Source organism: Staphylococcus sp. Y174-1 (genome assembly GCF_049897865.1).
Classification (GTDB): Bacteria; Bacillota; Bacilli; order Staphylococcales; family Staphylococcaceae; genus Staphylococcus; species Staphylococcus saprophyticus.
This window is the reverse complement of the sequence record NZ_JAFCXB010000001.1, coordinates 115,343-173,013: the sequence shown is the minus strand read 5'-3', so window position 1 is coordinate 173,013 and position 57,671 is coordinate 115,343. Positions and strand designations below refer to the sequence as shown.

The following is a 57,671-nucleotide window of genomic DNA, read 5'->3' as shown; positions in this document are numbered from 1 at the left end:
CCTTTCTGTTAAACTCTCTGTTTCATTATATTACACAAATTATTAAATGAATATGTATTCTCACTATAAAGTGGTTATTTTGAATAAAAATAGGAGTGGGTTAGCAATCTCAATTAACTTTGATTGCTTAGTCCCACTCCCAGTTTACTTCTTAAAATATATTAAGCAGATGTTTGTTCTTTATTCACAAGATTTCCATCTTTATCGTAAAGTTCAGGTTCTTTTTCATCATTAATCGTTTCTGCAGTAATTACTACTTTAACAACGCCATCAGAAGATGGTACATCGTACATAATATCAATTAATGCTTCTTCGATAATTGAGCGTAATCCACGCGCACCTGTTTTACGTTCTATTGCTTTATTACTAATTGCTGACAATGCTTCATCTGTAAATTCTAATGTGACATCATCAAGTTCAAGCATTTTAGTATATTGTTTAACTAACGCATTTTTCGGTTGCGTTAAGATGTTTTTTAATGCGTCTACATCTAATGTCTCAAGGTTCGCTACAATTGGCACACGTCCAATAAATTCTGGAATTAAACCATATGATTGTAAATCTTCTGGTCTAATTTGTTCAAGAATCGCATCTTCATCATACTTAGATGCTTCGCTACTAGAGAAACCAATTACTTTTTCACCTAATCTACGTTTGATTACTTCATCAATACCATCAAAGGCACCACCAAGTACAAATAAGATGTTAGTCGTATCAATTTGAATTAACTCTTGGTTTGGATGCTTACGTCCGCCTTGTGGTGGAACACTTGCTGTTGTGCCCTCTAAAATTTTAAGCAATGCTTGTTGGACACCTTCACCAGATACATCACGTGTAATTGACGTGTTTTCTGATTTTCTTGCAATTTTATCAATTTCATCGACATAAATAATACCTTTTTCAGCTTTATCTATATCAAAATCAGCAGCTTGGATTAAACGTAGTAATATATTTTCAACATCATCACCGACATAACCAGCTTCTGTTAAACTTGTAGCATCAGCAATTGCAAATGGTACATTTAATGTTTTAGCTAATGTTTGTGCTAGAAGTGTTTTACCACTACCAGTTGGACCGATTAAAGCAACATTACTTTTTTGTAATTCCACTTCGTCTTCGTTAGGTCCTAATTGTTGAACACGTTTATAATGATTATAAACAGCAACAGCTAATGATTTTTTAGCTTTTTCTTGTCCAATAACATAATCATTTAATTTGTCCATAATTTCTTTAGGTGTTGGTAATTCAGTTAGCCCTTCAGGCTCTGATTGAGCTAATTCTTCTTCAACTATTTCTGAACATAGCTCTATACACTCATTACAAATATACACGCCACTTCCTGCTACTAGTTTTTTAACTTGGTCTTGATCTTTACCACAGAAAGAGCATTTTAAATTTTCTTCACCTTCATTGAATTTGAACATTCTATTTACACCCCTATTCCCTAAAGACTATACTAGATAGTATTTTAATATGCAACTTGCACCTTTCACAAGTTATTTGCATAAAATAGTGTAGCAGACACATTATTTGAATGCATCTGCTACTAGTTTACTATATTAAACGACTAACATATAATTCACAAAACAATTTGCTCTATTTATATTTAGTTACGCTTCTGAGTCATCTTTAGATGGTTCTACTAATTTAGCTTCATCAACTAATAAGTCGATAACTTTTTGAATACGTACATCATTTTTAACGATATCCGTATTACCTAGTGTTTGTTTAATATCTTCTACTGAAATATTAAATTGTTCACTCATTTTTTCTAATTCTTTATCGATATCATCATCTGAAACTTCAATATCTTCTGCATCAGCGATAGCAGTTAATGTTAAGTTTGTTTTAACACGTTCTTCTGCATCGTCTTTCATTTGTTCTCTTAATTGTGATTCATCTTGACCAGAAATTTGGAAATAAGTTTCTAAATTAAGACCTTGTTGTTGCATACGTTGTCCAAATTCTTGAACCATACGATCTAACTCAGTATTAATCATTGCATCTGGAACATCAATTGAAGCATTGTTTGCTGCTTTGTTAATTGCTTCTTCTTTTTGATTGTTTTCAGCATCTGTTTCTTTTTGTTCAGTTAGACGTTTACGTAAGTTTTCTTTATATTCATCAACAGTGTTTGCTTCTGAATCTAATTCGTTAGCAATTTCATCTGTTAATTCTGGAACATCTTTATATTTAATTTCATTAACTTTTGTTTTGAATGTAGCTTCTTTACCAGCTAATTCTTCAGCATGGTATTCTTCTGGGAATGTAACGTTAACATCTTTTTCTTCACCAGTTTTAACACCTACTAATTGTTCTTCGAATCCTGGAATAAATGAACCTGAACCAATTTCTAGATCGTAGCCTTCAGCTTGTCCACCTTCAAATTGTTCTCCATCAACATAGCCATCAAAGTCAATGTTAACTGTGTCGCCATTTTCAATAGCGCCATCTTCTTTAACAACCATTTCTGCTAAATGACCTAATTGATGATCAATTGATTCTTGTAATTCTTCATCAGTTAATTCAACATCTTGTTTTTCAACTTCTAAACCTTTGTAGTCACCTAATTGAACTTCTGGTTCTACAACAACATTAGCTTCAAATGTCATTTCTTTACCTTTTTCAATTGATGTTACATTGATTTCTGGTTGATCAACTGGTTTAATTCCAGTTTCGTCAATAGCTTCACCATAAGCTTCTGGTAATAAGATATCAACTGCATCTTGATATAAAGCTTCTACACCAAAGCGTTGTTCAAAAATTGGACGTGGAACTTTCCCTTTACGAAAGCCAGGTACATTGATTTGTTTAACTACTTTTTTGAAAGCTTGATCAATTGCTTTGTCTACTTTTTCTGCTGGAACTGTAACGCTTAATACACCTTCGTTACCTTCCTTTTTTTCCCAAGTTGCTGTCATGTATAAAAACCTCCATGATTATCCTATTTTATTTTTTCAACTACACTATTATAGCATAGGACTATTCACTACACAAACCCTGTGCTTATAACATTTTATTTTCCTGTGAAATTGAAATTATTTGCTTTATTATAACACTATTTTTTACAATTACCCGAAATACAAATGATTAATTATTCAATTTATCTATTTCAGTAATAAATTGAATGGCCGCATTAGACTCATCTAAAGATTCTAAACCTATCATCGCTTTAAAGTAATTCGTATATGCCTCAACCCAAACATCTATATGAGCGATTCGCTCAATATCCAATGGATAAAATAAAATGGCATGATTATTCATTAAATGAAGCGCTTCTTCTATCAATTGCGCAGCATCTTCTTCAATGTGCTGAATCACATTTGGAATGATGTTAAGTTTAAATTCCGTATGCTCTAATCCTGGTAATTTGCTAGGTATAACAGACATGTCAAAATTGTATTTTATTATATCTATCTCTTGATCATATTCTGCAAAACGTAAATATTCAAGCATGATACTTAACACATTAGGTGCGAGAGTAACATGCTCAATAATATTCACAACCGTATTTTTATAGCTGAACTGACTATAATCAATTAATGTAAGTATCGTATTAATTTGATCACGAAGTGAAATTGAGTCGAAATTTTGTAGCATTTTGGTAGCATGTTCATTATGACTATCTATTTGACTCATTGCATATTCTTTAATCGGGAACAATTCCATTCTAGTTCTATGGTCATTAACTTCATCTATAATTTGATTGATGACTTCTACTACTTCAAAATACTGTCCCAAGCCGTTTAAACTTTTCACATAATAAACCATTAAATCATCATACTTTGTCGTTCCTTGTTTAAGTAAAATAATGGCCTCTTCACGTAATTCTAGAAAATGCTGCATATTATATAACATCGAACATTTTAATAAAGCCATTTGTTCATCTAATTCGAAGTGTTCTTCAAAGTCTTCAAACAATTGATACATTTGCTCTAAATCATTGCTATTAAACGATTGCTTAATTTCTCTAATCAGTTTTTCTTTTGATCGAGGAAAAGGAATGACATCGGACATCTTTATACACCCCTACTGTTTAGCTTGTAATATTAAAGCGCTCCATGATTCAAATTCATCATAGTTATCAATTTTACTTTGATCTACCCATTTTATTCTCAATGTGTCGGTTTCTTTTGATTCTACATCATTGCTATTTACATTGATTTTAAAGACAACACCTAGATGTACTTCGCCTACCTCATTCGTGTCATCATTGATGAAACCGATGTAAGCTAAATTCTGAGACTTACTATCCGATAAACCAACTTCTTCTTTTAATTCTCTTTGAGCGTTAACTCTCAACACTTCATTTATAGATTCAGCACCCTTAACATCATTCATATGACCACCAACACCGATTGACGACTGACCATGTAAACGTGCCTCTCCACCACCAGACAAACGTTCATAAACTAAAATTTCATCATGTTCATTTTCTAATATACAATATGAAATTAATTGTTTGTATGATGGGTCTTCTTCCATATCACCGCGTAGTTTTATCTCATATTTTGAAAGTGTGTCAAAAATATCTTGACCTTTTGTAGTATTTTTATCTAAGAAACCATTAAATTTATTTTTTTCATTATCAAATAAAATTGTTCTTGGAACTACTGTTATCATTTCATCAAATTTAGACATTAGTTTCTCCTTCATATATGACTTCTTCATTATTTTATCAAACCGTAGTTATTTATCAAAATGATTATTCAAAATCATATTGTAGATTGTTAATATAACTTTAGAAATTACAAAAATTAATTTGCTATGTATTTTAATCTCATTCATTAAATTTAAGACAACAAGAGAAAAGTTGAATTTTCATTGTTTAACTTTTCTAGAATTAAATTGAAACGAATCGATAAACATAAATGATCTCCAATATAGAGATTGCATTTCAACCATCTTTTGTCCTATATGACAAAGAGTCTGAGACAATAATTCATGTCCCAGACTCTACTTGATTATTATTTTAAAGCATCTTTTGCTTTAGCTACTAATTCACCAAAAGCTTTTTCATCTGAAATTGCAATTTCAGAAAGCATTTTACGGTTGATATCAATTTCAGCTTTTTTCAAACCATTCATTAATCTTGAATAGCTCATGTCATGTTGACGAGCTGCTGCATTGATACGTGTAATCCATAATTTACGGAAATCACGTTTTCTTTGACGACGGTCACGGAATGCATATTGACCTGATTTCATAACTTGTTGTTTTGCTACTTTATATAATGTACGTTTTGAACCGAAGTAACCTTTAGCTAATTTAATCGTCTTTTTACGACGCGCTCTTGTTACTGTTCCACCTTTAACTCGTGGCATAATAAATTCCTCCTCTAAATATGTTCGATCTTATCTTTTTTATATCGTTAATTATTTTTTATAAGCTAATAATTGTTTTACACGTTTCATATCTGATTTGCTTACTAATGAAGCTTTACGTAATTTACGTTTTTGTTTAGTACTCTTGTTTGCAAATAAGTGAGATGTGAAAGCTCTAGAACGTTTTAATTTACCTGAACCAGTTCTTTTAACACGTTTAGCTGCTCCACGGTGTGTTTTCATTTTAGGCATGATTCATTTCCTCCTGTAATATCGATTATTATTTTTCGTTAATTGGACTTAACATGATGAACATTTGACGTCCATCCATTTTAGGTCTTTGTTCAACTGTAGCGATGTCTTTGCATTGTTCTGCAAATTTTTCTAATACACGTTGACCAATTTCTTTATGCGTAATTGCACGACCTCTGAAACGAATTGAAACTTTACATTTATCGCCTTTTTCTAAGAACTTACGTCCATTTTTCAATTTCGTTTGGAAATCGTGTTCCTCAATTGTTGGACTTAAACGAATTTCTTTAAGGTTGATTGTTTTTTGTTTCTTTTTCATTTCTTTTTCTTTTTTCTGTTGTTCAAATTTGTATTTACCGTAATCCATAATTCTAGCAACAGGTGGTTTAGCGTTTGGAGCCATAATGACTACATCTAAACCAACGCGTTCCGCCATTTCTAGAGCTTCATTTTTAGTTTTAACACCAATTTGTTCTCCGTCTTGACCGATTAAGCGTAGTTCTTTTGCACGAATCTTTTCGTTAACTTGAGTTTGATCTTTTGCTATGGTTGACACCTCCAAGATTTTTACGAAATTATCCCAAGCAAAAAGAGCGAGTATATAATATACCCGCTCTTCTCTACACATGAAATTAACATGTATATATAAGACCTGCCAACTGCCTATAGCGTCGCAACAGGTGAGAAGCGGGAGCTTCTACTTGGTTCGTTTCGTATTCAACGTTACCTATCTTATCAATAATACATATACAAGTCAATAGCTTTTTTATTATTTATTAATTTCTTCCATATCAACATCTTGTCGTAAGTTCACTTTTTCTAATGGGACCATTTTCGTTTTATATCTCACTTTATGATAAATGAAGAACGCCAAGAATACTGGAATTCCCATATAAGTGATAACAAACCTGTTAAGGTCAAAGTCACCTGTTTTAATAAAATCTACATCTTGTCCAATAATGACTAACACACACAAGATACCAGCAAATATAGGTCCAAATGGGAATAATTTCGCTTTGTATTTCAATTTAGATTTATCATAATCTTGTTTATCAAATGCTTTTCTAAATCTATAATGACTCACAGCTATACCTACCCATGCGATGAAACCAGTCATACCACTCGCAGCTACGATATATTCATATGCATCACCACTCAAGTGTTGCAATATAAATATGCCTATAACTATAATTGCTGTAACGATTAAAGATACATAAGGAACACCGCTTTTATTTGTTTTACCAAATATAGGGTATGCCAGTTTATCTTTACTCATTGAATAAAGCATTCTAGTTGAAGCATACATACCTGAGTTACCTGCAGAAAGCACTGAAGTTAAAATGACTGCATTCATGAATGATGCAGCAAATGCTAAGCCTGCATTTTGGAATACTAATGTAAATGGTGAAGTAGAAATATCATCTCCGCCGCCCATTAACGCTGAACTATCGTAAGGTATTAGCATACCGATTACAAATATAGCAAGTATATAAAAGATTAATATTCTCCAAAATACTTGTTTAATTGCTTTTGGAACTGCGCGTTCTGGATTTTCAGATTCACCAGCAGTAATACCAATTAATTCTGTACCTTGGAATGAGAAACCTGCCACTAAGAACACACCTAAAATAGTAAGTAAACTACCTCCAAGACCGTCACCTAAAATAGGTCCACCGCCTTTAGTAAATGTATCAAAGCCTACAAATTCTCCTCCCATAATACCTAGAATCGTTAATAGACCAATTGCAATGAAAATAATCACAGTAACTACTTTAATTAACGCGAACCAATATTCACTTTCGCCATAAACTCTTACAGATAATGCATTAAGTCCAAAAATAATAATTAAAAAGAGACAACTCCAACTCCAAGCTGGAATACCAGATAACGGCGTCCAATATTGTATAACTTGCGCAGCTATTGTAACATCGGCAGCAACAGTAATGACCCAGTTAAACCAGTAGTTCCATCCCAACGCAAATCCTAATGAAGGATCTACAAAGCGTGTAGCATATGTACTAAACGATCCAGATACAGGTAAGTATGTCGCCATCTCTCCTAATGAAGTCATAAGGAAGAAGACCATTGCTCCAATGATTGCATATGCTAAAAGTGCACCAAGTGCACCAGCATCGTGAATCGCACCACCGGAAGTCATGAATAGTCCTGTTCCAATACAACCCCCAATAGCAATCATGGAAATATGACGATCTTTCAACCCTCTTTTAATCCCAGTGTTTTGATTTTCTTGATTTGCCATAGAAGCTCCCTTTCTTTAAATTTAGAGGCTAACTTTCTATATGATTAATCCAATACGTTTATAGTAAAACATTGTCATCTGTGTTCAGTACATCCATTACACATGACTTTATATTTTCGCTCTATCCCGTTAATGTATTTTCAATAATCATTCAACCAAAACAAAATGGTTGCATACCCATTAGATATGCAACCATTTTAATAATAGCATTTATATAGGTAGCACATCACATATGTGACAGTCCAGTTTCTTTCGATAACTGTCCCAACCTGTATTGTGAATGGTCAATACAGGTTTCGGCATTTTCACCTTTCATGCATTCAACATACGCCCCATCTGGCTTCTGAATCATTACTCTTTAAAAACGCAACCTCTAACTCAAATTTAATTTTTTATTACTCACTAAACTGTAATATACATGATTTTAACAATAGTTTCAAGACTATCTTTGTTTTTTCAATCTGATTTCATCAACTAAGTTCCAAATGAATTCACCTTTTTCAAGCGTTTCTTGATCTTGGGAACCATATTTTCTAACATTTACTTCTTTGTTTTCAACTTCTTTGTCACCAACGACTAGTTGATATGGGATTTTTTGCATTTGTGCTTCTCTAATTTTATAACCCATCTTTTCATTACGATCATCAATCTCTACACGTACACCTTGAGATTTTAGTTCATCTTGAATAAGTCTTGCATAATCATAATGTAAGTCAACATTAACTGGAATAATTTCTACTTGTTTTGGTGCTAACCAAGTTGGAAAGGCACCTTTAGTTTCTTCCGTTAAGAACGCTACGAAACGTTCCATAGTTGATACAACACCACGGTGAATAACTACTGGTCTATGCTGTTCGCCGTCATTACCTATATAAGTCAATTCAAATTTTTGTGGTAATAAGAAATCAAGTTGCGCTGTAGATAAAGTTTCTTCTTTACCCATCGCTGTTTGAACTTGTACATCTAGTTTAGGACCATAGAATGCCGCTTCACCGATGGCTTCTTCATAGTCTAATCCTAGTTCATCAACCGCTTCTTTTAACATGCTTTCAGCTTTAATCCACATATCATCGTCATCAAAGTATTTCTCTTTATCTTCTGGATCTCTATAACTTAAACGGAAGCTATAATTCTCAAAATTAAAGTCATTATAAACATCTATAATTAAATTAACTACGCGTTTAAACTCTTCTTTGATTTGATCTGGACGAACAAAAATATGCGCATCATTTAAAGTCATACCACGAACACGTTGCAATCCTGAAACCGCACCACTCGCTTCATAACGGTGCATTGTACCAAGTTCAGCAATTCTAATTGGTAGTTCACGATATGAATGAGGTTTATTAGCATAAATCATCATATGGTGTGGACAGTTCATCGGTCTTAATACCATTTCTTCATATTCATCTAATTTCATTGTCGGGAACATATCTTCTTGATAATGATCCCAGTGTCCAGATGTTTTATATAAATCAACGTTTGCCATTACTGGTGTATAAACGTGATCGTAACCCATACTCACTTCTTTATCTACGATATAACGTTCAATTTCACGACGGATTGTTGCACCATTAGGCAACCATAGTGGTAAACCTGCGCCTACTAACGGATTATTAGAAAAGAGTTCTAACTCTTTACCAATTTTACGATGGTCACGTTCTTTTCTTTCTTCAAGCATTTGCAAATGGGCTTTTAAATCTTTTTTATCAAAGAAAGCTGTACCATAGATACGTTGCAACATTTTATTATTGCTATCGCCACGCCAATAAGCACCCGCAGTTGATAACAATTTGAATTCTTTAATTTTTGAAGTTGATGGTACATGGACCCCACGACATAAATCAGTAAATTCTCCTTGTGTATACAATGTCACATTTTCATCTTCTGGAATCGCATCAATTAATTCTTGTTTATACGGATCATCTGAGAAAAAAGCTTTTGCTTCATTACGTGACACAACTTTGCGCTCAATTGGATAATTTTCGTTCACAATTTGTTTCATTGTTTTTTCAATTTTTTCAAAATCATCCGATGAGATACTTTCTTCCATATCAAAGTCATAGTAGAAACCACCTTCAATAACAGGTCCAACACCAAAATGAACCTCACCATACAAACGTTTTAATGCTTGCGCCATTAAATGTGCTGTAGAATGACGTAAAACTTCCAACGCTTCATCTGAACCAGGTGTCACGATTTCAATATCTCCATCACTTTCAATAGGTCTAGTTAAATCAATTAATTGTCCATTCAACTTACCTGCCACAGCTTTTTTTCTTAATCCTGGGCTGATGGATTGTGCGATATCTTCAGTTGTTGTTCCTTTGTCAAATTCCTTTGTATTACCGTCTGGAAATTTAATTTTAATTTGATCCATGTCACATTCCTCCTATTTTTTTCAAGCTCTTAAACCTTTACGAATCACCCTATGTTACTACTCAAAAACACAAAAAGACCTCATCCCAAAAAAGGGACGAGGTCTTCGTGGTACCACCCTAAATTAAAGTTATTCAACAAAAATATTGCATAATAACTTCACTCTACATAAGATAACGGTCTTGAGCCGGATGTTTATTACAACATCATTGACGAAGTAGTAATCAATAAATATACCTACCAATTCTCAACAAACATTGGTTCTCTGTGAGGTATCCATTTATTCATCTTGTCTCCGTATTATTTCGTAAGATTTAGATTTAATTATATTATACAACATTTATTTCAAATTTCAATCATTCCGGTAATTTTTTCCTTCTAGATAATACGGTATAGAAAGTGTTTTAATTCGCTCCATAATTCTGGCAGCTTTTGTCTTTTCAGTGCCGTCTCTCGTAACTGAAAGATGATATTCTAATTCTTCGAAACTTAAATTTGAACTGAAGAAAGTTGGCAGTTCTTGAACCATTCTATAATGTAAGAGCGGGCCAATGACTTCGTCTCTTGCCCATGGTGTAATTTCTTCAGCACCAATATCATCCAACATGAGTATATTCGCTTCTCTGACTCTTTGAAGTTTAGACTCAAAACTACCGTCTTTAAATCCGCCTTTTAACGAACGAATAAACTCTGGTAAATAAACAATGGTCGATGGTATTTTTTCAGTTTTCAATTGATTCGCTATAGCACCTAATATAAAAGATTTCCCCGTTCCAAATGGCCCGTGTAGATATAAACCTTTCACTTGCGATTCGTGATTTGTAATTTTGTCGCAGATTTGGTTTGCAGCCATAGCAACATCTAATCTATCTCTTCTGTCCATATAAATATCTTCCAACTTAGCATCTAGTGTGTCGCGTTGCATGTGATGGGATGTAATCAAATGTGCATTAAACTTTTCTTCATCATGCTTGATTTTGCAAGGACAAGGTAAATAGCGAATCTTTATATGATTATTTTCAATGTACAATTCAGGTATGTGTCCTTTAACAAAATTGGGACAATCTTTATAAGCATGACCATCATAATGCTTTTCTTGGTCTTTATATTCTTGCAAAATATTTAAATCTTCATCAATCATTGCATTGGTCAATTCGGACTTATGTTTCTCTAAAAATTGTTTGACGTCTGGATCATTGACGACATCTTTTTTGATTTTTTCGATGCGTTTTGATAAATCATTTGATTCACCCATAATATGGTTGAAAGATTTCATTTATTGTCCTCCTTCCATCTATTTTTTAATTGATTAAGAAATTGTTCTCTATCTTTTTTTAATTTCTCATCATCTTCATCTTTGGATGGTTCATTCGATTGCTTATTGTCGCGTTCTTCTAACCATTTTGGTGTCATTTCTCTGGAAGCTAATTGTTTCTGTTTATAATTACGTTTATTAGATTGGTTTTCTTTCTTAGGCTGATTTACTTTCACGGCGTATTGATATGCTTGTTCTGCTGTTTTAATGCCTTTTTTCTTCCAATTAGATGCAATCTCAAATATATAGGATTTAGGCAGCTTCATATCTTCTTTTAACATTACAAACTGCAATAGAATATTAATAACGCCAAATGATAAATGTTCACGTTCAATCAGTTCTTCAATCATATATTTTTGTTGGGTAGTTGGTTCAGACTCTGACCATGATGCAAGCATATCAATAGGACTTGTTTCCTCCAATTGTTTAAGCCAACTATCATTTTCACTTTCAGTTTCCACTGGTTGATTCTCTAGTTTAGTTTCACTATCCGCTTCTGTTTTAACGTTTAGTGTAGGCAATTGTTGTTCATGCTCCATTAAATAATACGTTCTTGCATGTTTACGCAATTCTTCAAATGACAATTCTTGTGCACTTGTGATGGATTTTAATATGATGCGTTTCATTGCTTCAGGTGTCAATCCATATAATGTAGCAATTTGTGTGATTAATATTTTAGCATCTTTATCAATTATTTTTGTACTTATAAAATGGCTTTGTAATAAATCGTAAAGTGTCTCAAAATCAAACTGAACTTGACTTAAGTTTAAACCAGTATATGCTGTTTCTTTTATTTCTATACCATCATTTTCCACCGTTTTATTTGGCACTTTAAATACATCAGTGAACGTACGAGTCACATCTTGATATTGACAATAATCAATACGCTTATCACTCTCGAAATGCCGTTTGAGTTGTTGATAACGTTGTTTACTTACCTCACTATATAAATAAACAGATAACATAGGGTCGTTAAAAAATTGTTTCGCAGAAGGTGGTTGAATCAAATCATAAATAAACGATGAATGTTGCGCACTGTGATTAACATATGATTTAACAAGGCCTGTACCTTCTAACAAATCCATTTCTTTTCTGAATTCCAACAAATTTATTTTTAATTCACTCATTATAATATAGTGAGTTAAAACAGTATCAGAACCAACTTCCGCAAATTGATTCAAGTAATGATATAAACCAATCGCATTCATACCAATCATGGGCGTAAACAATCTATTTAATATTTCTAAATGGTTATTATTTAAATTAAAATCACGAACAACATTGAAATTATCATGTGGTCTCAAACCATAATCGTAGGATTGTAACCCCATTAAGAATCACTCCGTTTATTTTCAGCTAAAATACCTTGCATAGATTGTAGTAACTGGTCTACATCCTTAAATTCCTTGTATACAGATGCAAATCTTACATACGATACTTGATCTACATGCATCAATAAATTCATAACATGTTCACCAATTTCTCTTGATGAAATTTCAGCACGACCCTCATCACGTAATTTCCATTCGACATTATTTGTAATGTCTTCTAATTGTTCATATCGTACTGGTCTTTTCTCACATGAACGAACTAAACCATTTAATATTTTTTCTCGTAAAAATTGCTCACGTGTACCGTCTTTTTTAACTACGATGAGTGGTCTTTTTTCTATATGTTCAAAAGTAGTGAACCTTGTTTCACACTCTTCACATTCTCTTCTACGTCGAATCGCATTAACTTCATCTGCATGTCTAGAGTCCACAACACGAGAATGAGTCGAATTACATTTCGGGCATTTCATCGAATTATCACCCTCTCTTTTTGATTACCTTACATTATACTATAAATATGCAAGTCACAAAAGATTCGCTATTACACTATATCTATATCGTATAGCATAATTCAAAAGAAACGCCGTATAATTAAGATTTATTAACTTTAAAGCTAATATTAACGAAGAAATAATAATAAAATTAAAAACGCCTCGTAATATAGTTTATAAATTAACAACTATGTTACGAAACGTTTTAGATAATTATTTTTAAAATTTGTAATCGCTATTTTTGAAAATTAATTTGCTACAGCTGCAACATCGTTTTTAAGTAATTGTCCAATTTGTGTGGCAACATCAACTACTCTATTAGAATAGCCCCATTCATTGTCATACCATGCAATTACTTTAACTTTATTATCTCCTATTACCATTGTACTTTGTGTATCGATAATGGCCGAATGTGGATTCGTGTTAAAGTCCATTGAAACGAGTGGTGCATCTTCGGTAGAAATGACACCTTGTAAATCATTCGCTTCAAAAGCTTCGTTCACTTGTGCTGCTGTTACATTTTCATTTAAATCAACTACTAAATCAACGAGTGATACATTTTTTGTAGGTACTCGTAAAGCCATTCCATGTAATTTCCCTTCTAATTCTGGCAATACTTCTTTCAATGCTTTAGCAGCACCAGTTGAAGTTGGAATAATACTTTCATTACATGAACGTGCACGTCTTAAATCTTTATGTGGATTATCAATATTATTTTGGTCATTGGTAATGGCATGTACAGTTGTCATCAAGCCATTTTGGATACCAAATTGATCATTTAACACCTTTGCAACCGGACCGATACAGTTTGTAGTACATGAAGCGTTGCTAAAAATATCATATTTCTCAATATCTAATTGGTCATTATTAACGCCTTTGACAATCATTTGTACATCTCCACCCTTAGATGGACCTGTTAACAATACTTTTTTAGCACCAGCTTTAATATGTGCTATCGCTTTATCTCCATGGTTAAATTTACCTGTTGCTTCTATTGCAACATCTATATCTAATTGCTTCCATGGTAAATTTTCAGGATTTCTATCAGAAACTAATTGAATTTCGTGATCATCAACTTTAATTCCCGATTCTATTGGCTCTACTTTAAAATCATAAACGCCATGTGTTGTATCATAATTTATTAGATGTGCAATTGTTTCCGGTGGGTAACTCGCATTTATCGCAACTACATTTAAATCTTTATTTTTTAGTGCGATTCTCAACACCATTCTACCTATTCTACCCATTCCGTTAATTGCTATATTTGTCGTCATTCGAAGCACCCCTCGTCTTAGTGTTATACTTTATGGAAATAGTATAACATAAATATTTATTTAGGAAAGCGTTTTCTATAATAAATTTAAAAACTTTAGCATTAAGGCTTTTATGTTTTCTAATATTAATCAGTAAGATTTTCGTATATATCCTATTCTCACTTATGTATTTCCTTAAATATTAATAATAAAAACACTTAAGTTATTAGAACGTCTCTTATATAAAAACCACCCAATTATCAAAGATAATTGGGTGGTTGTAATCACTTTTATTAAAGTACATCTTCAGAATGACTCTCTATATAGCCTTCTTCTAATAATAAATTTTCTAAATTTTGTTTTAGTTCTAATTTTGTATCACGATTATCTATTTCACGGTCTGCCATTCTACGTTTTTTATCTATAGAAATTTGACTATAAACACGTGCTTTCGCTTCTTCCATTGAAATATTATTTCGTTCCATCAATCTATCGATTTGTATACTTTCTGAAGTATATACTAACCAGACTTCATCGACAGTATCTTGTAAATTATTCTCAAATAATAATGGAATATCCATAATGACATGATAACCTTCGCTTAAGTATTGTGCTTTTTCTTTTTCCATAATTTCTCGCACAATAGGATGTACGATTTCATTTAATTCTAATCTCTTTTCAGGTTGATTAAATACTACTTCGCCTACATAAGCTCTATTCATTTCACCATTTTCATCAATAGCTTGCTCACCAAAGGCTTCTTTCACACGTTCTAGGCCTTTTGTACCTTTTTCTACTGCTTGACGTGATGCAATATCTGCATCTACGATTTTAAAACCATGTGCACTTAATAGTTCTGATACCGTAGATTTACCTGATGCGATACCACCAGTTAGTCCTATAACTTTCGGCATATTCTCACTCTTCCTTTATTGTTGACAAGTTGGACAAAAATGACTATTTCTCGTTGCAATTACTTGTGTTGCAATGTCATCGCCACAAACTTTACAAACTTTTTGTTTATATACGTTTAGGTGTTGCTGCATTGTACCTGTACTACCATCAGCATGACGGTAATCTGAAATGCTTGTTCCACCATATTTTATACCCGCTTCCAGTACTTCTCGAACATAATAGAATAACATTTCTCGTTCCTGATGATTTAAATCTTTTGGTAATCTAGCTGGATGAATACCTGATCTAAATAATGCCTCGCAAGCATATATATTTCCACATCCTGATATGACACGGTGGTCTAGAATCATTTGTTTGATTGGTTTATTTTGATATAACTTTTTATCAAACCAAGCCAAATAATGTGCCATAGCTTCTTTTTCAAAAGGTTCTGGGGCAATTTCTAAAAATGATGGGTAAGCTTCAAATGAAGCAACGTTTCTAATTTCACCAAAGCGTCTAATATCTGAATACACAAGTAATTTGTCATTATCTAATTTAAATATGACATGCCAGTGTTTGCGATAATTTGGCACACTAATATCTTCAAGCTTATCTACGACAAAAAATCCACCAGCCATACCTAAATGACTTATTAGAATTCGCTTATCTCCATCTTTTTCTAAATAGAAGACAATATACTTACTTCTTCGCTCAATATCAACAATCGTATAAAGCCTAGTGAATCGTTTAAAAGTATCAAGCTCCATACCTTTAATAATGGTTTCTCTATGATTCGCTTTTCCTTCTTGTACTTTATCAGAAAAGAGAATAGATTCTATTTTTTGCCCTTTTACAAATGGCTTAATGCCTCTTGTTACATGTTCTACTTCAGGTAATTCAGGCACTTGTTCACCTACTTTCTATTTTGCGTCATACCATGTCTTACCATAACTTGTTTCAACTTTGAGTGGTACGTCTAATGCCAATGCATTATCCATTATTTCTTCTATAAATTCACTAAAAGCCTCTACTTCATCTTTAGGTAATTCAAAAATTAATTCATCGTGTACTTGTAATAATAATTGCGCATGAAAATCAGTATGTTTAACTTCATTTACAAAATTAACCATTGCCAATTTGATAATATCTGCGGCACTGCCTTGTATCGGTGTATTCATAGCCGTTCTTTCCGCAAAACCACGTAAATTAAAGTTTCTACTAGTGATGTCCGGAATATAACGACGGCGATGTAATAGTGTCTCAACATAACCTTGCGCTTTACAATCTTTAACAATATCTTCCATATATTGTTTCACACCAGGGAAACTATCGAGATAATCATCAATAAACTGCTTTGCTTGTTTACGTGTAATACCTAAACTTTGACTTAACCCATAGTCGCTTATGCCATATACGATACCGAAATTTACTGCTTTCGCTTGTCTACGCATTAGACTATCAACTTCATCTGGCTGTACATTAAATACTTTCATAGCAGTTGCTGTATGAATATCTTCATCATTGATGAATGCTTGTTTCATGCTCTCATCTTGAGTAATATGTGCAAGTACACGTAATTCAATTTGCGAATAGTCAGCTGAGAAGATGACATTGTTATCGTCACTAGATTTAAATGCCTTTCTAATTCTTCGACCTTCTTCTAAGCGAATTGGAATATTTTGCAAGTTAGGATCTACAGATGACAATCTACCCGTTTGTGCAAGTGTTTGATTAAAACGCGTATGAATGCGATTATCTTCACTAATCACTTTTTGCAGTCCTTCTACATAAGTAGATTGTAGTTTTGATAATGTTCTGTACTCTAAAATATAGTCGATAATAGGATGTTGTCCTTGTAGTTGCTCTAGTACATCTACGGCCGTAGAATAACCTGTTTTAGTTTTTTTAATAACAGGTAATTCTAATGTTTCAAATAGTACCACGCCTAATTGTTTTGGTGAGTTAATATTAAATGGTTCGCCAGCCGCGTTATAAATATTATCAATTAGTACATCAAGTTTCGCTTGAATTTCTTTTTCCATTTCTTGCAAATCGGTTGCTACTGTGTAAATGCCAGTTTCTTCCATTTCACTTAAAATACGTGCTAACGGTAATTCTAAATCATCTAATAAGTTAGTTTGATTATATTCTTCTAACTGCGCTTCCATTTTTGGTTTAGTTTTGTTAATTGCTTCGATAATCGTTCCAACGTGATGATCTAAAATATCATCCTCAGGTACATGTCTTTTTTTACCTTTACCAAAAACTTCTATACTTTCTTTCACATAATGTTGATCAAAATACGAAACCACAGAATTCACATCATCAATTGTGCGAGATGGATCGATAATATAACTCGCGAGCATAACATCAAAAACGATATGTTTAATAGCTATGTCTAAGCGATGTGCAACAATATATGATTTTTTAGCATCATAGACGATTTTTTCTGTCTTATCATTTTCTAACCAAGCTATCAATTCCGGATAGTCATGAACCTTATCCGCATCAATGACAACATGATTTGATCCATCATATAAAGCAAATTTCAAAATATCATCTTTCAAATAATTCGATCCATCTAATTCAAAATGAATAGTGGCTTCTGATAATTCATTAAAATCTACATTACTAAAATCCGATGTAATTTCAAGTTCTAATTCTTCAGCAGAAGTATGCGTGCCCTCTACATCGACTTGATCTAAAAGCTGCTTAAATTCAAGTTTTTTAAAGATATCAATTTTTGCTGTTGAATCAGGACTTTCAGGTAACTTCGTATCTGCTAAAGTGACTTCTATAGGGCTATCACAGTTGATTGTAGCAAGTTCTTTACTCATTAAAGCATCAGATTTACTATTTTCTAGTTTTTCTTTTAATTTTTTACCAGACACTTCTTCAATATGATTATAAACATTTTCAACAGTAGAAAATTGCTTCAATAACTTGATTGCTGTTTTTTCACCAACCCCAGCCACGCCAGGAATATTATCTGATGCATCGCCCATCAATCCTTTCATATCAATGATTTGATTTGGGACTAAGCCATCATATTTTTCAGCAATAAATTCAGGCGTATAATGATCAACATCTGTTACGCCTTTTTTTGTGTAATAGATTGTTACATCATCTGTAGCTAACTGCGTCAAATCTCGATCACCTGTAACAATTATTGTTTCAAATTTTTCTGCATTTGCCTGTTTACTTAATGTTCCTATAATATCGTCAGCTTCATAATTGTCTAATTCGTATCGTTTAATTTGATACGCATCTAACAATTGTCTGACATATGGAAATTGTTCACTTAGTTCCGGTGGTGTTTTTTGACGTCCACCTTTATATTCACTATATTGTTCATGTCTAAATGTTGTTTTTCCTGCATCAAATGCAACAAGAAAATGTGTAGGCTGTTCTTCTTTAATTATTTTCTCAAGTAACATCGCAAAGCCATAAACAGCATTGGTATGTATACCTGCCTTATTTTGTAAAAGTGGTAAAGCATAAAAAGCTCTAAAGCTCAGACTGTTACCATCAATTAAGATTAATTTATTCAATATTTTAACCTCCAACACATATTTATATTTATTTTAGCATAAAAAACTCCCGTAACTGTATTGATACGTCATATTTGCGATATTCAAATAAATATTAACGAAATAAAAAAGCCGGTCAAATACCATTTAGGTTATCTGACCGTTATATACATATAAGCTACTTTGATTTTAAAATTATAACATGTGTCACAACGTTATTCGAAAAATGTGACTCTAAAAGTAGAGCCTTCATTAGGGCGACTAAAGACATTAATACGTCCATTATGTGCTTCCATAATGTGTTTGGTTATTGAAAGTCCTAAACCAGTACCGCCTGAATCTCTACTTCTCGCTTTATCTACGCGATAAAACCTTTCAAAAATATGCTGCTGATCCTCAGCACTAATACCAATACCAAAATCTTGGACTTCCATGATACGTTTGTTTGCATCTTTATATACACGTACAATCACTTCACTTGATGCTTTAGAGTAACTCACGGCGTTAGACAACAAATTCAAGGCCACTTGTGATACTTTATCTTTATTTGCATCAATGACTATGTCAGGTTTAATTTCATTAACAATTGTGATTTGCTTTTCTTCTGCAATATTTTGCATATTCTTAATTGTGCTTTCTGCGATTTCCGAAAGACTCACATATTCTGTTACAATTTCTGTTTGTTGCTCAACATGTGAGAGATCTAATAAATCAAACACTAATGTTTCTATGCGATCTGATTCTTTAGAAATAATTTTTAAAAATTCATTTAACGTCTGTTCATCGTTTTTTGCACCATCTAATAATGTTTCTGCAAAACCTTTGATAGACGTAATTGGTGTTTTTAATTCATGTGACACATTAGCAACAAATTCTCTTCTCAAATTTTCTAGTTTTTTAAGATTCGTAATATCGTGTAACACAATCACCATACCATATAAATTTTTCTTTGTTTTAGAAAGAATCGGTACACAAGATGTGTCAAAATATTTTTGATGAACTTGATCAATTGTTAATTCAATTTGATCATATATTGGCTTTTCTACTTTAAATGCTTCGATAATAAGTTTTTGCAGTGTCAAATCTACAAAGTCAACATAACTTTTATGCTCTACAGCTTCTTCAGGTGTAAAAACATTATAAAATGATTTGTTAGCTACAACGATTTCACCATATTTATCAATCATCAATATGGAACTTGGTATATTTTCTACCGTAGTTTTTAATCGATTAGATTGAAGTTTTTGTTTGTGATTTAATCTTTGCAACCTGCGAGCAAGTTCATTCGTCGTTACAAATAACTCTTTGGTTTCTTTGACATTACTTTCAGGTACTCTCACATGGTAATATCCTTCTGCTAACAGGTTCGTTGCATAAGTCACTTCATTAATTGGTCTAATATAAGTCCGGTTAATACTTCTAACAACTAAAAATATGATGATAATCACAAATAAACCAATCAGTGCAATATATTTCCACATTTGAATCTGTAATTCTAATATCTCATTATTTATTCCACTAAGGTATACATCTTTATCATCAATAGTGGTTTTAAATGTATATCTGCGATCATCATTTTCTTTATCATAGATTAATCGAGATGGATTTGCTTCATTTTTTATATCCTCATTTATTTGTGTTCCTTGATTTGTGGAAAACAAGACATCGTTACTTTCCTCTATTTTAACTGTAAGCTTTTCACTTTTAGCAATATCAGTCATCTCATTTTCTTTGTCATTCTTATATAGTTTGACTAGATGATCAGCTTGATGTTCCAAATCACCTTCTTGAGCTGAAGAAGCTGTATTATATATTGCATGTGTAATAATTGCACCTAAAGCTAAAAAACTTATAATAACGATGGTACATAATAAAAATAAAAGTCGTTGATGAAACTTTAACATTAGACTTTAGGTCTCTCCAATTTATAGCCTAACCCACGAACTGTCTTAATTAGTTTGGGTTGTTTTGGATTTTCTTCTAATTTATCTCTTAAATGACTTATATGTACATCCACAATTCTAGAATCACCAGCGAATTCATAATTCCAAACAGAGTTCAACATATGCTCACGTGTGATAACTCTGCCTTGACGCTCAATTAAATACAATAATAATTCAAATTCTTTTGGTGTTAATTCAAGCAATTCATCTTCTCTATATACTTCAAAATATTCAGGTCGAATTCTTATCGAACCAATGAGTATGTCATCTTCATCATTTTCAACTGGTACCGCCTCATTTACGATTGCAGACCTTCTTAATATTGCCTTTACTCTGGCAACAACTTCTCTTGGTGAAAATGGTTTAGTCATATAATCATCTGCGCCTAACTCTAGACCTAGAACACGATCAAACTCATCATCTTTGGCAGTTAGCATAAGTATAGGTACAAGATTTTTATCAGAACGTATTGATTTACAAACTTCAATTCCATCTTTTTTAGGAAGCATTACATCCAAGACAATCAATTCTGGGTTTGTAGCATTTACTTTTTCTAATGCCTCTTCACCATCATAGGCTACTTCTACTATGTATCCAGCTTGTTCTAAATTATATTTTAATAAGGTTACAATTGATTGCTCATCATCTACTACTAGTACTTTTTGTGACATAGTATACCTCCATATTTTTGTTTACAAATTAATTATAACTTAATTTTTAATAAAAATAACATAGTTTAAAATTTTTTAACATAAACTTTACAAAGCAAGTAATAATAATCTATGTAAATATTTTTTGAAACTTTTGTAATTTTGCTTTAAACAATGTATTGCGCTATTTATAACTGAAGTCATTATTGAAAACAATATATTGCGTTAACAGAATCTTAACACTATATACATAATATGAACACCTAAATAAGCGTTTTCATTTACTCTGTGTATTTTATTCCAACCCTATCTCACATAGACTCCCTTAGTTATCAAAGAGTTTTAGTAGCCAATTGATATAAAAAGACGAAATTCCATAAGTGAGAATTTCGTCTTTTTTAATATATGCTAAATGTATGCTTTCAGATTTAATTTTAACTGAATTATAGATTTTTAATTAATTCATCAGCAAAGTCAGATGTAGAAACTTCCTTCGCACCATCCATTAAACGAGCAAAGTCATAAGTAACTACTTTAGACGCGATTGTTTTTTCGATAGATGCAGTAATTTTATCTGCAGCTTCTTGCCATCCTAAATGTTCTAACATTAATACGGCACTTAAAATTTCTGATGATGGATTCACTTTATTTAAGTCAGCATATTTAGGCGCAGTACCATGTGTTGCTTCAAAAATAGCATGTCCAGTTTCATAATTTATATTTGCTCCTGGAGCTATACCGATACCACCAACTTGTGCTGCTAATGCATCTGATACATAGTCACCATTTAAATTCATAGTAGCAACAACATCGTGATCTGACGGACGCGTTAAGATTTGTTGTAGGAAGATATCAGCAATTGAATCCTTCACTATAATTTTACCATCTTTTTCAGCTTGTTCTTGAGCCGCATTCGCTTTGTCTTTACCTTCTTTTTCAACGATTTCATCATATTGTTGCCATGTAAATACTTTGTCACCAAATTCGTTATGCGCTACATCATAACCCCATTGTTTAAATGCGCCCTCAGTAAATTTCATGATATTACCTTTGTGGACTAATGTTAATGATTTACGGTTATTGTCTAACGCGTATTGAATCGCTGCACGAACTAAACGCTCTGTACCTTCTTTTGATACTGGTTTAACACCAATACCTGATGTTTCAGGGAATCTAATATTTTTAGCGCCCATTTCATCTTGTAAAAAGTCGATTAGTTTTTTAACTTCTGGTGTGCCTTCTTTAAATTCAATACCAGCATAAATGTCTTCAGTGTTTTCACGGAAGATAACCATGTCTGTATCTTCTGGACGTTTAACTGGTGATGGAACACCTTGGAACCAACGTACTGGACGTAAGCATGTGAATAAATCTAATTCTTGTCGTAACGCAACGTTAAGTGAACGAATACCGCCACCAATTGGTGTAGTTAAAGGCCCTTTGATAGCAATTAAATATTCTTCAATTGTATCAAGCGTTGCTTGTGGTAACCATTCACCTGTTTCATCATAGGCTTTTTGGCCTGCCAATACTTCTTTCCATTCAATTTTCTTTTCACCATTATAAGCTTGCTCTACTGCAGCATCGATTACTCTGCTTGCTGCTTTCCAAATATCTGGTCCAATACCATCACCAATAATAAATGGGATGATTGGATTATTTGGTACTGTTAAACCTTCATTTGTTTTTGCTACTTTTTCGCCTGCCATGTATAAAAACCTCCGTGTATTTGAATTATATTTTAATTGGGCTAACTAAAATAATACTTATTTATATAAAGCAACTCACTTATTTATGAGTAGTGATGCCTCTATCTGACTTATCTTTCTTCAATCGGTTCGTATGTTCTGTTTGTTTCACCAATATATTGTGCTCTTGGACGCATAATTCTATTATCTCTATATTGCTCTAAGATATGTGCAATCCAACCTGAAGTTCTGCTTACTGCAAAAATTGGTGTAAATAAATCATGTTCAATGTTCATACTATGATAAACAGTCGCACTAAAGAAGTCGACATTTGCAATTAAACCTTTTTCGGCTTTCATTTTATCTGCAATTTTAACTGAGATATCAAACAATTGACTTTGCCCAGTTTCAGCAGTGATTTTTCTACTCATTTCTTTTAAGTATTTTGCTCTTGGATCGCCATCTTTATATACACGGTGTCCAAAGCCCATAATTTTTTCTTTATTTTTTATTTTGTTATCAATGTAATCATCAACTTCATCAATGGATTTCACTTCAGATAACATGCTCATTACACGTTCATTTGCCCCACCATGTAATGGACCTTTTAATGAGCCAACTGCTGCAACAATACCTGAATACATATCAGATAAAGATGAAACAGCACATCTTGCTGTAAACGTAGATGCGTTTAGTTCGTGATCCGCGTGTAATACAAGTGCTTTATTAAAAGCTTCAATTTCGATATCACTAGGTAATTCTCCTCTTAACATATATAAAAAGTTACCTGCATAGTTTAAATCTTTATTTGGTTTTACAGCTTCTTTGCCTTCTCTAACACGCGCATATGATGTAACAAGCGAAGCTATTTTAGCTTGAATACGAATAGCTCTTTCCATTGTTCTGCTTTCATCTTCGTCTTCAGCATGTTCATCAAAATGAGCGATATATGAAACAGACGTTCTTAATGCTGTCATTGGATGTACGTTACCTGTAGCGTATTCTTTAAAATGACTATACACTCTAGGATTTAATATCATATATTCAAAGAGCTTTTCTTTAAGTTCTTTCAATTCTTCTTCATTAGGTAATCGATAATGCCAAAGTAAATAGATAACTTCTTCAAATTCAGCATTTTGTGCTAAGTCATCAATATCATACCCAGCATAAGTTAATTGGCTGTCGATGATGGAACTCACTTTCGTTTCAGCTGCAATTACCCCTTCTAAACCTTTTTGTAACTCTGCCATATATAATTCCCCTTTTCTATTCGTTATGAAATGGCTTTCATAAACCATTATATCCAATTTTAGAACTTTTGTGAATATTTAGGTTTTAATTTCCTTACCAATTCAATAAGAAATATGTTTTTGTCTATATGCCCATAAACACGCATCTATCTATATACGTTGTTATAGATATATTTTAATATGTAAGCACGTACACTTCAATTTTTATACCTTTTCAATTGGTTATCATGATTAATAACAAATTATTAATGTACTGTTATACTGTGTTCTGTATGATATCGTTTCAGAAAATAGTTGTTTTATTTTATATTGCATAGCATAATAATAAATAACTAAATAAAGGAGTCTTATATATGGCAAAACAACAGTTACAAAGAGAACTAAGTAATCGTCACATTCAGCTCATTGCAATCGGGGGTGCAATCGGAACTGGATTATTCTTAGGTGCTGGTCAAACAATTGCATTAACTGGCCCGTCTATTTTACTTACGTATATCATAATTGGTTTTATGTTATTTATGTTTATGCGTGGCTTGGGAGAAATATTAATTACTAATACTAATTTTAAATCCTTTGCAGATGTTACCAACCATTACATAGGTCCATTTGCTGGCTTTGTTACTGGCTGGACATACTGGTTATGTTGGATCATTACTGGTATGGCCGAAGTAACCGCAGTTGCAAAGTATGTTAGCTTTTGGTTTCCAAACATACCAAACTGGATGAGTGCTCTATTTTGCGTACTTGTCTTAATGTCACTTAATCTATTAAGTGCTAAATTATTTGGAGAATTAGAATTTTGGTTTTCTATAATAAAAATTGTTACAATCATTGCTTTAATCGTAGTGGGCGCTATTATGATTATCATGGCTTACAATACTCAGTTTGGGCAAGCATCTTTAACTAACTTGTACAATAATGGTATTTTCCCTAAAGGTATCAGTGGTTTTGTTATGTCATTCCAAATGGCACTATTCTCATTTGTAGGAATTGAACTTATTGGTGTAACCGCGGGCGAAACTAAAGATCCCACTAAAACATTACCAAAAGCAGTTAACAGTGTACCGACACGTATATTAATATTTTATGTTGGTGCTTTAGCAGTCATCATGTCAATTATTCCATGGAATCAAATCAATCCAGACGAAAGTCCTTTTGTAAGGCTCTTCGCACTAATTGGCATACCATTCGCAGCCGGTATTATAAACTTTGTAGTATTAACAGCAGCCGCATCATCTTGTAATAGTGGTATTTTTTCAAACAGCCGAATGCTCTTTGGATTATCGTCACAAAAACAAGCGCCACCGTTTTTCAATAAAACAAATAAAAACGGAGTGCCACATATAGCGATATTCGTTTCATGTGGATTACTAATGATTGCTGCTTTATTGAACTATATTATACCGAACGCAACACTTGTATTCACATATATTACCACTGTTTCTACGGTACTATTCATTGTAGTTTGGGCGTTAATTACAGTGGCTTATATAAACTATCACCGTAAAAATCCAGAATTACACAAAAATGCGTCATTTAAATTACCAGGTGGTAAATACATGGGATATGCTATATTAGTATTCTTTATATTAGTGTTTAGCTTACTATTCGTAAATACGGATACAAGAATTGCAGTATTTCTTACACCGATTTGGTTTATTATTTTAGGTTTAATGTATATGCGCTATAAACAAGTATCAAAATCACAACAATAAAAACCGATTATGACTGAGCAAATTTAAACTTTATTAAAATATTTTAAGAGAGTTGGACAGAAATCCAATTTTCTAATATAGCATTCGTAACCTGTCTTAGGTTAGAATGACTAAATGAATAAGAGTCTGGGACAAAAATAAATGTCTCAGACTCTTTATTTTTATTGCACATATTGATCTGTCGTTGATATTTAAATGAGTAATAGATTCAAACTATATTCATAGTAGTTTGTTATCAAAAAGAAAGCCTCGACATGACGTCGAGGCTTTCTACATATTATATTATGAATTAAATTATATTTTTAAAGTACGTTTGCATAACCTTCAAAGATTTTTCCTTGGTTTGCATCTACTGTAATGAGTACATCACTTTGAATTTCAGATGTAGCGTTCTCAACGCCTACTACGGTAGGAATACCTTTTTCTAATCCTATAATTGCACTTGGAGATGTAATGCCATTTTCTTCAGTAATGAGTCCGATTGCATTTTCAATATATGGTACAAGCGTCTCATCTACAGAACTTGTTACAATTATAGATTCTGATAAGTCTTTGCCTTCTAGTTCACTAGCATCTTTAACTACTAGTGTTTTACCTACTACAGAACTTCTACCAATACCTTGTCCTTTAGCTAGTTCATCACCAACTAAATGTAATTTCATCATATTCGTTGTACCTTTTTCACCAGTTGGTACACCAGCAGTAATAATAATTAGGTCACCATTTTGAACTCTTTCAGTTTCAACGGCTGTTGCTACTGCATTATTTAATAATGAATCAGTTGTTTTACGTCCTTCTTTAACGACTGGGAAAATACCCCATACTAAAGCACACTGACGCGCAGTTTCTGCATTAGGTGTAACTGCAATAATGTCAGATTGTGGACGATATTTAGAAATTGTACGGGCAGTTGAACCACTTTCAGTAGCAGCTACGATTGCTTTGACATTTAAGTTTAAAGCAGTATGAGCAACTGAAACACCAATAGCATTGACTAATGAAGTTTCAACTAATTTTGTACGGTCAGATAATAATTTTTTATAATCTTGTGCTGCTTCTGCTGATACAGCTATATTACGCATTGTTTTAACTGCTTCTTCAGGGTATTGACCTGCAGCTGTTTCACCAGAAAGCATAACCGCATCTGTACCATCATAAATTGCGTTCGCTACGTCACTTGCTTCTGCACGTGTCGCACGTGGATTACGTTGCATAGAGTCTAACATTTGTGTAGCAGTTATAACTGGTTTACCTAATTTATTACATTGTCTAATTAAATCTTTTTGCACCATTGGTACTGATTCAGGTGGAATTTCAACACCCATATCACCACGAGCAACCATTAAACCATCAGAAACTTCTAATATTTCTTTAATATTATCAATACCCTCTTGGTTTTCAATCTTAGGTATAATGCTGATATTTTTATTTTGCTTCGCTTCTAATAATTTACGAATATCTAATACATCACTTGGACGACGTACAAAGCTCGCTGCAATGAAATCAACGCCTTCACTAATTCCAAAGTTAATGTCGTCAGCATCTTTATCTGTAATACCAGGTAAGCTTACTTTGACACCAGGTAAGTTTACGCCTTTTTTGTTTTTTAATTCTCCAGTATTAAGTACATCACATAATACTTCACCGTTTGCTTTATCGATTGATTTAACTTGTAATTCAATTAAACCATCATCTAATAAAATATATGAACCTTCTTCAACATCATTGATTAAGTTTTCATACGTTACTGAGAATTTTTCAGGAGTACCTTCAACTTCAGTCATGCTTACGGTAACTTCAGAACCTTTTTCAAGTTCAATAAGCCCATCTTTCATGTTGTGTGTACGTATTTCTGGTCCTTTTGTATCAAGTAAAATTGCAACTGTTTTGCCTAATCTTTTAGAAACTTTACGAATTGAGTCAATTCTAGTTTTATGTTCAGCATGGTCACCATGCGAGAAGTTTAAGCGCGCGACATTCATTCCAGCCTTAATTAATTTTTCAAGCATTTCTTCAGATTCGGACGCAGGTCCAATAGTACAAACAATTTTAGTTTTTCTCATTATTATTTCCTCCCAGTATTTTAAATAGATAATTCGTTCGTTAGCGCATAAGTTTCAAAATCAAACTCATGTTCATGTGATCTAAATATCTCTTCAAAAGGTGTATCAGTTAATTCATTATTACGAATTCCAACACCAATAGCAGATTTTCCATCTAACAGTAAATCAACTGCATGTCCGCCTAATCGTGATGCAAGCACTCTATCTGCACCACTTGGGCTACCACCACGTTGAATGTGGCCTAGCACTGACACACGTGCATCAACATTGATATATTTAGTCAATTCTTCTGCACATACTTCACCTGACATGCAACCTTCTGCGACCATCACGATCGAGTGTTTTTTGCCACGTTTGATTCCATTATCAATCTTTTCTGCTATATCTTTGATGTCTGTCTCAACCTCTGGAACAATAATAGTTTCAGCACCAACGGACAAACCAGCCCAAAGCGCTAAATCACCACAATCGCGTCCCATAACTTCAATGATGAAAGTTCTTGCATGACTAGATGCTGTATCACGAATTTTATCTACACATTCAATTATAGTATTTAATGCCGTATCAAATCCAATTGTAAAGTCCGAACCATTGATATCATTATCAATCGTACCTGGTATTCCAATCGTCTGTATTTCAGGACATTCTTCACTTATACGCTGTGCACCTCTGTAGCTACCATCTCCACCAATAACTACAAGCCCCTCAATGCCTCTCTTACGTAGATTTTCTATACCTTTTTTACGGACTTCTGCTTCTTTAAATTCTGGACATCTTGCAGAATATAAAAATGTTCCACCTCGTTGAATTGTGTCACCTACTGAACCGAGTTCAAGTTTCTCGATATCATCGTTTAATAATCCTTGATAGCCTTGATAAACACCATAGACTTCAATATTATTGTAAATCGCTTTTCTAACCACAGCTCTTACCGCTGCATTCATGCCTGGAGAATCTCCACCACTTGTCAACACTGCAATTTTTTTCATGACGACATACCTTTCTAACATGTATTTCTTACTCTAAAAATACCATAAAATCTAAGCTGTTGCCATTAAAATAGGGCTTCGTGACAAATGTAAACGTTTTAAATATAAGTATTCGATAATTGTACATATAGTAAGCGTTTCCTTATAAGTTCCTAAAATTACTTGAATACTTATGTACTATTTACCTTAATTCGAATTATCGTAAACAAATCATAAATCTATAGCAATTGCTTCATTTTGTAAAAATAACAAAAAAGCTTAGACAATAGAAATTATTATCTTAGCTTTCAACATATTTAACACGAATATCAAAAACATCAGACACTTTATTCTGTATACGAACCTATTGTTCTAAATTTTTGATATCTATCTTCAACTAATTCTTCTTGCGTTAATTGGTTCAATTCTGATAAATGCGATTCAAATGTGCGTTTGATACTTTGTGCTTGTGTTTCGACATCATGATGTGCGCCACCTAAAGGTTCTTTGATAACTTCATCCGCTATATTTAATTCATATAAATCTTCGGCAGTAATCTTCATTGTTTCTGCCGCGATTTTAGCTAGATTACTATCTTTCCAAAGTAAAGCGGATGCACCTTCTGGAGAAATAACAGAATATGTACTGTTTTCTAACATTAGGATGCGATTGGTAATGCCTAAACCTAGTGCACCACCACTTCCTCCTTCGCCGATAACAATAGAGATGACTGGTACAGTTAGCGAAGCCATTTCAACTAAGTTTCTGGCTATTGATTCACTTTGACCTCGTTCTTCTGCCGCTTTACCCGGATATGCACCTTTTGTATCAATAAATGAAAAAATCGGTCTATTGAATTTTTCAGCTTGTTTCATCAATCTAAGTGCTTTTCTATAACCTTCTGGATGCGCCATTCCAAAATTGCGATATATGTTATCTTTTGTATCTTTACCACGTTGTTGACCCACTATTGTAACTGCTTGTCCATTAAGATAGCCGATACCACCAATCATAGCTGGATCATCTCTATAATTTCTATCCCCATGTAATTCGATGAATGAATCAAATATGTGCGGGATATAGTCTAAAGATGTTGGTCTTTCTTGTAAACGCGCTAATTGCACACGATCCCATGGTTTCATATTGGTATATACTTTTTCGGTTTCTCTTGCTAATGAAGCTTCCAACATGTCAATTTCTTCTTGTAAATCTACATCATTTTTTTCTTGAGATTCTTTCAAAGATTCAATTTTATTTTTTATTTCAAAAAGCGGCTTTTCAAAATCAAGCATTTGTTTTCACCTCTTGGTGCATTTTTAGAATATTAGATAATGTCGCTTTCATTTCTTTTCTATGTACGACTTTATCTAATTGTCCGTGTTCTAATAAAAACTCTGCAGTTTGGAAATCATCTGGTAATTTTTCATTTATAGTTTGTTCAATGACACGTCTACCTGCAAAACCAATTAATGCTTTTGGTTCACTTATGTTGATATCACCAACCGAAGCAAAACTAGCAGAAACGCCTCCAGTTGTAGGATTTGTTATATACGAGATATATAATAATCCAGCATCTGCATGTCTTTTTAAAGACACACTTGTTTTACCCATTTGCATTAAAGAGATAATACCTTCCTGCATTCTTGCACCACCACTTGCTGAAAACAATATGAATGGCAATCTATTTTCAGTACAGTGTTCAATGATTCTACAAATTTTTTCACCTAATACAGAGCCCATGCTTCCCATTCTAAATCGCGCATCCATAACTGCCACACCAAATGTCATACCATCTAATTGTGCTGTGCCAGTCACTACAGCTTCATTCAAACCAGTTTTTTGTTGGTCTTTTTGAATTTTTTCTTCATAGCTTGGGAAGTCCAATGGATTAGCAGAGGTCATTCCTTTATCAAATTCCGTAAATGTCCCTTCATCTGATATAGCTTCTATACGATTGTGTGCAGTTAACGCAATATGATGATCACAATTAAAGCAAACATTCAAATTTTCTGCTAGTTCTTTTGTATACATAATTTTTTTACACTTAGGACATTTAGTCATAATACCTGCTGGTACATCACTTTGTTTTGAATCAGATACTGTTACATACTTTTTCTTTTTACTGCTTCTATTGAAAAAATCTTTAAACATTGGTAAACCTCCACTTAACCATCGCTTAGTTACTCACTACCAATTCGGTTTTTGTAATCAGCGTTAATGAATATTATTTATCTAAGTCTGTTAATTTCATTGTTTTATTATATATCTCTTCTGGATCTACATCTACTCTTGCTACACCAGATTCCATCGCTGCTTTAGCTACTTCTCGAGCAACAGATGGTGCAACACGTTTATCAAACGGACCTGGAATACAATAGTCCGGATTTAACTCTTCTGGTTTGATTAAATCAGCAATAGCCTCAACAGCTGCTTGCTTCATTTCTTCATTGATATGTGTTGCTTCAACGTCTAATGCCCCTCTAAATATGCCTGGGAATGCTAAGACATTATTAATTTGGTTTGGAAAATCTGAACGTCCTGTACCGATGACTTTAGCACCTGCAGCTTTCGCTACATCCGGTTTTATTTCAGGATTTGGATTAGCCATTGCAAAAATAATTGGATCGTCAGCCATTGATTCAACCATTTCTTTAGACAATAAATCTGCCACAGAAACCCCAATAAATACATCGGCATCTTCAATCACATCATTCAAACTGCCCTCTATTTTGTCTCTATTCGTCCATTTAGCTACATAAGCTTTCGTGTCATTCATACCAAACGAACGTCCCTCATAAATTGCGCCTTTTGAATCACACATAATCATATTTCTTACACCATAAGAATAAAGTAATTTAATAATCGCAATACCAGCGGCACCAGCGCCATTCAATACGACTTTAATGTCCGATAAGTCTTTATCTACGATTCTCAATGCATTGATCATACCTGCAACTGTTACAATGGCAGTACCATGTTGATCATCATGAAACACAGGGATTTTAGTTTCCTTTTTTAATCTTTCTTCAATTTCAAAGCAACGAGGTGCTGAAATATCTTCAAGATTAATACCACCATAATTGGGTTCAAGTAATTTTACAGTATTAATGATTTCTTCGGTATCCGTCGTATTCAGTGCAATTGGCACACCATCTATACCGGAAAAACTTTTAAACAACACTGCTTTACCTTCCATAACCGGTATACTTGCCTCAGCCCCTATGTTTCCAAGTCCTAATACCGCAGTACCATCAGTAACAACAGCGACGGTATTGCTTTTCATTGTATATTCAAATACTTTACGAGGGTCCTCATGTATTTCTTTACAAGGTTCAGCTACACCTGGCGAGTATGCCAAGCTCAATTCTTCTTTATTAGTCACCTTTACTTTAGGTGAAACCTCTAATTTCCCTTGATTTTTTCTATGCATTTCTAATGCTTCGTCTCTTAATGTCATGTAATCCACCCCTTACATCCAATTAGTTTAAAATAACATTCATATACATTTTTATTACAATCTAACCCAAATTACAAATGATATCGTTAACAAATTGTTATTTTCATTCGCACGTTAATGTTTGTAATAAAAACATATAGATATATAAACTATTATATATTTTTTCACTCTTAATTTTTATAAAAATTAAAACTGATGGCAAGTTTATGCTTTACCATCAGTTAACTATACCATAGTTTATAGTGCGGTTAAAGTTAAATAATTCTAATATCTCGGGGTGATAAACGTTGGATTAATTTACTTAATATTTCATTATCTCGTGTTATGAAACCAATTGTTTCTATATTGTTTTGGCTTTCATCAAAATAGTTAACCGGAATTTGATTTTGCCCTTTATCGTTTGTTAATAATTGATCCAATTTAGATTCACTATCCCATTTTCGAACAACAACTTGTTGCGCTTCGTCAAATTTAGTTTGCTCAAAATGATCCATGGTATCCACTTGATTTAATATCAGTTGTTGTTTATTATTTCTATTCTCAAACTTACCTCTTACGACTAACATTTTAGAAGTATTTAAATCGATTTCATATTTTTTAAAGGTATCCGGGAATACGACACCATCCAAATTATTGATACCATCATTTAAAGTTACAAATGCCATATTTTGCCCATTTTTCGTTCTAATACGCTTAAATTGATCTATTTGAACAAAAATGGGTTTATTATCTTGTGCGTTAGCAAGCTTATAAATACCCAAATATTGCTTTTGTTCAAATGCTTTTTCTACTGGATGTGTAGATACATAAAACCCTAAATATTCTTTCTCATATTCACTTAACATATGATCTGGTAGCTCTTCTTTTTCTTCATAAGAAGCTTTAGGTGTGAGTACATCAAAAATAAAACCATCTTGTTCAATATCAGAGATATCATCCAGCACTTGATCTATAGCATTTAACAGCGTCGCTCTATTCTTGCCAAAAGTATCAAATGCCCCCACTAAGATAAGAGATTCAAGTAATTTTCTAGTTTTAATTCGTTTAGGTATCCGTCGCGTGAAATCAAAAAAGTCTTTATAGAAACCATTTGCTTTTCTTTCTTCTACAATTAATTTAACACTTTGATAACCTACACCTTTAATTGCACCAATAGATAGGTAGATACCTTTTTTTGTGGCCTTGTAGAACCAATGACTGTAATTAATATTAGGTGGTAATATATTAATTTTTTGATGTTTAGCCTCATCAATCATTTGCGCTGTTTTCTTTTCGCTTCCAATAGCATTACTTAAAATATTGGCATAAAAATAATTAGCATAATGTACCTTTAAATAACTCATAATGTATGCAATTTTTGAATAACTCACGGCATGCGCACGAGCAAAACCATAATCCGCAAATTTTAAAATCAAATCAAAAATCTGTTTACTTAAATTCTCGTCATACCCATTTTTCAAAGCACCATTCACGAAATGTTGCCTTTCACTTTCTAATACCGCTCTGTTCTTTTTACTCATTGCACGTCTTAAGATATCCGCTTCACCATAACTAAAATTGGCAAATTTACTCGCAATTTGCATTATTTGTTCCTGATAAATAATAACGCCATAGGTCGTTTTTAATATAGGTTCTAAATCTGGATGTAAATATTGCACCTTCTCTGGATGATGTCGTCTTGATATATAGGTCGGAATTTCTTCCATTGGCCCTGGTCTATAAAGTGATGTGACAGCGACTATATCTTCAAAGTGTTCAGGTTGTAATTTTTTTAATACATTTCTAATACCATCAGATTCTAATTGGAAGATACCTGTTGTATCCCCTTGTGACAACAAGTGAAATACGTTTTCGTCATCGAATGGAATTTGTTCTATATCCACATCTATATTCAAATCATGTTTCACTTGTTTTACTATTTGATGAATGATTGAGAGATTACGCAAACCTAAAAAGTCTATTTTTAATAAACCTATTCTTTCTGACTCAGTCATTGTCCATTGAGTCAATAGACCTGTATCACCGAGCGTTAATGGTGCATATTCATATAATGGATGATCATTAATAATAATACCTGCTGCATGAGTCGAAGTATGTCTAGGTAACCCTTCTAATTTCTTACAAATATCAAACCATCGTTCATGCCTATGATTACGATGAACAAACTGTTTAAATGGCTCCTGTGAATATGCGTCGTCTAATGTTATGCCAAGTTTATGTGGAATTAATTTAGAAATTTCATTTAGTGTGATTTCTTCGAACCCCATAATTCTCCCCACATCCCTAGCCACTGCCCTTGCAAGCAAATGACCAAAAGTCACAATACCAGCGACATGGGTTTCACCGTATTTCTCTTGAACATATTGGATGACTTTATCTCTATGTGTATCTTCAAAATCAATATCTATATCTGGCATTGTTACACGTTCAGGGTTTAAAAAACGTTCAAATAACAGATTATATTCAATAGGATCGATTGTTGTTATATTTAATAAATAACTTACAAGTGAACCTGCAGCTGATCCACGTCCTGGACCGACTAATACATCATTGTTCTTAGCGTACTGAATTAAATCACTTACGATTAAAAAGTAGTCTTCAAAACCCATTTTAGTGATAATTTGATATTCATGCTCTAAACGTGTTTGATAAAGTTCCTTTTTGTTTAGTGGTAAATTTAATTGCTGAAGATTATCTGCTAGTAATTGCCATAAAAAAGCATCCGATTGCTGTTGATTTGGTGTTTTATATTTTGGTAACAAAGATTGATGATAAATCATTTCCGCCTGACAAAGTGTTTCGAGTTGATTTGTTTGTTCCCAAACCGCATCATCGATTGACAAACCTTGTAATTCAACATTTGAATATAGATGTTCATTGTAATCCGTTTGTTCACTCACTAAATCTAATTTACTATTCTCCTTTATTGCGGCCATGGCAGAAAGCGTATCTGAATCTTGGGAATTTAAATAACGCGTGCTTTGTGCCCAAACTATTGGTAAGTCAAAAGTGACTTTACTCGTATGATTTACAAAGACGTGCGCATGTTCCGAAAAGTTTGAAATAATTGCTTCATGAGATTCAGTTACATTTTTAAAAATAATAACGAAATGACTTTCATATTTTTTTAACCATTCTATCGGTGTTTCCACTTTCTCTTTCATTTTAATTGCCGATGATAGTTTAAATAAATCTTTTAATCCTAAGTTATTTTGCGCCAATACGATTGTTTCAAGCTCTGACAAACCATCTGTAAGATTAATTGTCATACCAAAGATTGGATGAATATTTGCAGCAATACATGCGTCATAGAATTGCGGAAGTCCATACAAAACATTCGTATCAGTAATTGCGAGCGCTGTATAGCCTTCTTGTGCAGCCTTCGCAACAACATCCTTAATTCTAATACTTGAATTTAATAAATCATATGTCGTATGAATGTTTAAATGCGCAACCATTTGCAAATACCTCCCATCTTATTACAGTTTATTATTTAATGCTTCAGCGAGCGTTTCAAATTGAGCCCAATCTCTTACCGATACACCTGAAGCATTTGGATGACCGCCGCCACCAAAATCACTTGCAATGTCGTTGATAACAATACCTTTAGAACGAATGCGACATCTAATTTCTGTGCCCTCATCAACAGCAAACACCCAAATCTTCAACCCTTGTATATCAGCAATTGCATTTACAAATAATGAAGCTTGGTTCGCAGCAATGTCAAATTGTTCTAAAATTTCTTTAGTAATGGTAACTTTACAGAAACCTTTTTCATTTAAATCAAAATGTTGAAGCACATAACCTTGGAATGGTAACAATTTTGGATCCTTTTCACCCATTTTATTAAGTTCTTCATTATGATTAAAAGGAAATGTCAATAATTGACCCGCAACACCCATTGTATGTGATGTAGTGTTATTAAATAGGAATCTTCCTGTATCTCCCACAATGCCAAGATAAAGTACCCTCGCCACAGATGCATCAATGATGGGAATATCATTAAAATGACTGATGAAATCAAAAATAATTTCACTTGTTGAAGAAGCTTGATCGTTTACATAATTAATATCGCCATATTGATCAACTGCTGGATGATGATCAATTTTAACCAATAATCGTCCTTGATTAAATCTTTCATCACTAATACGTGGTGAATTAGCTGTGTCACAAACGATAACTAACGCTTCATTGTAAGTATCATCCGAGATTTCATCAAAAGTACCAATAAAATCTAATGACGGTTCTGTTTCGCCAACTGCAAATATCTTTTTATCCGGGAATTTGAGTTTCAAATAGTTCTTTAACCCTAATTGTGAGCCATATGCATCAGGGTCTGGTCTTACATGTCGATGTATAATAATTGTTTCTGAGTCATTAATTTCTTTCATGATTTCATTAAATTCTGTTGTCATCTTTATCTTCCTTTTTCGTTATATATTTATTAGTCTATCATTTGACAAATAATCATTGCTTTTGCTACGCGATGGCCGTCACTTGTCATTGTTACTTCTAGTTTTGAAAAATTGCGTCCTACATCTAACATATCATATTGTACATGTATTTCGGATTCTATTTGCACTGTTTTAATATACATAATATTTAAGATTTCTATCATAACTTCTAATTTCTTTAATTTTCTCATTTCATAACGTACTGTTTCTTCAATAATTGCTACAAATACTGATTTACTTAATGTTCCATATTGATTAGTTAATAATGGCGTGATTTGTACATGTATCCCATCATTTGAAATTGTAATATGTTTTGCAATTTGATCATTTATGGTTTCACCAACTTGTGGTTGTCTACTTAACAATTGCATCGCTGTTAACACATCTTTTCTAGTGATTACCCCTATGAGCTTTTTACTCGGAGTAGTCACCGGTAACAATTCAATGCCTTCCCAAATCATCATATGCGCACAGTTTGCCACAGTCGTTGACAATTGAACATTGATAGGTGATTTCGTCATAAATTGTGCAAGTGTGTCTTGGTTTTCCATTTTAATAATCTCTTTACTTGTTACAATACCTACTAATCTCCAATTTTCATCTATGACAGGAAATCTTGAATGTCCTGTCTCACGGGCTTTCGTTTTATAATCACTAAGACTCATATTATCAAATACAACCATGTCTTCAGTCACGGTTTTAACGATATCTTCTACAACCAAAATTTCTTTACGAATCATTTGGTTATACATCGCCCTGTTTATAATATTGGCAACTAAATATGTATCATAATTGGAAGATAGAATTGGTAATTCATGCTCATCAGCATATTGAATGATTTCTTCTGATGTATTAAATCCTCCAGTAATTAATACCGCACTTCCTCTTTTAAGCGCTGCTAGTTGTACATCCTTACGATTTCCCACTATTAATAATGTATGTGGACTAACATATTTTACGACATCTTCAATTTCCATTGCACCAATCGCAAATTTTGTAAGTGTTTTTATCAGACCATTTCTACCACCTAAGACTTGACCATCTATAATTTTCACAATTTCTGCAAAAGTTAGTTGTTCAATCTGTTCACGTGATTTCTTTTCTATTCGTACTGTGCCTACTCTATCTATTGTAGCTACCAATCCAATTTGCCCGGCATCCTTAATAGCCCTGTATGCCGTTCCTTCAGATACACTTAAATCTTTTGCAATCTTTCTAACAGATATCTTTTGTCCAACTGCTAGAGATTCTATATATGATAAAATTTGTTCATGCTTTGTCATTTCAATAACCTCGTTTGTTTTGACAGTTTCTATGACATTATAACTTTTTATAACTAAAATTGCGATGTAACAAAACAAATTATCTTACGATTCCTAAAATCACAGTTTTTGTTCCATTAAATAATATAAAATTTTCTTTTTAGTAAATTAATATGTTAAATAGACAAATTTAATTGGCTTTATGAATAAAATTTTATTAAAATGAAGATAAGGAGGGATGAACAATGTTCAAAAATATTTTACTTGGTGTTGATACAACACTTAAAAATGAGAAAGCACTTGAAGAGGTTTCTAAACTTTCAGGTGAAGGTACTACAGTTACAATATTAAATGCAATTAGCGAGCAAGATGCACAAGCATCCATCAAATCTGGTGTTCATTTAGATAAGCTCGTACAAAAACGTAGTGAAGGTTTAGAAAGTACACGCAATAGCTTAGACGAGTATGGTATTAAATACGATGAAATTATTGTGCGCGGGAATGCGAAAGAACAATTGGTTAAAGAGGCTAATAGTGGAAAATATGAAATTGTTGTCCTCAGTAACCGAAAGGCTGAAGATAAAAAAAAATTTGTCTTAGGTAGTGTCAGTCATAAAGTTGCTAAAAGAGCTCACATCCCAGTATTAATCGTAAAATAATAAAACGCCTGAAGGACTTTAAAGTGCTTCAGGCGTTTTATTATATATTTAAATACACAGTTTATAAAGGGATTAGAATGAAACGTCTTCACCCGGTTTTAATATTTGTACTTCCCCTACAGATACTGCTTTTTTAAACTTATTTGGATCTTGTTCAATAAGTTCAAAAGTATCGTAGTGTATTGGAACTGAAATTTTCGGTTTAATAAACGAATTAATTGCATAGCTTGCATCATCGATTCCCATAGTGAAATTGTCACCAATCGGAATAAAGCATACATCCACTGGATGACGATCTGCAATTAATTTCATATCGCTGAATAATCCTGTGTCACCAGTGTGATAAATCGTCTTACCTTCAATTTCTAAAATAAGACCCATTGGCATACCTAGGTATACTGGGACACCATTTTCATCAGTTAAACTTGAACTATGGAATGCTTGTACAAATTTCACATTACCAAAATCAAATTCTGCTTTCCCTCCAATATTCATTGGTCTAACATTTTCCACATTATGATAAGTAGTGAGATAATCACCTAATTCTGCTGAACCAATCACAGTAGCATGATTTCTATTAGCTAATTCTATTGTATCTCCAAAATGATCTCCGTGACCATGTGTTAGTATAATATAATCAACTTTAAGTGTAGATGCATCTAAATCAGATTGTCCATTGCCTGTAATAAACGGATCTACAATAACCTTTTTACCATTTGCTTCAAAATAAATTGTTGATTGACCATGAAATGAAAGTTTCATTAATTAATTCCTCCCGTAAATATGTTTAGTCTTTATATACCACAAATCCCTCACGCTATAACACGGTAATTTAATTTACTGAGTGTTTTTCTTCTTAAATTTAAAAATTTTCCTATGATATTGTTTTATTATCATATTTAACTTTTGAATTCCTTCATCAAGTAACATAAAATTAAATATGATTAACTATTTAGGAGGATGAATTAAAATGAAATTAGAACAGATTACCGAAGAATTAAAATCCCAACAGGCAGATGCTGCTTGGATAACAACACCTTTAAATATTTTTTATTTCACTGGTTATTTAAGTGATCCTCATGAACGTTTACTTGCATTACTAATTAAATCAAATGGTGAACAAGTATTGTTTTGCCCGCAATTAGAAGTTGAAGAAGTTTGCGCCTCTCCATTTAATGGTGAAGTTATCGGTTATTTAGACACAGAAAATGCTTTAGATAAATACGATATTAAATTCAATAAATTACTTGTTGAATCAGCACATTTAACATTACAACGTCAACGTGAACTTATTGACGCTTTTGGTGTACAAAGCTTTGGGGATATTGATCAAACAATCAAAACATTACGTAATATTAAAAGTGACTCGGAAATCGAAAAAATTAAAAAAGCTTGTGAACTTGCCGATAAATGTATCGAAATTGGTGTGAGTTTCTTAAAAGAAGGTGTCACTGAACGTCAAGTTGTCAATCATATTGAATATGAAATTAAAGCATATGGTGTAAATGAAATGAGTTTCGACACTATGGTATTATTTGGAGACCATGCTGCTTCCCCTCATGGCACACCAGGAGACCGCCAATTGAAAAAAGACGAGTTTGTCTTATTTGATTTAGGGGTTATTTATGAAAATTACTGCAGTGATATGACTAGAACGGTTAAATTTGGTACACCTGATGCTAAAGCACAAGAAATTTACGATGTTGTATTAAAAGCAGAAAAAGAAGCTATAGCAGCTATTAAACCTGGTGTAACGATTAAAGATGTAGATGATATTGCACGTAACATCATTACTGAAGCGGGTTATGGCGAATACTTTCCTCATCGCCTAGGACATGGCTTAGGCTTAGAAGAACATGAATATCAAGACGTTTCAAGTACAAATACAAATGAATTTAAAGCAGGCATGGTTATAACTGTTGAACCCGGTATTTATGTACCAGGTGTAGCTGGTGTAAGAATTGAGGATGACATCTTAGTTACTGAAAATGGTAATGAAAGTTTAACTGGTTACGAAAAATGATAAAAGAGGCCGTAGTAGAAACAATTCAGCAAGTTGAGCAAGCTGTTGCCAATGGTGCTAATCGAATTGAACTTTGCGATAATTTAAGTGTGGGTGGTACTACACCTAGTTTCGGCATGGTAGAAATTGCAACAGAAATATGCAAAGCTAACCACGTTGAGATTGCTGTTATGATTCGTCCACGTGGTGGTCATTTTGTTTATAACTTGTATGATTTCGAAATCATGCAACGTGACATAAAATCACTGAAACAATTAAATGTAGATTATTTTGTCTTTGGTTGTTTAACTGAGGACTCAACTTTAAACGAATGGCAAATGAAGACCTTGAAAAATTTGGCCTCACCTACTCCAGTTGTATGTCATATGGCATTTGATGAAATTTACCTAGAAGGACAAATTAAGGCTTTACACCAATTAATTGATATAGGGTTTACACGTTTATTAACACATGGCGGACCGAGCGATACAAATCTGTTCGATAACTTAAATCAATTAGGTAAACTTGTAGTAAATTCAGACGGTCACATCGAAATCATGCCTGGCGGCGGTCTGAATAAAGACAATCTTCCTGAACTTCTTGAAGCCTTTCCGTTCCAAGAAGTCCACGGTACTAAAATCGTTTAAATACTTCCCATATTTTCTTAATGACATTATCATTTTGACATAGCAAAATAAAAAACTGGCAAGTCTTTTTGAGTTAAATACTCTAAGACTTGCCAGTTTTTTATTTAATAATTCATTACTTATATTATTTAAGTGCACTTTCGATATCTGTATAAGATAGGTTCAATGCTTCCGCTACGCCTTTGTTCGTCAACTCGCCATTAATTGTATTAAGTCCTAATGACAATGCATGGTTATCTTGTACAGCCTTTAAATAGCCTTTACTTGCTAGTTGTTGGGCATATGGTAACGTTGCATTATTTAGAGCAATTGTAGATGTGCGTGGCACTGCACCAGGCATATTCGCAACAGCATAGTGTACGACGCCATGTTTTTTATATGTTGGGTCATCATGTGTGGAAATTCGATCCGTTGTTTCAAAAATACCACCTTGGTCAATTGCAATATCAACGATAACGGCTCCATCTCTCATTTCTTTGACCATATCTTCAGTTACAAGATTTGGTGCCTTAGCGCCTGGAATTAATACAGCACCAATAACTAAATCGCTATCTTTCACACTTTGTTCTATATTTAAAGGGTTAGACATGATTGTGTGAACACGTCCATCAAACAAATCTTCTAATTCTTGTAAACGTTTAGGATTAACATCTAAAATTGTAACATCAGCACCTAAACCAAGTGCAATTTTAGCAGCATTTGTTCCAGCTTGACCACCGCCAATGATAGACACGCGACCTTTTGATACGCCAGGTACACCACCAAGTAAAATGCCCATGCCACCTTTATATTTTTGTAAAAATTCAGCACCAATTTGTGCAGACATACGACCTGCAACCTCACTCATTGGTGTTAATAATGGTAATGTACGATCAGGCAATTGGACCGTTTCGTAAGCAATACCAACTACTTTATTTTCTAGTAAAGCTCGAGTTAATTTTTCTTCATTCGCTAGATGTAAATAAGTAAATAGAATTAGACCTTCTTTGAAATATTGAAACTCTTCTTCTAATGGTTCTTTCACTTTCATAACCATATCTACGTTCCATACTTCAGCTTGTTCGTTAACGATGCTTGCACCAGCTTCAGTATAGTCTACATCTTCAAAATACGAACCTAAGCCTGCAGATTTTTCAACAATGACAGTATGACCTTGTTCTACCAATGCATGTACACCACTTGGTGACAAACTCACTCTATTTTCATTGTTTTTAATCTCTTTCGGAATACCTATAATCATTTCATCCACCTCCAAATTTATAGTAACGCGTATTTTATGAAAGCGCAATCAAAGTTTAGAGTACTTTTACAACATCTAAATTATGTTAATATTCTGTAAACGGTGGTATAATATAAGTAAGAAAAATAAGGAGGTAATTACGATGCTAACTTATAAAAATATTTTAATAGCCGTCGATGGATCACATGAAGCTGAATGGGCCTTTAACAAAGCAGTGGATGTGGCAAAACGTAATGATGCAAAATTAACAGTGGTGAATGTCATTGATTCAAGAACATATTCTTCATATGAAGTGTATGATGCTCAATTTACTGAGAAGTCAAAAAATTTCTCAGACGATTTATTAAAAGGTTATAAAGAAGTTGCTACAAATGCTGGTGTGAAAAACGTTGAAACACGTTTAGAATTTGGTTCACCAAAAGCTATTATACCTAAAAAGCTAGCAACAGATGTAGATGCTGACTTAATTATGTGCGGTACTTCAGGGTTAAATGCCGTCGAAAGATTTATCGTTGGTTCAGTATCTGAAGCAATTGTTCGCCATTCTCCATGTGATGTGTTAGTGGTTCGTACAGAAGAACTTCCTGAAGATTTCCAACCTCAAGTTGCCACTGATGAGTTTAGATCTCAATATCAAGCTCACTAAATAGTTTTTAATTTATAGGGCTGATTGAACAAGATAATTACGAAAAGAGCTTGAGACATTAATAGATGTCTCAGGCTTTTTTCAATTAAACAGTAGCTGTAAAGCCCCTCTCCTCATTTTAAATTTCAAAAAACTTCATTTCACTCACTACTTTACAATATAGTCATTGAAATTTTAATTTCATTTCACACCCTTCCTTTATACTTAATTTAATACTTTTAAATTAAGGAGCATGTAAATATGAAAATGATTTATAAATCATTCGCAATAAGTTTATTAGCATTAACTACTTTGAGTCACACATATAATAATCAAGTTAGTGCAAAGGCTAAAGTATCCGAACACGCAACACAATCCGTAGATGACCTTAGATTTATAGGTAGTCAAACTGTGCCATATAACACTCAATTCGATCATACAAAAGTTGGCGGTATTTCTGGAATTACCTATCAACCAACAACTCATCGTTGGTTATTAATAAGTGATGATCGTTCAGAACAAAATCCTTCTAGATGCTACGAAGCAAAACTAAACTATAACCAAAATCATTTTAATAAAATTAAGCTACAATCTATGCACTTACTAAAACAGCCGAATGGTTCAAACTATACTAACAAGAACCATTACAAAGACAATCCACAAGATATCGTTGCTGATCCAGAATCTATTCGCTTCGACCCTTTATACAAACAAATCATGTATACAAGTGAAGGTGATCGTAGTTTAGGCCTAAATCCTTTTATCCGTTTAGCTTCGTTACAGGGCGACTTTATTACAGAAATACCTATAAGCCACACACAAAAAATGGATCAACATGCAAAACATGGTTTCCGTAATAATCTCGCATTAGAAGGAAGTACATTTTCAGCAGATGGGCATTCTATTTGGACAGCAACAGAAGCGCCTTTAATACAAGATGGTAAATCCCCTACACCTACAACAGAGGGATTATCTCGCATCACACAATATGATAGACAAGGACGCTTATTAAACGAATATGCATATCGTTTAGATGCTATACCGAAATCACCTGGTAAGGGTAAGGAAGCTGAAAATGGCGTTTCTGAATTATTAGCAATTAACAATCATGAATTTTTAACTTTGGAACGCGCAAGTGTGCAATCTTCTGATAATTCATATCACAATTATGTACGCATTTATAAAATAAATACCGACCAAGCTACAGATATTAAAAATCAAGAGTCATTAAAGCAAACTAAGATTCACCCTGTAAAAAAAGAACTCATCGCTGATTTAAATAAAGAAGATATTGGTCACATAGATAATATCGAAGGTATTACATTTGGTAAACAATTACCAAATGAACACGACAGTATTGTTATAGTTGCTGACAATAATTTTAATAAGGCTCAAAAGCAACAATTTATGGCGTTTGAAGTTATTCCAAAATAACAAAAAAGGCATTTTCCGATTTTGGAAAATGCCTTTACTTATTTAAATATAATTTATTTAAAATCACCAAAATTGATAACGTCACGCGCAATCATAACTTCTTCATTTGTTGGAATAACGATAACTTTAACTGGTGAGTGTGGGTAGTTAATAAATGCTTCTTCACCATGAATGCTTTCATTTTTCTTAGCATCCCAATATACTCCCATAAATTCTAATCCTTCTAACACTTTAGCTCTTACAACATCAGAATTTTCACCAACGCCTGCTGTAAATACGATAACATCTACACCATGCATACGTGTCGCATAAGAACCGATATATTTGTGAATACGTGAAGCGAAGACATCGAGTGCTAATTGAGCTCTATCTTTGCCCTCTTCAGCTTCTCCTTGAATATCTCTTAAATCACTAGATGTACCAGAAATACCAAGTAATCCTGATTCCTTATTCAACGTATTTAAGACTTCTTCAGCATTCTTACCTGTTTTTTCCATGATAAACGGAATTAATGCAGGGTCAATGTTACCTGAACGTGTTCCCATTGTCACACCAGCTAAAGGTGTGAAGCCCATGGATGTATCTACAGATTTTCCACCATCGATAGCAGCTATAGAGGCACCATTACCAATATGACAAGAAATAAGACGTAATTCTTCAATTGGTTTACCTAAAATATCTGCTGCACGTTGAGAGACATATTTATGGCTCGTACCGTGGAAACCATATTTACGAATACCATAATCTTTATAATATTGATAAGGTAAACTATACAAGAACGATTTTTCAGGCATTGTTTGATGGAATGATGTATCAAACAATGCGACATGTGGAATTTCCGGTAATAATTTACGGAAAGCGCGGATACCCATTAAGTTAGCTGGGTTGTGTAAAGGTGCTAATTCACTTAAACTTTCAATTTGCTTTTCTACTTCATCAGTTATGTAAACTGACTCTGGGAATAATTCGCCACCATGTACAACTCGGTGTCCAGTACCATTAATGTCATAAATACTATCAATGACACCATGTTTTTTGAAACTATCTAACATGATATTAACTGCTTCTTCGTGATCAGCAATATCATTTGTTTCTTTAATTTTATCCTCATTTACTTCAATAGTGAATACTGAATCTTTTAATCCAATACGTTCAACAAGTCCCTTAGTTACAATTTTTTCTTCCGGCATTTCAATAAGTTGAAATTTCAAAGATGAACTACCAGCATTTATAGCCAAAATCAATTTTGACATAAGCATAATGCCTCCATTTTCAAATAAGTTTTATATCCATTACCATTTAATCATTAATACAGTATGAATTCAAGAATATTACAGTTTAATTTTCAGGATGATTTTCTTGCATCCATGCATTTAAATCTTGTAAAAATGCTTGGAACTGTTGTGGGCTCTTGAAATCTGGTATATTTGCTAATAAAACTTCGACTGGTTTCGTCACATTCGTTTCTTTTTTCTGTAATACAAGGATAGATTTACGTGCTTTTTCATTTTTAAATAAGGTTGATGGTAAATTTAAGAATGCTTGCATTTCTGTCTCTGTAGCAATGAAATTTTGCAACTGTTTCACATTTTCACCTTCAAAAATATTGCTTGGAACAACTAAAAATGCATAACCAGATGCTTTCATAGCTGTAATAGCTTGCTCTATCAATAAGAAATGAGAATAACTGTGCCCTTCATCGAAACCAAGTGCCATTTCTTTACTTCTATCATCAACAGGATAGTATCCAATTGGTAAATCCCCGATTACAACGTCTGCGTCTTCGAAAGGTAAAGGCATAATTGCATCTTGAGGATAAACATCAAACGGTATTTCTAAAAAGTTAGCCAAATGGACACTTACTCTAGAAAGTACTGGATCTACTTCTACTAAGTGATGCATTAAAGTGTGATCTGAAAGCACCTCGTGTACCGAAGCACTTAAATGTCCAGCACCACTAGCAATATCTGCAATGTGCATTGACTCGTTATTTTTTAAGAATCGTTCAGCTAAAAAGCCTAAAATTAAGCCAATAGAATCTGGTGTAATTTGATGATTTGCTTGTATATCTTCTTTTTGCATTAGACTTAGATATGCAAACTGGAATGCTTTCCTTCTATCTTGCAATGTAGCTTGTTCTAATAACTCTCTCTTATTTGTATAAATATGCTCCATAGCAAGACCTAAATTTTCGATAAAACTTTGTCCGTTTCCATCATTTAAATCCTTTGCTTTTTCATCTAATGTTTTGAATAACTGCTCCATTACTGTTTCTTCTTGTGTCATTTAATAGTCCTTTCTAAAAAAACTGCCCATAATTTAATTGAAATCAAGCCAGTTTATACTAACTTATTTTACCAAATAATTATGGACAGTAATTTTTATAATGTCAATGATACTGTTTGCTTGTGCAACAATATATTTAACTTATTATATATATTGCAAAACGTAATTAAATATTACGATATGCTTCTAATGCTGATTCAAAGTCTGGGAAATCTGTACCTTCAGAAACAATCTCTGAATATACGACTTTATTATTTTTATCTAATACAAAAACGGAACGTGCAAGTAAACGTAATTCTTCCATTACGACACCATAGTTTTTACCAAAAGATAAGTCTTTATGGTCACTTAATGTAATCACGTTATCTAATCCGTTCGATGCACACCATCTTTTTTGTGCGAATGGTAAATCAACTGAAACAGTTAATACAACGCCATCTTCTTGTGAAGCTTCTTCGTTAAATTTACGCGTTTGTTGATCGCAAACACCTGTATCTATAGATGGTACAACACTAATTAATTTCTTTTGACCATCATAAGTTGATAAGTTTACTTCATTTAAATCATTATCTAGCAAAGTGAATTCTGGAGCTGTTTCACCTGTTTTCACTTGCGAACCTAATAAAGTAATTGGTTCTTGTTTGAATGTAATTTGCGCCATTAGAACGCCTCCTAAATTATAAATGTGTACTTCAATTATTATAACGCTTTAGAATTATGAATGATACTATTCTACCTGTAATAAGTGTTAATCTACTTTAAATAAAACAATTTTTCAAATTTATTTTTTATGACCACCGTATCTGCGAAATAATCATGTATACCTCTATGCTTTTTAGTAAAAATTGTCACTAAATAAGGCAAGTTTGCAAATACACCGCTAATAATACGTCCAATCCATTCTCTAAACAGTACATCTGTCCACGTTAGCTGTTGTCTGTCCATGCGCTCTACTCTGATATTGCAAATCATTTTACCAAGTGTTTGTTTAAAATATTTTGTCATTAATACAAAATACAAATAAAATACTAATGCATCCAACAGATGACCCACACTAAAATAATCAATCCATAGTTTTACTGAATCTAAATTTGTGAAATGATAAATCGGTTTTAAGATCAAACTATGTACTCCGAAAATGATTAACAAATCTATTATGAAAGCACAAAATCTAATACCAAAACCAGCATATAAAGCTTTTAACATTTGTTCATGATACAGTGCATCTGTATCTATTTTTTGTGCACTATCTTTTGTATATTCTGAAACACTGTCTTGTATGTTTTCCATAATTTCACCTAACCTTCGTAAAGATACATAGGTTCAGTTTTAGTATCATTTGTAATGATTGATTTCACATCTTTGATTTCATTTGTAAACTGAGAAATGCTTGATTTCACATTATACATTGATGAGAACCAACCACCGTCTGTGCTATATTCAAACACTTCTGCGTCCTTAGCATTAATATCTTTTTTCAATGCTTTGACAGTTTGATCTTCGTAACCAATTTCGTCAATCAGACCATTACTTTTCGCTTGTTGCGCGCTATAAATTCGACCATCTGCCAGCTTTCTAACTTTACTTTCTGGCATATCTCGACCGTCTTTTACAATATTAACAAATCTATTGAAGCTATCATCTAAAACAGATTGTAAGATATCTCTTTCTTCGCTTGTCATTTCTCTTGAACTGCTTAAAATATCTTTATGTTCACCTGATTTGATTACGTTTTGTTTGATACCTAAATTCTTTTGTAATCCTGAGTAATCGATACTAGACATAATCACTCCGATTGAACCAGTCATTGTTTGTGGACCTGCATAAATCTTATCTGCAGGTGCTGAAATATAATATCCACCTGACGCAGCCATGCTATCCATATGGACATAAATCTTTTTATGTTTTTGTTTAATTTCTTTTATCTTTTCATAAATTTCATCACTTGGATATGTACCACCACCGGGTGTATTGACCGTTAACAGCACACCTTTTATAGAATCATCTTTTTTCACATTATCCAACTGTTTTAAAAATGCTTCATGGTTATATCCTTCACCACCGAACAGGCCACCACCAGTACCTTCAGTAATTTCACCATTTAATGTTAGATGAGCGATACGTTTGCTGGAATTACCTTCTTTTTCTACTTTCTCTGTAAAAGGATTCGTATCAGATGTAGTTGATTCACTAAATAAAGATGAAACAACAGCTGAAATAGAACTCATTATTATACCACCTAGAACGATCACAACTGCAAGTATTAAGGCGATAATACGCTTTTTCGACATTCATCGTCACTCCCATATATTTTCTATTGATTCCTTCTTCATTTAAACACAATTAAATCCTAAATGTATACCTTAAATAAGATTAATAATGAGAGCATAGTAAGAAATCAATCCATTTTGATTTCTTACTATGCTCTCAACAATTCATCATTTACTTTAGACCATACTGTTTCTTATTGATAAACACTTTCTGTTAAAATCCAATCACGAGTTTGACTCAAAACTACTACAAAAATGAGACTTATGTATTTATAACAGATTTTATATACTGTACTAATTGATAGCTATATGATTTGAATTAAATAATCATAAGCATTTTTCAAGATTAATATTGCAGTCACGACTATAAATAATACTTTGACGTAGCCCACACCTTTTTTTATAGCAAACATAGCACCTACATAAGAACCACATATCATACTTACAGCCATAATCAAGCCATAAAAATAATCCACTTGGCCTAAGCATATAAATAAGAGGAGTGCACCTAAATTGGAGGCAAAGTTTAACACTTTCGCATTACCTGCCGCGCCTAAAAAATCAAAACCAAACATTAGTAAAATAAAGAGCATAAAAGAACCCGTTCCGCCACCTAAAAAGCCATCATAAAAGCCTATTAAACACATGAGTAAAGCAAATAGTATTGCTTTCCCAAAAGTTAATTTGGTAAAAGTACGGACGTTACCCCAATCTTTTTTCATAATCGTGTAAATCATCACAATGGTTAATATGACAATAACAACTGGTTTTAAGAGCTCTGAAGGTAAGAATGTGGCGATACTGGCGCCACCAATAGCGAATACAAATACAAATGGAAATAATTTACCAACAATTTTCAAATCCACATTGCCAGAACGCAAAAAGCGAAATGCACTTGTCAAAGAACCGAATGCACTTGCTAATTTATTTGTTCCTAATGCTGTGGATGGCGGCATACCAACTGCAAGCAATGCAGGTATTGATATTAAACCACCACCGCCTACAACTGCATCAATAAATGCAGCCAAAAATCCAAGAAGAATAATGATGATTACAATTGAAACATCCCACTCTAACATTTAACCAACCCCTTTATTTATTAAAAAATATATATTCCATGATACTTTAATATATTAAAATAAATCGTCAGCTAGTGCTTGTGTTGCTGTATCTTTTTCACTTTGGTAATCACTAGTAATAAGCAATGTTTCAATACCATCTACAGCTTGTTGTACTAATGGTTCAAAATCATAACCAATTTCATATTTTTCTACTTTTTCAATATCTGGTTCAGTTATAGGATTTTTTGGCGTGAAGATTGTGCAACAATCTTCATAAGGTTGAATAGACACATCAAACGTTCCAATTTCTTTCGCTTTTTTTACAATATCTTCTTTATCTAACGTTAATAACGGGCGAAGTACTGGCGTAGAAGTGACATGGTTTATAGCATACATACTTTTTAGCGTTTGACTTGCCACTTGACCTAAATTTTCACCATTTACTATCGCATGGGCATCAATATCATGAACAACTTTATCCGCAACGCGCATCATCATGCGTCTTGTTGAAGTCATTGTATAGCGTTCATGTACAACTTTATTAACTTGTTTTTGTAAATCTGTAAAAGGAACAATATGCAATTTTATGGGTCCTACATGTCCAGATAAAATGCGTGTTAATTCAATAACCTTTTCTTTCGCTTTTTCACTTGTAAATGGCGGACTATGAAAATGAATCGCTTCTACTGTAACACCTCTGCGCATAACTTCTATACCTGCAACAGGTGAATCAATACCGCCGGATAGCATAAGCAATGTCTTACCACCCGTACCTACTGGTAATCCACCTGAACCTTCAATCACTTGATCGTACATATAGATTGCATCTAAACGTACTTCAACTTTAATGTTGTGATCTGGGTTATGCACATCGACTGATAAATGGTTCATAGCATCTAAAACAGCGCCACCGACCGTGCGTTGCAATGCATACGTATCATATGGAAAGTTTTTATCTGAACGTTTTACATCAATTTTAAATGTATCACCATCTGCATATTCCTTAGCAAAGCGCACCGCTAATTCATTAGCCGCTTCTACTGTCTTTTCAATTTTTAATACGGGACTGATAGAATAAATACCGAAGACTTTTTTTAGTCGATTACACATTTCTTCAATATCTGCGCCTTCGTCTAATTCAATATACATTCTGTCTCTATTTGCCTTTACTGTATAACCTTGTAACGGCATTAATGCACGCTTTACATTAGAACGTAATTTGTTCACAAATAATTTACGGTTGGCGCCTTTTAAAGTAAGCTCACCGTACCTCACTAATATGTGATCATAAATCATACTAACAACTCCTTCACTTCTTCATATACTAATTTGAATTTTTCCTTGAATGTTTCAATATCTGCTTCAGTAGTATAGCTATCCATAGAAATACGGATACTACCTTCAATTTGCTTCGTTGGAATACCCATTGCTAACAAAACTTCATTAAGACTTGCTTTTTTCGAAGAACAAGCACTCGTCGTTGATAACATGATGTCATTTTTAGAGAATGCATTCACCAATACTTCACCTTTAACACCTGCCAACCCAACATTTAAAATATGAGCAGCAGCACCCTTAGGTGAATTAACCTCAACACCACGAAATGCAACCAAATATTGGCGTAATTCATTATTAAATTCGCTTAACCGACTATTTAAATCCTGTGTATGATTAACTGCTGATTTCATCGCTTTAACGATAGCAATATCCATCGGTAAGTTAACCGTCCCACTTCTCACACCAAATTCTTGTCCACCACCATGAACAATTGGTTCTAACTGATGTATATTTCGAACAAATAAAATGCCTTGGCCTTTCAAACCATTAAATTTATGTCCGCTTAGACTAAGTGTATCTACACCTTCAAATATGAGTGGTGTTTTCCCAATAGCTTGTACTGCATCAACATGTAAATGTGCTTTAGGATATTGATGAACAATTTCTGCTATATCGGCAATCGGTTGTATTTGACCCATTATATTGTTGACATGCATACATGTAACAAGTCCTACATTATCTGACATTAATGTTTGAAGGTGATTCAAATCTATTCGACCTTCATCTGTTACATCGACATACTTCACAATAAATCCTTCGTCCTCTAGTGAACGAACCACTTCTAAAACGGAGGGGTGTTCTAATAATGAAGTGATAATTTCATTGGCGAAATTCTTTTTCTTATAAGCAATACCTTTAAGTGCTATATTATTTGATTCAGTAGCACCACTTGTATAAATAATATCAAATGTATTATCTAAATTAAATAAGTCTTTAATTTGTCGTTTTGATTGTTGTAATAATTGTTCTGCTTGTAAACCTGCTTGATGTGGACTATTAGGATTAAAATATAGTGATTGATTCACTTTAATAAAAGTATCTAACACATCTTGATTAGGCTTCGTTGTTGCAGCGTTATCAAGGTATATCAATGTTTTCACTCCAATTTTTTCTTGTAGTTTATTTGAGCTCCGAAAAGCGTCGGGTTTTAAAATTTTATATCTTAATCGGAATATGCTACATATAAACATTTCACTTAACAGAATATATGCATGCGCTCCACCTATTGATTTTAATGATTTAACATTAATACATTTTATAACTAAATTAGATTGAATATACGCACTTAAATACATTTTCATATGTTTTAACTATCCGATTAAAACTTACACTGTTAGCATTATACTCGCTTTTACTAGAAATAAAAGAGACTGAGCCATAAATCATATAATTGTTAAATAATTTACGATACTAGCTTGTTCATCATGGGATTAAATAAAAATCAATTCACATTCAATGCACACTTCACGTATTCAAATCGATGAACATGCATTACAAATAAAACGCTATGTATCGACTGTCCGTTTTTTTAAATTAATAATCCTCATTCGAATCAACGATCGCAAAAAAGACTCGAGACAATCAGTGTCTCGAGTCTTTTCTAATCTATAGTTATGCGTAATGTGTTTAATATTAACCAATAACTTTTGATTCTATTTGTTTTGTAATACCAGGCTCAACGCTTTCCAATGCTTGTTCAGAAATTTCAATTGAACGTTTATACCTATTGTTCTTAAATAAGCGTTCTGCTTCATTAAGACTTTTATCAATATTTGAACTATCTTTACGATAACGATTGCCATATTCAATTAGTTTTTCTGCATAAACTGCATTAACAAGTACATCTGTAGCTTCATCATCAAATTTATTCATTTGTAGGACGACTTTAGATACTTTATCTTTTAACTGTTTGACATGAATTGGACGTACACTAAATTTCTTGTTAACTTCTCTTACTTCATAATCAATTTCATTTTTCATAATGATAAAACGTTCCGGTACACTTGGTAAATTAGAAGCAAGTAATTTTCTATATACTTCTTCTTTTTTACTTTGTACTCGTAAAATATTTTCTTCAGCTTCTGCCTCATCTTCACGCAATTGAATTAAATGATTTTGTAATTTTTCTTGTTTTTCATTAATAACAGCTACATGTTCTTCGATATATTTCAAGTTGTCTTGCACTTCACTATAACGCACTGCAGATTTCGCCATTTCACGTAAAATTTCATCATATACTGAAATCATATTTTGAATTTCATTTTCAAACTGTCTTACATTTTGTACGTCACTTTCATTTATATAATAATTTTCGCGCACATATTCAATTTCAGTTTGTAATGTATAGTTCATTTCTTTTGCTCTAAATAAATTATCTGTAATAACTTCTTTTGTTTCTTCAACATCATTTTTAGCTTTAACTTCAAGCTCGATTAGTTCGTACATTTCATCTAATCGGTCATTAATGCTGTTTAATTTTTCATTTGCTTCATCAAGTTCTAATCTGCTTATCATTGGCTCTACAAAGCTTAACTCCGTTTTTAATGTTTGAAGCGTGCTATCAATTTTGACATGATCCAAGTCGTAGCCTTCTACTTTCAAGTCTCTACAACCATATTTAATGTCTTGGAATTGGCCGGGCAATTCTTTTTGTGCTTCTTTTATTAAATCTGGAATTTCATCCATATCTGTTTTTAAATAATTCATGTCATCATTTAAAGTTTTGATATGGTCATGTGCTTGATTGAAATTACCTTCTGATTTAAGCGTTTCATAAGTTTCCATTTCTGGAACAAAAGATTCGATTTCTTGTTCAAGCGGTGAAGCTGCTTCGCCGAATTGATGTCTGTTTGCTAACACATCACGCTTCATTTCGCGGTAATCCGTTTTACATTCATTATATAAATGGTCACTTTGTTTATGTAGTCCTATAATCTCTTCTACTTGTGTAGTGAGCTCATTATAGTTCGCTTCATATTGATCCATCATTTCATGCGCTTCATCCACTTCAGTTTGAGCTTGTGAAAACTTAAATTTATCAAGCAAGCCCTCTGCATCATGAATCTTTTCTTCTACCGGTAATAAATACTGATTTTTACTATCTAACGATGATTGTTTCAATCTATCATACGTTGATTTTGTCTCACCTGTTAAGTTAAATTCTGTTAATTGAGATAAACTTTCATCGTATGGTAATTGTTCAACTTTATGCTTTCGTTCTTCAGCCTTTTCTATCATTTGGCTTTTATTTGAACGCATATAGAACAATACACCAACAATAATGAGTATAATGAATATAATTGCTAAAACGATATACAACACCATATGTTTTCTCCTCCTATTTTATCACTGTTTATTATAACGTAAGTTACCTATGCATTAAAAGAGAAAATGGATTAATTCATGTAAATATTTTTTATTTTATTTAAAATGATCTCTAATAATAATATGTATTAGGTTATTTATTATCTAACCCTTTTCAAATCAATTGATTGATTACTATTAAAACAGTCTTTATACTAAATGAAAAGTAAAAAGTGAGGTTATCTAATGACGGAAGTTAAAGAAACAAACTATAATTTATTGGAAAAACAAGTGAGTAGTTTAATAGAAGATGAGTCGAATTTAATTGCTATACTGAGTAATGTATCCGCGCTACTAAATGATTCGATTGATCAAATTAACTGGGTTGGATTTTATCTTATTGAAAACGAAGCATTAATTTTAGGGCCATTCCAAGGTCATCCTGCATGTGTTCATATCGCAATCGGCAAAGGTGTATGCGGTACTGCTGTTTCTGAAGAACAAACACAACTTGTAGATGATGTGAATGCATTTCCAGGTCACATTGCTTGTGATGCGAATAGCAAATCTGAAATTGTTGTTCCACTTCGTAAAAATAACCAAATTATTGGTGTATTAGATATCGATGCGCCTATTACAAGTAGATTTACTGATGTAGACAAAAATGGCCTAGAACAAATTGTTGCTCGTATTGAAAAGCAAATATCATAATTCCATCGCAACTTGAATATGGACAAAGTCGAAAAGACTATTGACAGCAACCGATAACATGTTACAATGTACTTTGTGTGAATAAACGAAATTAGCAGTTGCGTATTAGTTGGCTCTATGTTGTTCCCAACGCGGACGTGCCGTGTAACCGTTGCTATGAGGCGAGGACACATAAAACAATATATCCAAGTAAGCATGCAACACTCTTTTTTGTTTTTTCATAACAAACAAAAGAGAAAAAGGAGGAGTCTTATTATGGCTCGATTTAGAGGTTCAAACTGGAAAAAATCACGTCGTTTAGGTATCTCATTAAGTGGTACTGGTAAGGAATTAGAAAAACGTCCTTATGCACCAGGTCAACACGGTCCTAACCAACGTAAAAAATTATCAGAATATGCATTACAATTACGTGAAAAACAAAAATTACGTTACTTATATGGAATGACTGAAAGACAATTCCGTAATACATTCGAAATCGCTGGTAACCAACATGGTGTCCACGGTGAAAACTTCATGCAATTATTAGCTGCTCGTTTAGATGCAGTTGTATATTCATTAGGTTTAGCGCGTACACGTCGTCAAGCTCGTCAAATCGTTAACCACGGTCACATCGAAGTAGATGGCAAACGTGTTGATATTCCATCATACACTTTAAAACCTGGTCAAGAAATCTCAGTTCGTGAAAAATCTTTAAAATTAGATATCATTGCTGAATCAGTTGAAATTAACAATTTCGTACCAGACTACTTAGAGTTTGATGCAGATAACTTAAAAGGTAAATATATCCGCGTTCCAGAACGTAGTGAATTACCTGCTGAAATCAATGAACAACTTATCGTTGAGTACTACTCAAGATAAACATTGTCTTTTCAACCAAGAAGTCCTTTACGGATTTCTTGGTTTTTTTATTTTGGTTTTTAATACAAACTGACATACACCCCTATTATATGTCACGTCTTAATTTACAAACCTTCTGACATTTCGTATGCTATAAGTATAGAGGAGTGTTAATCTTGATTATTAGAGCATTAGAAGAAACAGATTTAGATTTCGTTCATCACTTAAATAATGAATATTCTATTATGTCATATTGGTTTGAAGAACCCTATCAATCATTAAGTGAGCTTCAATCTTTATATAAAAAACATATCTTAGATGAATCAGAACGCCGATTCATTATCGAACACGACCATATACGAATTGGTGTTGTAGAATTAGTAGAAATTAATTTTATACATAGTAACTGTGAGATTCAAATCATTGTTGATCCAAAATTCAGTGGTAAAGACTTTGCTAAGAATGCCTTTAAAATGGCCATTGATTATGCATTTCTTGTACTAAATTTACATAAAATATATTTGTTTGTAGATGTAAGCAATGAAAAAGCTGTCCATATTTATAAAAGTCAAAACTTCACTATTGAAGGTACCTTACAAGAACACTTTTATACTAGAGGCGAATACAGTGATTGTTTTGTAATGGGATTACTAAAAAAGAACTGGATAAATCACCATGATAATGATTTATCACACATTCGTTAGTTAGCTACGAGTTAAAATATACATTAAAAGTAATGATTTTTAATATAACAACTGTATAGTTGTTATATCCCA

General features: G+C 33.0%; 48 protein-coding genes, 1 riboswitch and 2 other annotated features. Of the genes, 9 read left to right on the top strand and 39 right to left on the bottom strand.

Annotation, left to right across the window (positions count from 1 at the left end; translation table 11 throughout):
- Positions 1-161 precede the first annotated feature (161 nt).
- The 20 genes from clpX to ACP7BT_RS00840 form a co-directional block, all read right to left on the bottom strand.
- The gene (clpX, locus tag ACP7BT_RS00935) at positions 162-1,424 is read right to left on the bottom strand and encodes an ATP-dependent Clp protease ATP-binding subunit ClpX (protein WP_002483069.1); all 1,263 of its coding nucleotides are present in this window, start codon (positions 1,422-1,424) and stop codon (positions 162-164) included.
- Between the two features lie 186 nt (positions 1,425-1,610).
- A complete protein-coding gene (gene tig, locus ACP7BT_RS00930) occupies positions 1,611-2,921 on the bottom strand; it encodes a trigger factor (protein WP_002483068.1) in 1,311 nt (436 codons plus the stop codon).
- 169 nt (positions 2,922-3,090) lie between these two features.
- Complete coding sequence (locus ACP7BT_RS00925; protein ID WP_041079991.1) at positions 3,091-4,017, bottom strand: hypothetical protein; 927 nt, start codon at positions 4,015-4,017, stop codon at positions 3,091-3,093.
- Positions 4,018-4,029: 12 nt separating this feature from the next.
- Complete coding sequence (locus tag ACP7BT_RS00920) at positions 4,030-4,641, bottom strand: NUDIX domain-containing protein (RefSeq protein ID WP_426303713.1); 612 nt, start codon at positions 4,639-4,641, stop codon at positions 4,030-4,032.
- Between the two features lie 326 nt (positions 4,642-4,967).
- Complete coding sequence (gene rplT / locus ACP7BT_RS00915; protein WP_002483065.1) at positions 4,968-5,324, bottom strand: 50S ribosomal protein L20; 357 nt, start codon at positions 5,322-5,324, stop codon at positions 4,968-4,970.
- A gap of 51 nt (positions 5,325-5,375) precedes the next feature.
- Positions 5,376-5,576 (bottom strand): 50S ribosomal protein L35, encoded by a 201-nt coding sequence (gene rpmI / locus ACP7BT_RS00910; protein ID WP_002483064.1) that lies wholly within the window; start codon positions 5,574-5,576, stop codon positions 5,376-5,378.
- 28 nt (positions 5,577-5,604) lie between these two features.
- Entirely contained in the window at positions 5,605-6,132 is a 528-nt protein-coding gene (gene infC / locus ACP7BT_RS00905; RefSeq protein WP_002483063.1) for a translation initiation factor IF-3, read from the bottom strand.
- A gap of 23 nt (positions 6,133-6,155) precedes the next feature.
- Positions 6,156-6,285, bottom strand: a sequence feature (ribosomal protein L20 leader region).
- Positions 6,286-6,345: 60 nt separating this feature from the next.
- On the bottom strand, positions 6,346-7,836 hold the full coding sequence (locus tag ACP7BT_RS00900; protein WP_002483062.1) for an amino acid permease: 1,491 nt from the start codon (positions 7,834-7,836) through the stop codon (positions 6,346-6,348).
- Between the two features lie 211 nt (positions 7,837-8,047).
- Positions 8,048-8,220, bottom strand: a riboswitch (Lysine riboswitch).
- Between the two features lie 58 nt (positions 8,221-8,278).
- Entirely contained in the window at positions 8,279-10,216 is a 1,938-nt protein-coding gene (thrS, locus tag ACP7BT_RS00895; RefSeq protein WP_194379308.1) for a threonine--tRNA ligase, read from the bottom strand.
- 89 nt (positions 10,217-10,305) lie between these two features.
- Positions 10,306-10,520 (bottom strand) — a binding site (T-box leader).
- Positions 10,521-10,567: 47 nt separating this feature from the next.
- Positions 10,568-11,491, bottom strand: a complete 924-nt coding sequence (gene dnaI, locus ACP7BT_RS00890; RefSeq protein WP_002483060.1) for a primosomal protein DnaI — start codon at positions 11,489-11,491, stop codon at positions 10,568-10,570.
- Positions 11,488-12,861, bottom strand: coding sequence for a replication initiation and membrane attachment family protein (locus ACP7BT_RS00885; protein WP_426303712.1), 1,374 nt, complete (start codon positions 12,859-12,861; stop codon positions 11,488-11,490). The genes dnaI and ACP7BT_RS00885 overlap by 4 nt, the downstream gene beginning before the upstream one ends.
- On the bottom strand, positions 12,861-13,331 hold the full coding sequence (gene nrdR / locus ACP7BT_RS00880) for a transcriptional regulator NrdR (protein WP_011302921.1): 471 nt from the start codon (positions 13,329-13,331) through the stop codon (positions 12,861-12,863). The genes ACP7BT_RS00885 and nrdR overlap by 1 nt, the downstream gene beginning before the upstream one ends.
- A 269-nt stretch (positions 13,332-13,600) precedes the next feature.
- Entirely contained in the window at positions 13,601-14,626 is a 1,026-nt protein-coding gene (gene gap, locus ACP7BT_RS00875) for a type I glyceraldehyde-3-phosphate dehydrogenase (RefSeq protein WP_069825908.1), read from the bottom strand.
- 272 nt (positions 14,627-14,898) lie between these two features.
- Positions 14,899-15,519, bottom strand: a complete 621-nt coding sequence (coaE, locus tag ACP7BT_RS00870; protein WP_069822051.1) for a dephospho-CoA kinase — start codon at positions 15,517-15,519, stop codon at positions 14,899-14,901.
- A 15-nt stretch (positions 15,520-15,534) separates the two neighbouring features.
- Positions 15,535-16,407 carry a bifunctional DNA-formamidopyrimidine glycosylase/DNA-(apurinic or apyrimidinic site) lyase gene (gene mutM / locus ACP7BT_RS00865; protein ID WP_002483055.1) on the bottom strand — a complete coding sequence of 291 codons (873 nt, stop codon included), beginning with the start codon at positions 16,405-16,407 and terminating at the stop codon, positions 15,535-15,537.
- 15 nt (positions 16,408-16,422) lie between these two features.
- A complete protein-coding gene (gene polA, locus ACP7BT_RS00860) occupies positions 16,423-19,053 on the bottom strand; it encodes a DNA polymerase I (protein WP_002483054.1) in 2,631 nt (876 codons plus the stop codon).
- Between the two features lie 194 nt (positions 19,054-19,247).
- The gene (gene pnpS / locus ACP7BT_RS00855) at positions 19,248-20,936 is read right to left on the bottom strand and encodes a two-component system histidine kinase PnpS (RefSeq protein WP_041079994.1); all 1,689 of its coding nucleotides are present in this window, start codon (positions 20,934-20,936) and stop codon (positions 19,248-19,250) included.
- On the bottom strand, positions 20,936-21,646 hold the full coding sequence (locus tag ACP7BT_RS00850; protein ID WP_011302915.1) for a response regulator transcription factor: 711 nt from the start codon (positions 21,644-21,646) through the stop codon (positions 20,936-20,938). The genes pnpS and ACP7BT_RS00850 overlap by 1 nt, the downstream gene beginning before the upstream one ends.
- A 422-nt stretch (positions 21,647-22,068) precedes the next feature.
- A complete protein-coding gene (gene icd / locus ACP7BT_RS00845; RefSeq protein ID WP_041079995.1) occupies positions 22,069-23,334 on the bottom strand; it encodes an NADP-dependent isocitrate dehydrogenase in 1,266 nt (421 codons plus the stop codon).
- A gap of 110 nt (positions 23,335-23,444) precedes the next feature.
- Positions 23,445-24,563 (bottom strand): citrate synthase, encoded by a 1,119-nt coding sequence (locus ACP7BT_RS00840; protein WP_002483050.1) that lies wholly within the window; start codon positions 24,561-24,563, stop codon positions 23,445-23,447.
- 353 nt (positions 24,564-24,916) lie between these two features.
- Here ACP7BT_RS00840 and ACP7BT_RS00835 point away from each other — a divergent pair, with 353 nt between their 5' ends.
- Positions 24,917-26,278, top strand: a complete 1,362-nt coding sequence (locus ACP7BT_RS00835) for an amino acid permease (protein WP_002483049.1) — start codon at positions 24,917-24,919, stop codon at positions 26,276-26,278.
- A gap of 302 nt (positions 26,279-26,580) precedes the next feature.
- Here the strand turns inward: ACP7BT_RS00835 and pyk are convergent, their stop codons facing one another.
- The 8 genes from pyk to ACP7BT_RS00795 form a co-directional block, all read right to left on the bottom strand.
- Positions 26,581-28,341 (bottom strand): pyruvate kinase, encoded by a 1,761-nt coding sequence (pyk, locus tag ACP7BT_RS00830; protein ID WP_426303711.1) that lies wholly within the window; start codon positions 28,339-28,341, stop codon positions 26,581-26,583.
- A gap of 20 nt (positions 28,342-28,361) precedes the next feature.
- Positions 28,362-29,330, bottom strand: coding sequence for a 6-phosphofructokinase (pfkA, locus tag ACP7BT_RS00825; protein WP_037538353.1), 969 nt, complete (start codon positions 29,328-29,330; stop codon positions 28,362-28,364).
- 326 nt (positions 29,331-29,656) lie between these two features.
- The gene (locus tag ACP7BT_RS00820; protein ID WP_037538295.1) at positions 29,657-30,601 is read right to left on the bottom strand and encodes an acetyl-CoA carboxylase carboxyltransferase subunit alpha; all 945 of its coding nucleotides are present in this window, start codon (positions 30,599-30,601) and stop codon (positions 29,657-29,659) included.
- Entirely contained in the window at positions 30,594-31,460 is an 867-nt protein-coding gene (gene accD / locus ACP7BT_RS00815) for an acetyl-CoA carboxylase, carboxyltransferase subunit beta (protein WP_011302908.1), read from the bottom strand. The genes ACP7BT_RS00820 and accD overlap by 8 nt, the downstream gene beginning before the upstream one ends.
- A gap of 73 nt (positions 31,461-31,533) precedes the next feature.
- Positions 31,534-32,766 (bottom strand): NAD(P)-dependent malic enzyme, encoded by a 1,233-nt coding sequence (locus ACP7BT_RS00810; RefSeq protein ID WP_002483044.1) that lies wholly within the window; start codon positions 32,764-32,766, stop codon positions 31,534-31,536.
- Between the two features lie 254 nt (positions 32,767-33,020).
- On the bottom strand, positions 33,021-36,224 hold the full coding sequence (locus ACP7BT_RS00805) for a DNA polymerase III subunit alpha (RefSeq protein WP_041079997.1): 3,204 nt from the start codon (positions 36,222-36,224) through the stop codon (positions 33,021-33,023).
- 21 nt (positions 36,225-36,245) lie between these two features.
- Positions 36,246-37,181 (bottom strand): DHH family phosphoesterase, encoded by a 936-nt coding sequence (locus tag ACP7BT_RS00800; RefSeq protein ID WP_002483042.1) that lies wholly within the window; start codon positions 37,179-37,181, stop codon positions 36,246-36,248.
- Between the two features lie 29 nt (positions 37,182-37,210).
- The gene (locus ACP7BT_RS00795; protein WP_002483041.1) at positions 37,211-38,503 is read right to left on the bottom strand and encodes a DRTGG domain-containing protein; all 1,293 of its coding nucleotides are present in this window, start codon (positions 38,501-38,503) and stop codon (positions 37,211-37,213) included.
- A 224-nt stretch (positions 38,504-38,727) separates the two neighbouring features.
- Here ACP7BT_RS00795 and ACP7BT_RS00790 point away from each other — a divergent pair, with 224 nt between their 5' ends.
- Complete coding sequence (locus ACP7BT_RS00790) at positions 38,728-39,141, top strand: universal stress protein (protein WP_002483040.1); 414 nt, start codon at positions 38,728-38,730, stop codon at positions 39,139-39,141.
- 72 nt (positions 39,142-39,213) lie between these two features.
- On the opposite strand, the gene ACP7BT_RS00785 is transcribed toward ACP7BT_RS00790, so the two are convergent.
- A complete protein-coding gene (locus ACP7BT_RS00785) occupies positions 39,214-39,903 on the bottom strand; it encodes a metal-dependent hydrolase (protein ID WP_041079998.1) in 690 nt (229 codons plus the stop codon).
- A gap of 208 nt (positions 39,904-40,111) precedes the next feature.
- Here ACP7BT_RS00785 and ACP7BT_RS00780 point away from each other — a divergent pair, with 208 nt between their 5' ends.
- Positions 40,112-41,164 (top strand): M24 family metallopeptidase, encoded by a 1,053-nt coding sequence (locus tag ACP7BT_RS00780; protein WP_041080000.1) that lies wholly within the window; start codon positions 40,112-40,114, stop codon positions 41,162-41,164.
- Positions 41,161-41,790: a copper homeostasis protein CutC gene (locus ACP7BT_RS00775; RefSeq protein ID WP_041080001.1), complete on the top strand. Its 630-nt coding sequence runs from the start codon at positions 41,161-41,163 to the stop codon at positions 41,788-41,790. The genes ACP7BT_RS00780 and ACP7BT_RS00775 overlap by 4 nt, the downstream gene beginning before the upstream one ends.
- A gap of 124 nt (positions 41,791-41,914) precedes the next feature.
- Here the strand turns inward: ACP7BT_RS00775 and ald are convergent, their stop codons facing one another.
- Positions 41,915-43,030, bottom strand: coding sequence for an alanine dehydrogenase (gene ald, locus ACP7BT_RS00770; RefSeq protein ID WP_041080003.1), 1,116 nt, complete (start codon positions 43,028-43,030; stop codon positions 41,915-41,917).
- 142 nt (positions 43,031-43,172) lie between these two features.
- On the opposite strand from ald, the gene ACP7BT_RS00765 reads away from it, so the two are divergent.
- Together ACP7BT_RS00765 and ACP7BT_RS00760 are read left to right on the top strand one after the other, a co-directional pair.
- Positions 43,173-43,676, top strand: coding sequence for a universal stress protein (locus tag ACP7BT_RS00765; RefSeq protein WP_002483035.1), 504 nt, complete (start codon positions 43,173-43,175; stop codon positions 43,674-43,676).
- A 240-nt stretch (positions 43,677-43,916) separates the two neighbouring features.
- Positions 43,917-45,089 carry an esterase-like activity of phytase family protein gene (locus tag ACP7BT_RS00760; protein WP_069822057.1) on the top strand — a complete coding sequence of 391 codons (1,173 nt, stop codon included), beginning with the start codon at positions 43,917-43,919 and terminating at the stop codon, positions 45,087-45,089.
- A gap of 53 nt (positions 45,090-45,142) precedes the next feature.
- On the opposite strand, the gene ACP7BT_RS00755 is transcribed toward ACP7BT_RS00760, so the two are convergent.
- The 9 genes from ACP7BT_RS00755 to ezrA form a co-directional block, all read right to left on the bottom strand.
- Positions 45,143-46,342: an acetate kinase gene (locus tag ACP7BT_RS00755; RefSeq protein ID WP_069822058.1), complete on the bottom strand. Its 1,200-nt coding sequence runs from the start codon at positions 46,340-46,342 to the stop codon at positions 45,143-45,145.
- Positions 46,343-46,427: 85 nt separating this feature from the next.
- Positions 46,428-47,375: a class I SAM-dependent methyltransferase gene (locus ACP7BT_RS00750; RefSeq protein ID WP_041080007.1), complete on the bottom strand. Its 948-nt coding sequence runs from the start codon at positions 47,373-47,375 to the stop codon at positions 46,428-46,430.
- Between the two features lie 166 nt (positions 47,376-47,541).
- On the bottom strand, positions 47,542-48,036 hold the full coding sequence (gene tpx, locus ACP7BT_RS00745; protein ID WP_002483031.1) for a thiol peroxidase: 495 nt from the start codon (positions 48,034-48,036) through the stop codon (positions 47,542-47,544).
- Between the two features lie 92 nt (positions 48,037-48,128).
- Complete coding sequence (locus ACP7BT_RS00740; protein WP_041080009.1) at positions 48,129-48,665, bottom strand: RDD family protein; 537 nt, start codon at positions 48,663-48,665, stop codon at positions 48,129-48,131.
- An 8-nt stretch (positions 48,666-48,673) separates the two neighbouring features.
- Entirely contained in the window at positions 48,674-49,666 is a 993-nt protein-coding gene (gene sppA / locus ACP7BT_RS00735) for a signal peptide peptidase SppA (protein WP_011302894.1), read from the bottom strand.
- A gap of 284 nt (positions 49,667-49,950) precedes the next feature.
- A complete protein-coding gene (locus ACP7BT_RS00730; protein WP_011302893.1) occupies positions 49,951-50,724 on the bottom strand; it encodes a sulfite exporter TauE/SafE family protein in 774 nt (257 codons plus the stop codon).
- 54 nt (positions 50,725-50,778) lie between these two features.
- On the bottom strand, positions 50,779-52,002 hold the full coding sequence (gene thiI, locus ACP7BT_RS00725) for a tRNA uracil 4-sulfurtransferase ThiI (protein ID WP_041080010.1): 1,224 nt from the start codon (positions 52,000-52,002) through the stop codon (positions 50,779-50,781).
- Entirely contained in the window at positions 51,999-53,135 is a 1,137-nt protein-coding gene (locus ACP7BT_RS00720) for a cysteine desulfurase family protein (protein WP_041080011.1), read from the bottom strand. Before ACP7BT_RS00720 ends, thiI begins: the two co-directional genes overlap by 4 nt.
- A 541-nt stretch (positions 53,136-53,676) precedes the next feature.
- Positions 53,677-55,368, bottom strand: a complete 1,692-nt coding sequence (gene ezrA, locus ACP7BT_RS00715; protein ID WP_037538279.1) for a septation ring formation regulator EzrA — start codon at positions 55,366-55,368, stop codon at positions 53,677-53,679.
- A 225-nt stretch (positions 55,369-55,593) separates the two neighbouring features.
- On the opposite strand from ezrA, the gene ACP7BT_RS00710 reads away from it, so the two are divergent.
- The 3 genes from ACP7BT_RS00710 (at position 55,594) to ACP7BT_RS00700 (ending at position 57,599) form a co-directional block, all read left to right on the top strand.
- A complete protein-coding gene (locus ACP7BT_RS00710; protein ID WP_011302889.1) occupies positions 55,594-56,058 on the top strand; it encodes a GAF domain-containing protein in 465 nt (154 codons plus the stop codon).
- Between the two features lie 255 nt (positions 56,059-56,313).
- Entirely contained in the window at positions 56,314-56,916 is a 603-nt protein-coding gene (rpsD, locus tag ACP7BT_RS00705) for a 30S ribosomal protein S4 (RefSeq protein WP_002483023.1), read from the top strand.
- 155 nt (positions 56,917-57,071) lie between these two features.
- Positions 57,072-57,599 (top strand): GNAT family N-acetyltransferase, encoded by a 528-nt coding sequence (locus tag ACP7BT_RS00700; protein WP_426303710.1) that lies wholly within the window; start codon positions 57,072-57,074, stop codon positions 57,597-57,599.
- Positions 57,600-57,671: the final 72 nt, after the last annotated feature.

Bases quoted from the DNA above. Each gene is read 5' to 3' on its own strand.
- clpX (WP_002483069.1), bottom strand. From the start codon at position 1,424: ATGTTCAAATTCAATGAAGGTGAAGAAAATTTAAAATGCTCTTTCTGT.
- tig (WP_002483068.1), bottom strand. From the start codon at position 2,921: ATGACAGCAACTTGGGAAAAAAAGGAAGGTAACGAAGGTGTATTAAGC.
- ACP7BT_RS00925 (WP_041079991.1), bottom strand. From the start codon at position 4,017: ATGTCCGATGTCATTCCTTTTCCTCGATCAAAAGAAAAACTGATTAGA.
- ACP7BT_RS00920 (WP_426303713.1), bottom strand. From the start codon at position 4,641: ATGTCTAAATTTGATGAAATGATAACAGTAGTTCCAAGAACAATTTTA.
- rplT (WP_002483065.1), bottom strand. From the start codon at position 5,324: ATGCCACGAGTTAAAGGTGGAACAGTAACAAGAGCGCGTCGTAAAAAG.
- rpmI (WP_002483064.1), bottom strand. From the start codon at position 5,576: ATGCCTAAAATGAAAACACACCGTGGAGCAGCTAAACGTGTTAAAAGA.
- ACP7BT_RS00900 (WP_002483062.1), bottom strand. From the start codon at position 7,836: ATGGCAAATCAAGAAAATCAAAACACTGGGATTAAAAGAGGGTTGAAA.
- thrS (WP_194379308.1), bottom strand. From the start codon at position 10,216: ATGGATCAAATTAAAATTAAATTTCCAGACGGTAATACAAAGGAATTT.
- dnaI (WP_002483060.1), bottom strand. From the start codon at position 11,491: ATGAAATCTTTCAACCATATTATGGGTGAATCAAATGATTTATCAAAA.
- ACP7BT_RS00885 (WP_426303712.1), bottom strand. From the start codon at position 12,861: ATGGGGTTACAATCCTACGATTATGGTTTGAGACCACATGATAATTTC.
- nrdR (WP_011302921.1), bottom strand. From the start codon at position 13,331: ATGAAATGCCCGAAATGTAATTCGACTCATTCTCGTGTTGTGGACTCT.
- gap (WP_069825908.1), bottom strand. From the start codon at position 14,626: ATGACGACAAATATAGCAATTAACGGAATGGGTAGAATAGGTAGAATG.
- coaE (WP_069822051.1), bottom strand. From the start codon at position 15,519: ATGCCGAAAGTTATAGGACTAACTGGTGGTATCGCATCAGGTAAATCT.
- pnpS (WP_041079994.1), bottom strand. From the start codon at position 20,936: ATGTTAAAGTTTCATCAACGACTTTTATTTTTATTATGTACCATCGTT.
- ACP7BT_RS00850 (WP_011302915.1), bottom strand. From the start codon at position 21,646: ATGTCACAAAAAGTACTAGTAGTAGATGATGAGCAATCAATTGTAACC.
- icd (WP_041079995.1), bottom strand. From the start codon at position 23,334: ATGGCAGGCGAAAAAGTAGCAAAAACAAATGAAGGTTTAACAGTACCA.
- ACP7BT_RS00840 (WP_002483050.1), bottom strand. From the start codon at position 24,563: ATGGCAGAGTTACAAAAAGGTTTAGAAGGGGTAATTGCAGCTGAAACG.
- ACP7BT_RS00835 (WP_002483049.1), top strand. From the start codon at position 24,917: ATGGCAAAACAACAGTTACAAAGAGAACTAAGTAATCGTCACATTCAG.
- pyk (WP_426303711.1), bottom strand. From the start codon at position 28,341: ATGAGAAAAACTAAAATTGTTTGTACTATTGGACCTGCGTCCGAATCT.
- pfkA (WP_037538353.1), bottom strand. From the start codon at position 29,330: ATGAAAAAAATTGCAGTGTTGACAAGTGGTGGAGATTCTCCAGGCATG.
- ACP7BT_RS00820 (WP_037538295.1), bottom strand. From the start codon at position 30,601: ATGCTTGATTTTGAAAAGCCGCTTTTTGAAATAAAAAATAAAATTGAA.
- accD (WP_011302908.1), bottom strand. From the start codon at position 31,460: ATGTTTAAAGATTTTTTCAATAGAAGCAGTAAAAAGAAAAAGTATGTA.
- ACP7BT_RS00810 (WP_002483044.1), bottom strand. From the start codon at position 32,766: ATGACATTAAGAGACGAAGCATTAGAAATGCATAGAAAAAATCAAGGG.
- ACP7BT_RS00805 (WP_041079997.1), bottom strand. From the start codon at position 36,224: ATGGTTGCGCATTTAAACATTCATACGACATATGATTTATTAAATTCA.
- ACP7BT_RS00800 (WP_002483042.1), bottom strand. From the start codon at position 37,181: ATGACAACAGAATTTAATGAAATCATGAAAGAAATTAATGACTCAGAA.
- ACP7BT_RS00795 (WP_002483041.1), bottom strand. From the start codon at position 38,503: ATGACAAAGCATGAACAAATTTTATCATATATAGAATCTCTAGCAGTT.
- ACP7BT_RS00790 (WP_002483040.1), top strand. From the start codon at position 38,728: ATGTTCAAAAATATTTTACTTGGTGTTGATACAACACTTAAAAATGAG.
- ACP7BT_RS00785 (WP_041079998.1), bottom strand. From the start codon at position 39,903: ATGAAACTTTCATTTCATGGTCAATCAACAATTTATTTTGAAGCAAAT.
- ACP7BT_RS00780 (WP_041080000.1), top strand. From the start codon at position 40,112: ATGAAATTAGAACAGATTACCGAAGAATTAAAATCCCAACAGGCAGAT.
- ACP7BT_RS00775 (WP_041080001.1), top strand. From the start codon at position 41,161: ATGATAAAAGAGGCCGTAGTAGAAACAATTCAGCAAGTTGAGCAAGCT.
- ald (WP_041080003.1), bottom strand. From the start codon at position 43,030: ATGATTATAGGTATTCCGAAAGAGATTAAAAACAATGAAAATAGAGTG.
- ACP7BT_RS00765 (WP_002483035.1), top strand. From the start codon at position 43,173: ATGCTAACTTATAAAAATATTTTAATAGCCGTCGATGGATCACATGAA.
- ACP7BT_RS00760 (WP_069822057.1), top strand. From the start codon at position 43,917: ATGAAAATGATTTATAAATCATTCGCAATAAGTTTATTAGCATTAACT.
- ACP7BT_RS00755 (WP_069822058.1), bottom strand. From the start codon at position 46,342: ATGTCAAAATTGATTTTGGCTATAAATGCTGGTAGTTCATCTTTGAAA.
- ACP7BT_RS00750 (WP_041080007.1), bottom strand. From the start codon at position 47,375: ATGACACAAGAAGAAACAGTAATGGAGCAGTTATTCAAAACATTAGAT.
- tpx (WP_002483031.1), bottom strand. From the start codon at position 48,036: ATGGCGCAAATTACATTCAAACAAGAACCAATTACTTTATTAGGTTCG.
- ACP7BT_RS00740 (WP_041080009.1), bottom strand. From the start codon at position 48,665: ATGGAAAACATACAAGACAGTGTTTCAGAATATACAAAAGATAGTGCA.
- sppA (WP_011302894.1), bottom strand. From the start codon at position 49,666: ATGTCGAAAAAGCGTATTATCGCCTTAATACTTGCAGTTGTGATCGTT.
- ACP7BT_RS00730 (WP_011302893.1), bottom strand. From the start codon at position 50,724: ATGTTAGAGTGGGATGTTTCAATTGTAATCATCATTATTCTTCTTGGA.
- thiI (WP_041080010.1), bottom strand. From the start codon at position 52,002: ATGATTTATGATCACATATTAGTGAGGTACGGTGAGCTTACTTTAAAA.
- ezrA (WP_037538279.1), bottom strand. From the start codon at position 55,368: ATGGTGTTGTATATCGTTTTAGCAATTATATTCATTATACTCATTATT.
- ACP7BT_RS00710 (WP_011302889.1), top strand. From the start codon at position 55,594: ATGACGGAAGTTAAAGAAACAAACTATAATTTATTGGAAAAACAAGTG.
- rpsD (WP_002483023.1), top strand. From the start codon at position 56,314: ATGGCTCGATTTAGAGGTTCAAACTGGAAAAAATCACGTCGTTTAGGT.